This window comes from Acetanaerobacterium elongatum (genome assembly GCF_900103835.1).
Lineage (GTDB): Bacteria > Bacillota > Clostridia > Oscillospirales > Ruminococcaceae > Acetanaerobacterium > Acetanaerobacterium elongatum.
Window position 1 is genome coordinate 1 of sequence record NZ_FNID01000023.1, and the last position, 47,721, is coordinate 47,721.

41 protein-coding genes and 2 pseudogenes are annotated in these 47,721 nt (G+C 46.8%); 15 read left to right on the forward strand and 28 right to left on the reverse strand.

Translation table 11 applies throughout. The features are described from left to right. Nucleotides 1-591, reverse strand: a 591-nt coding sequence (locus BLR50_RS09270; RefSeq protein WP_162840387.1) for a transposase, incomplete at its 3' end; no start/stop codon positions are given. A 310-nt stretch (nucleotides 592-901) separates the two neighbouring features. Between BLR50_RS09270 and BLR50_RS14495 the strand changes: the two genes are divergently transcribed. From BLR50_RS14495 to BLR50_RS09295, 5 genes are all read left to right on the forward strand, one after another. After that, nucleotides 902-1,057 carry a hypothetical protein gene (locus BLR50_RS14495; RefSeq protein WP_162840388.1) on the forward strand — a complete coding sequence of 52 codons (156 nt, stop codon included), beginning with the start codon at nucleotides 902-904 and terminating at the stop codon, nucleotides 1,055-1,057. A gap of 282 nt (nucleotides 1,058-1,339) precedes the next feature. Then, complete coding sequence (locus BLR50_RS09280; protein ID WP_162840389.1) at nucleotides 1,340-1,933, forward strand: zinc ribbon domain-containing protein; 594 nt, start codon at nucleotides 1,340-1,342, stop codon at nucleotides 1,931-1,933. 48 nt (nucleotides 1,934-1,981) lie between these two features. After that, on the forward strand, nucleotides 1,982-2,281 hold the full coding sequence (locus BLR50_RS09285; RefSeq protein WP_092641062.1) for a hypothetical protein: 300 nt from the start codon (nucleotides 1,982-1,984) through the stop codon (nucleotides 2,279-2,281). 140 nt (nucleotides 2,282-2,421) lie between these two features. Then, the gene (locus BLR50_RS09290; RefSeq protein ID WP_092641065.1) at nucleotides 2,422-3,675 is read left to right on the forward strand and encodes a leucine-rich repeat domain-containing protein; all 1,254 of its coding nucleotides are present in this window, start codon (nucleotides 2,422-2,424) and stop codon (nucleotides 3,673-3,675) included. Between the two features lie 9 nt (nucleotides 3,676-3,684). Next, nucleotides 3,685-6,246: a hypothetical protein gene (locus BLR50_RS09295; protein WP_092641069.1), complete on the forward strand. Its 2,562-nt coding sequence runs from the start codon at nucleotides 3,685-3,687 to the stop codon at nucleotides 6,244-6,246. 249 nt (nucleotides 6,247-6,495) lie between these two features. Here BLR50_RS09295 and BLR50_RS09300 read toward each other — a convergent pair whose 3' ends face one another. Further along, on the reverse strand, nucleotides 6,496-7,887 hold the full coding sequence (locus tag BLR50_RS09300) for an ATP-binding protein (RefSeq protein WP_092641072.1): 1,392 nt from the start codon (nucleotides 7,885-7,887) through the stop codon (nucleotides 6,496-6,498). Between the two features lie 417 nt (nucleotides 7,888-8,304). On the opposite strand from BLR50_RS09300, the gene BLR50_RS09305 reads away from it, so the two are divergent. From BLR50_RS09305 to BLR50_RS09330, 6 genes and pseudogenes are all read left to right on the forward strand, one after another. Next, nucleotides 8,305-9,873: a type I restriction-modification system subunit M gene (locus BLR50_RS09305; protein WP_092641075.1), complete on the forward strand. Its 1,569-nt coding sequence runs from the start codon at nucleotides 8,305-8,307 to the stop codon at nucleotides 9,871-9,873. After that, nucleotides 9,870-11,063 (forward strand): restriction endonuclease subunit S, encoded by a 1,194-nt coding sequence (locus BLR50_RS09310; RefSeq protein ID WP_092641078.1) that lies wholly within the window; start codon nucleotides 9,870-9,872, stop codon nucleotides 11,061-11,063. Before BLR50_RS09305 ends, BLR50_RS09310 begins: the two co-directional genes overlap by 4 nt. Next, entirely contained in the window at nucleotides 11,060-14,164 is a 3,105-nt protein-coding gene (locus BLR50_RS09315; protein ID WP_092641080.1) for a type I restriction endonuclease subunit R, read from the forward strand. The genes BLR50_RS09310 and BLR50_RS09315 overlap by 4 nt, the downstream gene beginning before the upstream one ends. Before the next feature lie 641 nt (nucleotides 14,165-14,805). Then, nucleotides 14,806-15,684 carry a site-specific integrase gene (locus BLR50_RS09320; protein ID WP_092641083.1) on the forward strand — a complete coding sequence of 293 codons (879 nt, stop codon included), beginning with the start codon at nucleotides 14,806-14,808 and terminating at the stop codon, nucleotides 15,682-15,684. A 566-nt stretch (nucleotides 15,685-16,250) separates the two neighbouring features. Continuing rightward, nucleotides 16,251-17,786 (forward strand): recombinase family protein, encoded by a 1,536-nt coding sequence (locus BLR50_RS09325; RefSeq protein ID WP_092641086.1) that lies wholly within the window; start codon nucleotides 16,251-16,253, stop codon nucleotides 17,784-17,786. After that, nucleotides 17,773-17,949 (forward strand): annotated as a pseudogene (locus BLR50_RS09330) (sporulation transcriptional regulator SpoIIID); the annotation flags it as partial. The gene BLR50_RS09325 and the pseudogene BLR50_RS09330, both read left to right, overlap by 14 nt. Nucleotides 17,950-18,003: 54 nt before the next feature. Here BLR50_RS09330 and BLR50_RS09335 read toward each other — a convergent pair. The 11 genes from BLR50_RS09335 to BLR50_RS09380 all read right to left on the reverse strand — a co-directional run bounded on the left by BLR50_RS09335 (nucleotide 18,004) and on the right by BLR50_RS09380 (nucleotide 27,069). Further along, entirely contained in the window at nucleotides 18,004-18,798 is a 795-nt protein-coding gene (locus tag BLR50_RS09335; protein ID WP_092641090.1) for a M23 family metallopeptidase, read from the reverse strand. Between the two features lie 335 nt (nucleotides 18,799-19,133). Next, nucleotides 19,134-19,991 (reverse strand): DUF2268 domain-containing putative Zn-dependent protease, encoded by an 858-nt coding sequence (locus BLR50_RS09340; RefSeq protein WP_092641093.1) that lies wholly within the window; start codon nucleotides 19,989-19,991, stop codon nucleotides 19,134-19,136. Nucleotides 19,992-20,134: 143 nt separating this feature from the next. Continuing rightward, nucleotides 20,135-20,599, reverse strand: coding sequence for a pyridoxamine 5'-phosphate oxidase family protein (locus tag BLR50_RS09345; RefSeq protein WP_092641096.1), 465 nt, complete (start codon nucleotides 20,597-20,599; stop codon nucleotides 20,135-20,137). A 37-nt stretch (nucleotides 20,600-20,636) separates the two neighbouring features. Further along, nucleotides 20,637-21,056, reverse strand: coding sequence for a YjdF family protein (locus tag BLR50_RS09350; RefSeq protein ID WP_092641099.1), 420 nt, complete (start codon nucleotides 21,054-21,056; stop codon nucleotides 20,637-20,639). Nucleotides 21,057-21,205: 149 nt separating this feature from the next. Continuing rightward, complete coding sequence (locus BLR50_RS09355) at nucleotides 21,206-22,423, reverse strand: MFS transporter (RefSeq protein ID WP_092641102.1); 1,218 nt, start codon at nucleotides 22,421-22,423, stop codon at nucleotides 21,206-21,208. Beyond that, nucleotides 22,420-22,602, reverse strand: a complete 183-nt coding sequence (locus BLR50_RS14305) for a hypothetical protein (protein ID WP_143008087.1) — start codon at nucleotides 22,600-22,602, stop codon at nucleotides 22,420-22,422. Before BLR50_RS14305 ends, BLR50_RS09355 begins: the two co-directional genes overlap by 4 nt. Before the next feature lie 2 nt (nucleotides 22,603-22,604). Continuing rightward, a complete protein-coding gene (locus BLR50_RS09360) occupies nucleotides 22,605-23,879 on the reverse strand; it encodes an adenylosuccinate synthase (protein ID WP_092641104.1) in 1,275 nt (424 codons plus the stop codon). Between the two features lie 162 nt (nucleotides 23,880-24,041). Continuing rightward, nucleotides 24,042-24,716 (reverse strand): DUF6320 domain-containing protein, encoded by a 675-nt coding sequence (locus BLR50_RS09365; RefSeq protein ID WP_092641106.1) that lies wholly within the window; start codon nucleotides 24,714-24,716, stop codon nucleotides 24,042-24,044. 18 nt (nucleotides 24,717-24,734) lie between these two features. Then, the gene (locus BLR50_RS09370; RefSeq protein ID WP_092641109.1) at nucleotides 24,735-24,992 is read right to left on the reverse strand and encodes a hypothetical protein; all 258 of its coding nucleotides are present in this window, start codon (nucleotides 24,990-24,992) and stop codon (nucleotides 24,735-24,737) included. A 62-nt stretch (nucleotides 24,993-25,054) separates the two neighbouring features. Then, entirely contained in the window at nucleotides 25,055-26,389 is a 1,335-nt protein-coding gene (locus tag BLR50_RS09375) for a hypothetical protein (protein ID WP_092641112.1), read from the reverse strand. 221 nt (nucleotides 26,390-26,610) lie between these two features. Beyond that, the gene (locus BLR50_RS09380; protein ID WP_092641115.1) at nucleotides 26,611-27,069 is read right to left on the reverse strand and encodes an S-ribosylhomocysteine lyase; all 459 of its coding nucleotides are present in this window, start codon (nucleotides 27,067-27,069) and stop codon (nucleotides 26,611-26,613) included. Between the two features lie 346 nt (nucleotides 27,070-27,415). Between BLR50_RS09380 and BLR50_RS09385 the strand changes: the two genes are divergently transcribed. The 3 genes from BLR50_RS09385 (at nucleotide 27,416) to BLR50_RS09395 (ending at nucleotide 29,735) form a co-directional block, all read left to right on the forward strand. After that, nucleotides 27,416-27,940: a QueT transporter family protein gene (locus BLR50_RS09385; RefSeq protein ID WP_092641118.1), complete on the forward strand. Its 525-nt coding sequence runs from the start codon at nucleotides 27,416-27,418 to the stop codon at nucleotides 27,938-27,940. A 425-nt stretch (nucleotides 27,941-28,365) separates the two neighbouring features. Continuing rightward, entirely contained in the window at nucleotides 28,366-29,091 is a 726-nt protein-coding gene (locus BLR50_RS09390; RefSeq protein ID WP_092641121.1) for a C39 family peptidase, read from the forward strand. Next, nucleotides 29,088-29,735, forward strand: a complete 648-nt coding sequence (locus tag BLR50_RS09395; RefSeq protein ID WP_092641124.1) for a hypothetical protein — start codon at nucleotides 29,088-29,090, stop codon at nucleotides 29,733-29,735. Before BLR50_RS09390 ends, BLR50_RS09395 begins: the two co-directional genes overlap by 4 nt. A gap of 52 nt (nucleotides 29,736-29,787) precedes the next feature. Here BLR50_RS09395 and BLR50_RS09400 read toward each other — a convergent pair whose 3' ends face one another. The 14 genes from BLR50_RS09400 to BLR50_RS09465 form a co-directional block, all read right to left on the reverse strand. Continuing rightward, the gene (locus tag BLR50_RS09400; RefSeq protein ID WP_092641127.1) at nucleotides 29,788-30,738 is read right to left on the reverse strand and encodes a DUF362 domain-containing protein; all 951 of its coding nucleotides are present in this window, start codon (nucleotides 30,736-30,738) and stop codon (nucleotides 29,788-29,790) included. 134 nt (nucleotides 30,739-30,872) lie between these two features. Then, nucleotides 30,873-32,636 carry an aspartate--tRNA ligase gene (gene aspS / locus BLR50_RS09405; protein WP_092641170.1) on the reverse strand — a complete coding sequence of 588 codons (1,764 nt, stop codon included), beginning with the start codon at nucleotides 32,634-32,636 and terminating at the stop codon, nucleotides 30,873-30,875. 78 nt (nucleotides 32,637-32,714) lie between these two features. Then, nucleotides 32,715-34,049, reverse strand: coding sequence for a histidine--tRNA ligase (gene hisS / locus BLR50_RS09410; RefSeq protein ID WP_092641130.1), 1,335 nt, complete (start codon nucleotides 34,047-34,049; stop codon nucleotides 32,715-32,717). A gap of 371 nt (nucleotides 34,050-34,420) precedes the next feature. Next, a complete protein-coding gene (mgsA, locus tag BLR50_RS09415; protein WP_092641133.1) occupies nucleotides 34,421-34,828 on the reverse strand; it encodes a methylglyoxal synthase in 408 nt (135 codons plus the stop codon). Between the two features lie 66 nt (nucleotides 34,829-34,894). Beyond that, nucleotides 34,895-35,647 carry a P-loop NTPase gene (locus tag BLR50_RS09420; protein WP_092641136.1) on the reverse strand — a complete coding sequence of 251 codons (753 nt, stop codon included), beginning with the start codon at nucleotides 35,645-35,647 and terminating at the stop codon, nucleotides 34,895-34,897. Nucleotides 35,648-35,820: 173 nt separating this feature from the next. After that, on the reverse strand, nucleotides 35,821-37,839 hold the full coding sequence (locus tag BLR50_RS09425; protein ID WP_162840390.1) for a penicillin-binding transpeptidase domain-containing protein: 2,019 nt from the start codon (nucleotides 37,837-37,839) through the stop codon (nucleotides 35,821-35,823). 142 nt (nucleotides 37,840-37,981) lie between these two features. Next, nucleotides 37,982-38,515 carry a hypothetical protein gene (locus tag BLR50_RS09430; RefSeq protein WP_143008088.1) on the reverse strand — a complete coding sequence of 178 codons (534 nt, stop codon included), beginning with the start codon at nucleotides 38,513-38,515 and terminating at the stop codon, nucleotides 37,982-37,984. Between the two features lie 73 nt (nucleotides 38,516-38,588). Further along, entirely contained in the window at nucleotides 38,589-39,494 is a 906-nt protein-coding gene (mreC, locus tag BLR50_RS09435) for a rod shape-determining protein MreC (RefSeq protein WP_092641145.1), read from the reverse strand. A 114-nt stretch (nucleotides 39,495-39,608) separates the two neighbouring features. Then, complete coding sequence (locus BLR50_RS09440) at nucleotides 39,609-40,628, reverse strand: rod shape-determining protein (RefSeq protein WP_092641149.1); 1,020 nt, start codon at nucleotides 40,626-40,628, stop codon at nucleotides 39,609-39,611. 117 nt (nucleotides 40,629-40,745) lie between these two features. Continuing rightward, complete coding sequence (locus BLR50_RS09445; RefSeq protein ID WP_092641152.1) at nucleotides 40,746-41,297, reverse strand: Maf family protein; 552 nt, start codon at nucleotides 41,295-41,297, stop codon at nucleotides 40,746-40,748. A 127-nt stretch (nucleotides 41,298-41,424) separates the two neighbouring features. Next, a complete protein-coding gene (locus tag BLR50_RS09450; protein ID WP_092641155.1) occupies nucleotides 41,425-41,694 on the reverse strand; it encodes a DUF4321 domain-containing protein in 270 nt (89 codons plus the stop codon). A 20-nt stretch (nucleotides 41,695-41,714) separates the two neighbouring features. Next, on the reverse strand, nucleotides 41,715-42,155 hold the full coding sequence (gene dut / locus BLR50_RS09455) for a dUTP diphosphatase (protein WP_092641158.1): 441 nt from the start codon (nucleotides 42,153-42,155) through the stop codon (nucleotides 41,715-41,717). 31 nt (nucleotides 42,156-42,186) lie between these two features. Continuing rightward, a complete protein-coding gene (locus BLR50_RS09460) occupies nucleotides 42,187-44,253 on the reverse strand; it encodes a peptidase U32 family protein (protein ID WP_092641161.1) in 2,067 nt (688 codons plus the stop codon). After that, nucleotides 44,250-44,603, reverse strand: a complete 354-nt coding sequence (locus BLR50_RS09465) for a cell division protein ZapA (protein WP_092641164.1) — start codon at nucleotides 44,601-44,603, stop codon at nucleotides 44,250-44,252. Before BLR50_RS09465 ends, BLR50_RS09460 begins: the two co-directional genes overlap by 4 nt. A 328-nt stretch (nucleotides 44,604-44,931) precedes the next feature. On the opposite strand from BLR50_RS09465, the gene BLR50_RS09470 reads away from it, so the two are divergent. Beyond that, on the forward strand, nucleotides 44,932-47,328 hold the full coding sequence (locus tag BLR50_RS09470; RefSeq protein WP_092641173.1) for a glycogen/starch/alpha-glucan phosphorylase: 2,397 nt from the start codon (nucleotides 44,932-44,934) through the stop codon (nucleotides 47,326-47,328). A 156-nt stretch (nucleotides 47,329-47,484) separates the two neighbouring features. Here BLR50_RS09470 and BLR50_RS14500 read toward each other — a convergent pair. Beyond that, nucleotides 47,485-47,721: pseudogene (locus BLR50_RS14500) on the reverse strand (IS110 family RNA-guided transposase); the annotation flags it as partial.

Sequence of the window (47,721 nt, forward strand, 5' to 3'; positions counted from 1 at the left end):
TGTATTGTCGTCAAAGTAGTTTTCATCATCGTCATCGTCTGTTTTGACCGGCTTCTCTTCAAACTTCAGCGGCTTCTTTCCATGCTTTGCTCTGTCCTCGTTTACCGCTTTGTTCAAGTCTTCAATATATAACTGGCTTTCAACATTCGCTGTTTCTTCCGTATACTTGTTTTTGTTGGCGTTTGCTTTTAAATGGGTACTGTCGCTGTAGAGAATTTTACCGTCTACAAGCTTATGTTCCATTGCCTGACGCAATATCTCATTAAAGATTCTTCTGGGAATATCCGTTCCGTTGAATCTTCTGATTCGATTCTGCCATATTACGCTGGCATCCGGTATTTTGTCTTCCAATCCGTACCCCAGAAACCAGCGGTATGCTATGTTAACGTTTACTTCTTCGACCAATCTGGTCTCGCTTCTTATTCCATACAGATAGCCGATGAACAGCATGCGAAACATGATTTCCGGTTCAATTGCCGGCCTCCCGATGTTTTCGCAGTAATACGGTCTGCAAATTTCATTGATGAAAGAAAAATCAATGTATCTATCTATCTTCCTAAGCAGATGATCCTTCGGCACCAGATTTTCCATGATTACCAGTTCCATTTTTTCTTGTCGGTTTGTCCCTGTATTAAGCATTGATTTTTCCTCATTTCATGCGGTTTTCTTCCCTTCTATTATACCATATTTTTCATATATTTTCTCCCTTTTTTGCATAAAAATAGACCGCTGACTTGGACTTTGTCAGCGGTCTGAGTGTGACATATATGTTGTCACACTTATATTTTACTATGAGATATAAAATTAACTGTGACAGGTACTTGTCACAAATTCGTCACATATTGACATGAATTCCACTGGTAGTATAATTTAGTTACAATATAATTTGGGAGGAGAAGGTATGCAAAAAGCAAAACTGGGCATAACTGTTGGATTATTGGGGGCGACAATATATCTAATGGCCTTAATGGGATCAATTCCACTGATAATTATAGCTGGCTATGTCTTGTTATTTGAAGAAAACGAATGGTTAAAAAAGCGGCTGTTAAAGCCCTGATAATCATGCTAGTTTTTGGTGTACTGACAAGTGGTATTGGCATGCTTGATAATCTGCTAAACCTTTTCAGTTACATAATTGGCTGGTTCGGAAAGAATATTTCCGTTCGACTACCATTAAATATTGAAGATATATTAAGAAATGTATTCGTTCTTGTTGAAGATGGCCTTTTCATTCTGTTGGGACTGCGTTCTTTTACACAGGGAACGGTTAAGATAGGTTTTATAGACGATTTGGTATCCAAGCATAGCTGAATTCTGTAAAATGAAAGGTTTGAAAAATATGGCTTTCTTTGAGAAGGTAGGGGAAACATTATCATCAAAAAGTAAAGATGTTGCAAAAAAAGTTAAGGATATGGCTGATGTATCCAGAATTAATTCCCAAATTTTTAGCGAAGAGGAACTTATAAACAACCTATATAGAAAAATAGGTATACAGTACTATGATATAAACAAAAACCACGGCACGGATGCTTTTATAAAGGACCTGCAGGAAATCACAAAAGCAAAGCAACGGATTGTGGAGCTCAGAAAAGAAGCAAATTCAATTAAAGGAATAATCATATGTGCTAATTGCGGAGGAGAAGTGCCCTTAAACACTACCTTCTGCGGCAGTTGTGGCGCTAAGGTACAGGAATCTTCGGGTATTAATGAAGGTATAACTGCTGCAGATAGTGTTTGCCCTGCATGCGGCTGCATGGTTGAGAATGAATCAGTGTTTTGCGGCAAATGTGGTGCTGAACTGCGGATACCTACTCCCGCACAAGAGGCATCAGTTGTATCAGGTAATATCTGCCATAATTGCGGCAGTATTGTTGAATCGGATGCAGCTTTCTGCGGAAACTGTGGCGCCAAAATTGATACACTCAAGGATTGATGTGGGTATATAAGCAATACGCTTTTAGGACAAATGGAGGAAACTAATATGCACGAAGAAGGCGATGGCCTCGCTATATTAAGTTTAATTGTTTTGGCTATCTTTCTTATAGCGTGGATGTTTGTTTTTAGCATTTTTATTTTATCAGGTTGGCTAATTGGCCTTATTTTGGCTATTATTAGCATCTACAGAATAAAGTATAACCGTGATATTGGAGAGACTTTTGGCGGGTGGATTTTTGGATTGATATCCGGTATCGTAATTCTATTGCTAGGATTAAGATTCTTATTAGATACAAATTATCGTGATGCGGCGTTTGCTTTTATAGGCAGGCTGTTTGGGAAATAACGAAAAAGCATCGTTGCAAGATGCTTCAATTAGACAATACAACTAATGTGCTAGGGCAAATCGTATTTATTAGATTTGCCCTTGACCAATGATTTATAAAAACCAACTACGACTGACAAAAAGTCACTGGAGGTGTTTTTATGCCTAAAGCATTAAAAAAAACAATTATTATTTCAGGTGCTATTATAATGCTGGTAATAGCCGCCTTCACAATCTTTTTTATTACAAGAGAAAAGATTACTTTTCAGGATGCGGCATTTGAAGCTTCAATAAAAAAAGCACTAAATAAAAACGATACGATATATAATTATGATCTTTATTTTATAGATAGTATTATTATTCTTTCTGATGAAGCCTGCCTTATTAATAGAGAGGCCGATATGACTATTACCGAAAGAGGCTGTCTTTATAATACGGATGAGATAACTAGCTATGGTGAAATAACATCACTTGAAGACATTAAATATTTCCCCAAGCTAAAAAAACTTACGGTTATTAATAATATGGTGACTACTTTACCTGACTTAATGAACAGTAAAATTGAGTATATGAATCTTGCTCACAATTCAATTGTGGATATTAAAAACATCGGCCAATATAAAACGCTCTATTCAATTAACCTGTCTTATAATATGATTAAGGATATTTCGAATGTTTCTCTTTCTCAAACAATAACCAACTTAAATCTTAAGGCAAATGCAATAGGTGACGCCCAAGTATTAGCGAGTGTACAAGACCTTAAAGAATTGAATATTAGCTATAATTATTTAAATAATGTTGATTTTTTGTCAAGCCTTAAAGGATTATCCGACTTAGATATAAGTCATAATGAGATTGACAATCTATCGGCAATAGCCGATTTAAATAAATTATCATGTTTAAACATAAGTTTTAACAGAATTAAAGCTATTGAAAAACTGAACTGCGGATCTTCATTGAAATATCTAAATGCTATGAATAATGAAATAAGCTATATAAATACAACATTTGAAAAACTTCGGGAAGGTAATCTTGCAAATAATGCTCTCAAAAAAGATTTCGATCTTGCCCAATTCCCATCGGCTGAAATCATTCAACTGGATTTCAATCAAATAAGTAACCTTATAAACTTCCCCAAAGAAAGATTACATACCTTAACAATTTCTTGTAATGAGCTTCGCCAAGTTGAATTTACTTGCGAAATGAATTCAATTACGAATATGGACATATCAGGAAATCCTGTAGACGACATTAGTTCAGTTTCTCAGTTTTGTCCCAAACTTGTGCAGCTGAATATATCAGATACAAAAGTGACAGATATATCTACTCTAAAAAGCAGTAGGGAATTAAACACTTTGGTGGCCTTTAATTTAGGCGCAGATACATCCATTTTAAAATGTGCCGTTATAAAATAGGGGGCAAGTATGAAAAAACTAATAGCTATAATTTTAGTACTGCTTATCACATGCTGCATTCTCCCATGTAATATGCTTTCTGCAGAATCTCTCGGTATAAAAGTATCGCCTAATGAACTTAGGGTTATTAATCAGGCGAATAAAGCAATATATAGCGGAATTATAGCGAAGTGCATTAAGTCAGAAAACTATGCTTATTGGAATTTTTATACGGCATCGGATACTAATATCATAAAGGCTTACGGTTACCGCTATGCAGATGCGCTATATAATCTTGATATCATTAAAGCACTTACTCCGGTTTCAATCACCGAATCCGACGCAAAATCGGTTATTGAAGGGTACATTGTAGAGTATACAAAACAAAACAGTGAAAAATATCAGGAAATGGCGCTTATTGAAGGCTTGCTAGATACGATTAATAAAGGTTCAGATGCTTATACAGCGCTAGTAGATATGCGTTCTTGGAATGCTAATATAGATGGGGAGAAGGTAAAACTATTAATTTCCAAACTTACCCCATGGAAAGAAAAAATGGAGTTGTGCCTTTCACGAGGAGATTTAGACGAAGAAACAAGGGCTTGGATTCTTAATGGGGAGCTAAAAAAGACCACCGATACACTTTTGGAGGCTCAACAATACGATAAGCTGTTGTTTACATCCTCCTTAATTTCGAATGGTTTAAAAGCTATTAATTTTTCACAAGATCTGTATAGCAAATATGAAGAACTGAAGATATTAAAGTATGCATCCAAAGATGCACTTAATTTACTTGATTTGTTAAGCACTACTGCAATTGATTCCAACATCAAGAAAGCAGCAATAGGTGTAAAGCGCAACCTTGAAAAATATAAAAGCGCTGATATGCCACAGCTGCTATCATATGCTACGGGGGATACCGTTAAGGATTTTATCAGTAATGAAGTGCTGGATAAGCTGAAGAATATGTCGTTTGATGCACTCAAGGCTACTGGTATCAAGGGATGTATGTATACCGGCTCGCTGCTTAAGGCTGTGGAGGTCGGTGTAGTGGCATCCAATATTCTGTTTAACGCCGGAAATACATTAGAACAAGCCAATAAAATACGTGTTATATCTTTAATCAGTGTTTCATTATCTCAAAAAACTACAGAGGAACTTTCCAAATTTGTAATGGCCAGTAATACCAAAATAAAGGCAGAAGCAGCGGAAGAATTATTAAAATATCTTTACATGCTGGTACTATCACGAGAGTTAGGAGAATTGCAGTACTATAATATGCGTCAAAGTGCCAATAACGGCACTTTGACGGACATACTCAAATACTTTGGTTATAATAGTTCCAGCATTGATGACTGGTATAATAGGGTTTCGACAGAAATGAAAGATATGAAAATTCAGCTGGGTACGGATGATTCATTACTAGACCCAGGGGATAACAATCCTAATGATACTAATATCCAAGTGAGTGAAGCGGACAAGAAAAAAATTTATAAATATTTATGCAAACTGAGTAATTATTGGTGTGAATTGCCTAATTTTAATAATGCTGAGAATATTGATAGCGCTTATATTGTTTTAACATTTCATGCCCAAGCAGATAATCCGATAGAATATAATAGCGAATTCTATGAATTCTCGAGTTTGGTTGGCATTGAAAAGGTTGCAAGGGAAATATTAAACCCCCAAATTACCCTTAAGAAAGATGCCGATTATTCTTCGCTTGACGGGATGTCTCGCAAGCCCCAATGGATTCCTGAGCTGGAAGGGTTTATTTGGTATGCAAGTGGCGGCTTTTCTAAACAATACATTCCATATCTAACAAATGTCACATATTCAGATGGATTATATTATGTGACCGGAAACCTCATAAGAGTTGAATGGAATGCGGAATATGATGCAACTGAAGGAAAAATGTATTGTAATAACGTATACATAGGAACACTGTATTATCCCGATCCCGAAATATATACCACTTCTGGTTTTGAATTTACCATTGAGAACATGAATCCACAGTTTACGACAGATATTAATTCATTACCAAAACAGCTTTTTGTACTGCAGCCAAACGGGGATTCGTTCTATCTGCTCTCAAAAACAGACAAAAATGCTTCTGCTGTGAATAATAATGTACCTTCGGTTGCCCAGCCTTCATCCAAACAGCAAAGCATAGGCTTTATGAACAACAAAAACCTGTTGGGCGCTGACGGATATATTTCTAAGGAGGATCAGATTAGAATCCAAAATGAGATTGACGATCTTTACCAAGAATATGGTTGCCGTATATACTTTATTGTTTCCAATAATGCCTATAAAAAGGAGCTCAATATCGAGAATTATGATGAATTCTATGATAAGTGTAAAGAGTTTTTACCTATTGATGAGGACCATCCTTACTATATATTATTGTTTAATCAAGAATATAATAAAAATGAACCTACGCAAATGTCAATCATTAATGATGACATGAAAAAAATTCTTCCTAACGATTGTGATGATGCAATGAGCGAGATGGCTTATATGAATTCTATCATTGATCACTTCAATTGGGTATTAAAATATTTTAAAAACAACTTAAGAAAACAGACTTAGATTCTAATGCTAATTATTAGGGAGAGATACAATTGGGTAGCCATGAAAACTGTTATAAGGATTGTATTGAATAAAATGGTATTGCTGCTTCTGGATAACAACCTGCGCACTGATAACTGTTAAGGAGGTGGTACAGCAAAGTCACAGTTATTGAAGTACCGCATTATAACACAAGATTTATATAATGTTAAGCCCGGAGAAGTTCCGGGCTTTTATGTTATGCTTCTTAGCAGTTTCTATGCACTAAGACTAACCGTTTGCCATCTCATCAAATGTAACCAATGTCACATTATGCATAGACTTCGATTTTTCAACGCAACCGCTTGTAAAGCCGGTTTTCGCAAAGAGGTAAAGATAGTTGTTTTTATAATGAAACAGATGGCTGCGTTCTATTAACGTGTCCAGTACAATGGTATCCACCTTTTCATTTGTCCATTTGCATTCACCGAAGATAGCGCTGTTTTTATCTTCAAAAGCCAGAATATCAATTTCGGCCTCTTGGCGCCTAATAGGATCGTTGCCCCACCATCTGCCAAGCTCAACAAACTCAATAGGAAGATTCCCGGAAGCATTCTCACGCCACAGCCATTGCTTGCAGATATCCTCAAACACCTTACCCATGAAGTCGGGAATCTGGGTTTCAATTTTCTTGTAAGTGCGGTCGGCCATACCGTTTTGGATAAGGGATACATTGTTCGGGATAAAGCGATACCAAAAACGGAACATGTTATCCTCAATGACATATATAGTTTTACGAGCGGAATCCTCAGTTATAGGGGTTTCTTTTTTCACGATTCCAAGAGAGATAAGGTTTTTTAAGTATCCCGTGCATGCACTGGTTTCTAAACTCACCTTGGCAGCTATCTCGGAATTTTTAGTGCTGCCTGTGGCGATTGCCTTGATAATGGCGTTGTAATAGGCAGGTTCACGAACCTCTTGCTTGAGCAGATTGCTAGGTTCTTCAAAAAGATAAGCTGAAGCATCAAGAAAATTCTTTTTAATGTTATCCTCCACTGTTAACTTATCGCTCATCTGTGCAAGATATTGTGGAATGCCACCGGTAATTCCATAGATTGTTGCCAAATCATAAGAAGTAAAACCACTGTAATATTCTTTTGTTTCAAAAAAGCTAAAAGGCTGAATTTTAAATTGTGCGGTTCTTCTGCCATAAAGAGGGCTCTTATAGCCTAATACCTGATTTTCCATAAAAGACATCGATGAGCCGCAGAGGATAAGAAACAGCTTACTGTTTTTATATTTTTCGTCGATCTGTACTTGAAGCAGGGAGGATATTCCTCTATAAGATTCAGCAAGGTAGGGGTATTCATCAACAACTAAAACAACCCGGTTTTGCTTTGAAAGTTCATATACTGCATCAAATGCGGCTTGAAAGCTTGGAAATACAGGGGAGGCATTATCGCCATATTGAAGCCTTGTAATGCTTTGGCTAAAGTTTTCTAAGTTTTCCTTGCTGTTTGTTTCAAGGCCTGTAAAGAAAATAGTATTCTTGTCTTTTATAAACTCGTTTATAAGCGTCGTTTTTCCCACGCGTCTGCGACCATATATTACGGCGAACTCGAACTTGTCGCTGTTATATAAATCATTAAGCTTCTGTAATTCCGAGTGTCTTCCAACAAACATATTTCTTGCCGCCTCCGCAAATTACTAAATTACGACTTACTTAATTATATATTAGTACACTGCGGTTGTCAAGCTGCGATTTACAAATAATTACATATATGCTTGTGGATAAATACGATGGGCCTGCTCCAACCGGCTGAACATTGGGTTATCGACGTATGATGCACTCTCACTCTCACGAGAACTTGTGAATGTGCGTTGTAATCAGGGTATTTTCATGCTATAATTTGTATTAATTAGCCGAATGAGGCACATTGTGGGCAGTTCGTTAAGGCTATAGAATCTGTTTATATATGAGGATGAGCAAAGTAAATCTGCGAAAAGCGTCGGGTGTGTCTACCAGTACCATGATAACTTTGGGTGTCAACTAATGGGACATCCTTGACTATATTGCGTATGAAAACGGAGGAAACACAAATGGCTGACAACAATAACGGGCAGGAACGGGATGAGCTGCACAGAGCGATATGGAGTATTGCAGATGATTTAAGGGGCAGCGTTGACGGCTGGGATTTTAAGAGCTATGTCCTCGGGACGATGTTCTACCGTTACATTTCCGAGAACCTGACCAATTACATAAACGACGGTGAACTTAAAGCTGGCAAAACAAACTTCGATTATGCAGTTCTGTCCGATGATAAAGCGGAAGAAGCCCGCGCAGGCCTTATCGAAGAAAAAGGCTTTTTCATACTGCCTTCAGAGCTGTTCTGCAATGTCCGCAACAATGCTCCTAAAGATGAAAACCTGAACGAAACGCTTGAACGGATATTCAATCACATTGAGGATTCAGCAAAGGGCAGCGACGCTGAGAGTGGCTTTTCGGGCCTGTTTGACGACTATGATGTAAACAGCAACAAGCTGGGTGCTACCGTTGCAAAACGCAACGATAAGCTTGTAAAGCTGTTAAACGGCGTTGCAGAAATGAAGTTAGGTGATTATAAAGACCATCACATTGATGCCTTTGGTGACGCCTACGAATACCTGATGACGATGTACGCCTCCAATGCAGGGAAAAGCGGCGGCGAGTTCTTTACCCCTGCTGATGTTTCCGAACTGCTTACGCGGCTCGGAACGGTTGGAAAAACCGAAGTAAACAAGGTTTATGACCCCGCCTGCGGTTCCGGTTCCCTGCTGCTGAAAGCGGAAAAGGTGCTGGGGCGTGAGGGTGTCCGCCAGGGCTACTTTGGGCAGGAAATTAATATAACAACCTACAACCTTTGCCGCATCAATATGTTCCTGCATGACGTGGGTTTTGATCGGTTTGATATTGCCTGCGAAGATACCCTTACACATCCTCAGCATTGGGATGACGAGCCTTTTGAGCTGATTGTTTCTAATCCGCCGTATTCTATCCATTGGGCGGGCGACGATGACGCGACGCTGATCAATGACCCGAGGTATTCCCCCGCCGGTGTGCTTGCCCCCAAATCAAAGGCCGACCTTGCCTTTATTATGCACTCGCTTGCCTGGCTAGCGCCCAGCGGCACGGCCGCCATTGTTTGTTTTCCCGGCATTATGTACCGCGGCGGCGCGGAGCAGAAAATCCGCAAATACCTTGTGGACAACAACTTCATAGACTGCATCATTCAGCTGCCCGCTAACCTGTTCTTTGGAACAAGTATTGCAACCTGCATCATGGTGATGAAGCGCGGCAAAGCAGATAACAAGACACTGTTTATCGACGCTTCCAAAGAATGTGTTAAGGTTACGAACAACAATAAGCTGACCGCTGAAAATATAAAGAGTGTCGTTGATGCTTATGCGAGCCGTGCGGAGGTTGCGCATTTCGCTCATCTGGCTTCGTATGATGAAATAAAGAAGCAGGACTATAACCTTTCTGTGAGCACCTATGTAGAAACAGAGGACACACGCGAAAAGGTCGATATTATCAAGCTGAACGCCGAGATTGAAGATATCGTTGCCCGCGAGCAGGTTTTGCGCGATGAGATTAATAAAATCATCGCTGAAATTGAGGTGGGCAAATGAGCAAGCTGGATGATTTGATTGCGGAATTTTGCCCGAATGGGGTAGAGTATAAGCCTCTTGAGCATTGTTGCTGCATTCTTGATAATAAGCGTAAACCGGTAACGAAGTCAGCACGTGAAGCAGGAGAATATCCATATTACGGAGCTAATGGAATACAAGACTACGTTTCAGACTATATTTTTGATGGAATCTATATACTTGTCGGCGAAGATGGCAGCGTCGTTACCCCTAATGGTAATCCCGTTGTTAATTGGGCTGAGGGGAAAATATGGGTAAATAATCATGCGCATATCATCGCAGAAAAAGAAGGTGTTCTTCTCAGATATTTATTTCACTATATTCAAATAATAAATGTTTCTGCGCTTATTCATGGAAATATACCCAAACTTACTGGAAGTGACTTTAGAGCACTTTCCATACCCGTCCCCCCTCTGCCTGTGCAGAGTGAAATTGTACGGATACTGGACAATTTCACGGAGCTTACAGCGGAGCTTACAGCGGAGCTTACAGCGGAGCTTACAGCGAGGGAAAAACAGTATAGTTATTATAGGGATGAATTGCTGACATTTGAAAACGAAACAGAATGGAATACATTGGGAGAAGTTACGCGAATATTTTCTGCTTCTCGAGTTCATAAGAATGAATGGACTACATCAGGTGTTCCATTTTATAGGTCAAGCGATGTAATTTCAATATTCAATGGTGTAGAAAACTCTCGTGGTAAAGCTTTCATTTCACATGATTTATATGAAAAATTATCATCGCAATCTGGAAAGATTCAAAAGGATGATATTTTGGTAACTGGTGGAGGGACTATTGGTATCCCTTATATTGTACCAACAGATGAACCGCTATACGTAAAAGATGCTGATTTAATATGTATTCAGAAGTCCAAAAGACTCAATAGCAAGTTTCTATATCATTATTTCTTGACCACAAAGTTTAGACAATATTTGAATAATGTCACGCATAATGCAACTATTGCGCATTTTACAATTTCACAGATTGCTAATACAGCTGTTCCAATCCCTCCGCTCGAAGAACAAAACCGAATTGTCACAATTCTTGACCGTTTTGACGCTCTTAGCAATGACATTTCCATTGGCCTCCCCGCAGAAATTGAAGCTCGTCGCAAACAGTACGAATACTACAGAGATAAGTTATTGACATTCAAGGAGTTGAGCACATGAGCCAATACAACATCGTTGCTTCCACTAACGAAAGCACAGTTGTAGCTGAATATGAGCCACAGACTACCCGCAGCGACGCCTATCAGAGCGAGGCCGCACTGGAAGCCGCGTTTATTATGCTGCTGACGGAGCAGGGCTATACCTATCTTCCAATTCACAGTTCGGAGGAGCTTGTTGCCAATTTGCGCCTACAGCTGGAAAAGCTCAACGATTTTAAGTTTACCGATGACGAGTGGCAGCGCTTTTTCTCACAAAGCCTTGCCAACGCCAACGACGGTATTGTAGAAAAGACCCGGAAAATTCAGGAGGACAGTGTTCAGGTACTCAAGCGGGATGACGGCAGTTCCAAAAACATCACGCTGATAGATAAGAAGAACGTTCACAACAATTATCTGCAGGTCATCAATCAGTATGCCGAGAACGGCGGCAACTTTGATAACCGCTATGATGTGACGGTGCTTGTGAATGGTCTTCCTCTGGTACATATTGAGTTAAAGCGCCGGGGCGTCAAACTGAAAGAAGCTTTCAATCAGATTGACCGCTATCAGCGGGATAGCTTTTGGGCGGGGCATAGCCTGTTTGAGTATGTGCAGATTTTTGTTATCTCCAACGGCACCCATACGAAGTATTATTCCAACACAACCCGTGTAAGTGCCATAAAGGAAAAAGAGGGCGGCAAGCGGAAAGCCCAGAAAACCAGCCATAGCTTTGAGTTTACTTCCTTTTGGGCCGACGCAAAGAATAAAGTGATTCCCGATATCGTTGACTTTACGAAGACCTTCTTTGCCAAGAACACGATCCTGAGTATTCTTGCAAAATACTGTGTTCTTACATCGGACGACGAATTGCTTGTTATGCGTCCGTATCAGATTGCGGCAACCGAGCGCATTATCAATCGCATTGAGATTGCCAAAAACTATAAACGCATGGGCTGCACCGATGCGGGCGGCTATATCTGGCACACTACCGGCAGCGGCAAAACGCTGACGAGCTTTAAGACGGCGCAGATTGCATCCAAACTGCCTGATATTGATAAGGTGCTTTTTGTAGTTGACCGCAAGGACCTTGACTATCAGACAATGAAGGAATATGACCGCTTTGAAAAAGGCGCGGCTAACGGCAACAGAAGCACCAAAATCCTGCAGCGTCAGTTAGAGAATAAAGATAATAAAGGAAATCCGCACGAATATAAAATCATCGTCACGACCATTCAAAAGCTTGACAGCTTTATCATGAAGAACCCACAGCACCCGATTTTTAACAGCCATGTAGTTCTTATCTTTGATGAGTGCCACCGAAGCCAGTTTGGTGATATGCACATTAGAATTGCCAAGAATTTTAAGAAGTATCACATCTTTGGTTTTACCGGCACACCTATTTTTACGGTTAATGCCGGTAGCGGCGGCAATCCCAATCTGCGGACTACGGCGCAGGCCTTTGGGGATAAGCTGCACACTTACACCATTGTTGACGCTATCAATGACAAAAACGTGCTGCCCTTCCGAATAGACTTCATCAACACCGTGAAAAGCAAAGATGGCAGTAAGGACAAAAAGGTAGAAGCCATTAATACCGATACCGCTTTGCTTGCACCGGAGCGTATTTCCGAAATCGTTACCTATATCCTTGACCACTTCGACCAGAAGACAAAGCGCAACACCGGCTTTTATTGCTTCAGCAAGCTGACAAATATCGAGGCTGTTGCCAAAAGCCAGGACACGAAGGAAGAAAAAGAGAAGGTTAGGATGAACGGCTTTAACTCCATCTTTGCCGTTTCTTCCATTGATGCCGCAAAACTCTATTATACAGAGTTCAAGAGGCAGATGGCCGCAAGCCCGGAAAAGGCATTGAGAATTGCTACCATCTACAGTTACGGGCAAAACGAAGACGACCCTGACGGTTTTCTTGATGACGAGAACAGCGACAGCACCGACGAGCTAGATGTTACATCCCGAGAATTTCTTGAAAACGCCATTAAGGATTATAACAAGCTGTTTAAAACGGCTTACGATACTTCACCCGATAAATTCCCGAATTATTATAAAGATTTATCGCTGCGGATGAAGAACCGTGAAATCGACCTGCTAATCGTTGTAAATATGTTCCTGACGGGCTTTGACGCAACGACGCTCAATACTTTGTGGGTAGATAAGAACTTAAAGCAGCACGGGCTTATACAGGCCTTTTCACGCACAAACCGTATTCTTAACTCTGTTAAGAATTTCGGAAATATCGTATGCTTCCGTAACCTGCAGGAGGAAACCGATAAGGCCATAGCACTTTTTGGTGACAAAGATGCATCGAGTATCGTATTACTGAAATCGTATAACGATTATTACTACGGGTACGATGATGAATATGGCAAGCACCAAAAGGGCTATGAAGAACGGATTGCCGAACTGATACAAAAATACCCGATAGGGCAACAAATTATCGGTGAGGGCGCGGAGAAGGACTTCATTGCTTCCTTCGGTAATATTCTGCGGTTGCGCAATATTCTTTCAAGTTTTGACGACTTTGGGGGCAAAGAAATCCTTGCTCCGATTGATTTTCAGGACTATACAGGCATTTATAATGATCTGTATGATAAGTACAGAGTTCATGTAGATAAAGAGAACATTCAGGATGATATTGTATTCGAGATGGAGCTGGTACGGCAGATTGAAGTAAATATTGATTATATCCTGATGCTTGTCGCTCAATATCATCAATCCAACTGCAAGGATAAGGCCATTCTTATTGCCATCGGCAAGGCGATTAAGTCGAGCCTTGAACTGCGTTCCAAGAAGGAACTGATTGAACACTTCATAGAAACAATAAACGCTAAAACAGATGTTCAAAAGGATTGGCAGAAGTTTGTTATTGAACAAAAGGAAGCCGACCTGACGGCCATTATCACCGAAGAAAACCTGAAACCGGATGAAGCAAGGAAATTTATTGAGAATTCCTTGCGGGACGGAACATTAAAAACGACAGGAACGGATATTGATAAGATTATGCCGCCGGTATCCCGTTTCGGCAGTGGCAGCCGAGCTGCCAAGAAGCAGGGTATTATAGAGAAGCTGAAGGTATTCTTTGAGAAATATTTTGGGTTGATGTAATAGTAAACTGATTTACCGTGTATGTTGTCTAAACACCCTTTAAACAACAAAGGCTTCGATAATCGCTGAAGTGCTTGATAATACGGCACTTTTGGAATGTCGAAGTCTTTTTCTCAAGATAGACAGGAACGTTTTTATCATTCAGCTTGCGTCCATGTACAAATTTAGTGATTTCATACAAAAACGCCTACAATTATGTAGGCGTTTTTGTTTAAAAATAATTAATTGTTTTTCAAAAAAGTCCTTATCATTTCTATGTAAGTGAAATTTAGCTGAGTTCAAATTGCAACATTATTTGCAATTTGAACGTAAGCTGAGGGCAATCCATAGGATTGGCCTCAAAGTAGAGCGCGGCTGCACACGCACCGACAGGTGCGAGGGCTGCCGCAAGAAGTAAATAGTGTTCCCCGTTCGAGAGCTAAGCTTCGAAATCCGCTTTATTTACCGCCGATAGGCGGGAAGTAAAGTGGCATTTCGAATAAATGAACCGTCAGTACCGGTAAGCGAGCCGAAAACGGCTTGTCCATGCGCCTCTTTTCAAGTTTCGTATAGAGCTTGACAGTTATGGGTTACTGTAAAAAGCCCCTATTTTCAAGACTGCCAAAGGGGGTAGTCTACCCATTGCTGTAGGAGGTGATTACATGGGTAAAAAATCACTGGAAGACCTTGTTCAAAGAGAATTAGTTAAAATGCAGGCGTTTGGACAAAAAAGGCATGACTTTAAGATGGACGGAGAAAAAAGCCCATATATCCATAGTTATGCAACCTATGAAACGTATTTAAAACAATGCCTGCAATTTGCAAGCTGGTGTAAAGAAAACTACGGCTGCAAAACTCCTTTGGCTTGTGCTTCTTATATCAAGGAATACTTGCAGGAGTGCCAAGACCAAGGAAACAGTGCTGCTACCTTATCTACAAAAGGAGCTGCCATTGCCAAGCTGTATGGCGAGGAAAAGAACCGGCTAGGCTTCAATTTCCCTCCTGTAGAGCGTGCGGGAATAACCCGCGACCGAGATGTAAAGCCCGCGCCGAATGCTATGTATCAAACCGCAAGGGATTTTGTCGCTGCAACGGGGCTGCGAGATAGCAAGGAGCTTGCAAAGCTACAAGTCAAGGATGTTTACAGGGATAACGGAACCGGTCGCCTGATGGTACATGTGAACCAAGGCAAGGGTGGACGTCCCAGAGAGGCAACGGTAGTACGAGCTGGTGAAAAGGTTGTACTAGATATGTTAGCGGGCAAAACAGGCAATGAGCTTGTCTTTAAAGGGTTTTCAAACAACTCATTAACTGAAAATCAGCTGCATGCATTTCGTGCTCAATATGCAAGCGACCGCTATCGTGAGCTTGAAGCAGATGGGATAAAGATATCCAAGCACTACGGGCCGAACGACATCTATCACTGCAGGAAAGACCAAGCAGGTGAGCATTACCAAAAGGCAATTATGGAGATCGTTTCAAATGACCTAGGGCATTCAAGAATATCCGTTATCGCACAGAGCTACCTTTGGAAACGGTAAGCTTTATAAAAGTGGTTTATCATCTTTATTGGTGTTGTACTAATACCATGGTTATGATCAGATATGATCATTATTCCACAGCATACTCGCATATTTGGCATATTCTTATCTTATTAGTAACACGATATTCGATTAAATAAAAAAGTACTTATTATTTCTATGCAAGTGAAATTTCTTTGGCTAGGTCAATGTATAGCATCAAGTTTATCGCACAGAGAGTCTATCGCCCATTTTAAAGAAAGAAGAATTGACGTGGGCAAGTATATATCTCCAAAAATCAAATATAAATGTACAAAGCGATTTCACTGGCAACAGCAATATTAGTCTGATGAAAGGAGGCAAGCTATGTTGCATAGTAAACTTAATATTACATTTCATAACCCTAACACTGAAGAAGAGACAGTTAAGGCCCTGGTTAAAATCATCGCATCTTCCCTTGTTGAACAAGCTGTTAGTCAGAAGATACATAAGACTATTATTTCAGACAAAGTAAAATCGCAGAAGCTTGACGTTATGAATTAACTGGTGTAATATATAGATGTAACAGATTTAGGAGGACGTTAAAAATGAGAACTGTTGCCTATTGTCGTGTATCAACTAATAAAGAAGAGCAGTTAGAGAGCCTTGAAAGTCAACAGAAATTTTTTGATGAATACGCAAAGAAAAATGGGTGTAATCTTGTAAAGATATATGCAGATGAAGGGAAAAGCGGTACAAAGATCAAAAATCGAACCCAACTGCTTAGATTGCTTTCTGATGCAAAGGACGGGCTTTTTGATTTGGTTCTGATTAAGGATGTTTCCCGTCTTGCCAGAAATACAGTTGATTTTCTTGTAAGTATCCGAAAATTGAAAGCGCTGAATATTGAGGTAAGGTTTGTGAACAACAACTTTACCTCCTCCGAGTGTTCGGAATTTACGCTTACCTTGCTAAGCGCAATTGCACAGGAAGAAAGCGCAAACACCTCTAAACGTGTAAAGTTCGGAAAAAAGCAGAACGCCGAGCGTGGGCGCGTTCCGAATTTCGTTTATGGATACGATAAAGTACCGGGGGACTATTTTAATCTTAATGTCAACGAGGATGAAGCAAAAACAGTCCGCCGTATTTTCAACCTGTATACCCAAGAAAGTCATGGTGCCAACAGAATTGCTGCTATATTGAATAGCGAAGGTATTCTTACCAAACGGGGCTGCAAATGGAGCCAGAATGCAATTTCTCGAATTCTTACCAATGAGATATACATCGGTAAAATTATTAATGGAAAACAAGAAGTTGCAGATTTCTTAACAGGAAAACGAAGGGAAAAGAATGAAAACGATTGGTATGTTGTAGATCGTCCTGAGTTAAAAATCATCGATGATGTTGTTTATGAAAAAGCACAACGAATACTTCAATCCCGAACGAATCTGTTTATACAATCCGGGGAACGCAACAGTGAACGCTATGTATTCAGTAAATTGATTCGTTGCGCTTGCTGCGGCTACGCCTTCAGAAGAATAGAGCGGAAATACCAGAACACCTATGTAACATGGGTGTGCAGTGGAAGAAATGCTAACGGTGCCGATAGTTGCCCCAACAAAACAGTTATTAAAGAAAATGAGTTACTGCAAGCTATCAGGGAATATTTTATCGGTGTTCTTAGTGATAAACCGAATGTCATGAACCAAATTCTAACGGAGTTTAATCGTCAGTTTAAGTCGCGAGATGAAAATATTGTGAGTAAAGCTGGTTTGACTGCAAGGCTTAGTCAGTTAAAAAAGAGCAAAGCCAATTACATTACTATGTTTGAGAATGAGATCATTTCAATTGAGGAATTGAAAGGCAAGACCAAAGAGATTAATGCCGAAATGGACGAGCTCAATCAAGAACTGAAGCTGGTTGCGCTTAACATTAGTAAAAGCGATCTGCTGAAGAATCTTCTTGAGCAAACCTTTGAGGATATGGAACATCTGCTGAAGGATGACCATATATCGCATTCCATGCTAAGCCGCATTATTGAAAAGATTACAGTTGAAGAGGGTGCGCACATTGATATTTACCTCAAACTGTTCAATGAGCTTGGTTTGGAGAACAACTTTACACTAATGTACGACCATACATAAAGATGTAACAGAACGATTAAAGAAGGTTAATAAATTATTATATCTGCAGGTAAAAACGCTGCTGGAACAGAACAAGGCCGAGCGGCACATACGCGGGGGGCAGGCAACCAAAGAGAAATACCGTGCGGGCAAAACCTCTTCCACAAGGGTTTATAGATTTTAACATCACAAAAAAGCGGAGAGGTTACGGCCTCTCCGCTTTAAGTTTGCTGTTTGGTTATTGCTTGCTTTCCTCAATGGTCTTGAGCGGGTCTATATACTTCCCGCTTTTCAGCAGCTCAAAGTGCAGGTGGGTGGGCAGGCTTACCTCGGCAGCTGCGGTTTCACCCACACAGCCAATCTCCTGGCCGATTTCCACCTTGTCGCCCTCTTTTACCAATACTGCCTCGGTAAGGGAGCAATAACGGCTTACGATGCCGTTTGCGTGTTTGATTTCAACCACGGTGCCCCACATGCTGTCGGTATAAACCTTCTGCACCTTGCCATCGGTAACCGCTTTCACGGGGCTTCCGATCTCAGCCTGAATGTCTATGCCGTTGTGGGTACGCCAGTCGTTCATGGTTTTATCAAGCATCAGCTCACCGTTTGAAAAATTGTTCACAGTATCGCCCGAAATCGGCTGCACGAATAGCATATCTTGCAGCGGTGTTTGCGTTTTGGCAGTCTCTAAGGTATCTTGCGCACTTTGCGATGTAGTAGCAGATGCCTGCGATGGCTGCGATTCGGCCGATAACTCCGGCGATGACGATTGCGCGTTCTGCTCTATCGGCAGCCCCTGCTCGTTGCGTGCTGTCTCCTCTGTATCTTGAAAAGCCCAATTATCCTCACTCTCGCTTTCTACCGCGGCAGGCTGCTGGGTGGAGACCTTATTGAGTGTACCGTTTATCGCTGCCCAGCATGCGAAGCCGGCGCCTGCAAGACAGATTGCCAGCGCAATGTAAAAGCCATTGCCCTTGATGAATTTACTGAAATTGTTCTTTCCGAAATGTAGGTTTGCCATTTGAATGACCATTCCTTTCTTGCAGCTATCTCGTCTGAAAGACAAGGCTTTCAGACTTAACACACTCTCCTAGTGTATTCTGAACACAATCCAGCCGGTTTATGCCGCCGTATCCTAAAATCAGCAGTTTTTTTGGGAACTCTTGTTTAAAACAATAATACCAATGGGCTTTTTCATTTAAACAAGCCTTGCCCCATATGCTTTTCTTGGTTTTCGGCCTTAATAAACTTTCGGTAAACATATTGTTAACCGTTGTGCAGCGGTTTAGTAGAAAATTTTACAAGTATTTTTTGGCAAAAAAATTAAACCCTATCGAAGAGTAAGGCTTAAAATCTATAAAGGTATTATCAATCAAAGTAACCGGAGGCGCGCATTAGTTCATCACCGTCAAGGTTTGTCAGATCAGCCACAGAGGTGCCGGCTTTTTGAAGGTACGCCTGCACCGCGTGGTAGCCTGCCGCATAGCCGCCGCAAAACGGAATACCGAGCTCCTTGGCCTCAGGAACCATGGGGTGGTTGCCATACATATATTTGCGCGCCTCCATAAAGCCCTGCACAGCGAGGTTGTTGCCGATGATCTTCCGCGACTTCTCTAGGTCCTCCTCGCTGATGCCGGTTACCCACGGCCCGATAAACTTTTTACCGTAAAGCTCTGCGGCAAAGCTTTCGGCCAGGCCCTCTACGGCAAGGTACTTGCCCACAGTGACGTTCATAAAGTTCCACTTGGCGTTGTAGAAGTACACATTGTGGTGGAATTCGTGCGCGATGCAGGAGTTCAGGCGGGGAAGGGTATAATCGTTGGGGGCGATGATAATCTGAATGTAGCCCGGCACGGAGCCCATACCCGAATAGCCCTGCGTTTGCGCAAGCAACAGCGGGCTACCTAAGAAGATGCCTACCTGAACACTGTCAGGCATGGTAACACCGGCCTTCTCAAAGCTTTTTGCCGCGTTTTCGATAGCCTGATAGGCTTCGTTCCATGCGTCTGCTTTTTCAAGCAGCAAAAGCATCTTTGAAATCTCCACGTCGCTGCCGGTAATCGGGATACATCCCAGCATTTCTGCGGACATCGGCATGTTCAGGCGCTCAAAAGCCGGTGCAAACGGGTTGAGCAGCTCGCTGTTAAAACAGCTCTCCCGCTTTTTTTCGGGCAGCGTAAGCAGCTTTTTGTATTGGTCACAGGTATTTTGAATTTGAATTTGCATACTCTTTTCTCCTTTGTTGTTGCTTATAAAACGCTATATCCTTTCTCTTGACACTCACCTCTGAATGTGAGTATAAACTATTACGTAACGTGAGAGTCAATGCCCAAAAATAAAAACGGGCATCTCTGCCCGTTAAAGATTTTTTATTCTACTATATCATTTACAAAGGGTGCTGCGGTTGCCGTTTTGTTTATGAAGTCGATCCTATACTTGGTGTCTTTGCTAAAGGCAACTGCATTGGTAAGCTGTATCTCCAGAATACAGGTCAGCGGGTCGTCCTCATTTACATGGCGGTCGTAGAAGGCCGAGAAAACCTCCTTGAGCTCCTCCCGCAGCGCCTTATTATGCGCAAGCCTTGGGCTACCGAGGTTAATACCGATTCCCTGCGCGCACATCAAATCTTTGCAAACGGCCACATGCCGGTCGGCCTTAATCTCCTGCATCTTATGCGAGGCCTCGTAGGTAACCACATAGATGCTGCCGTTTTTGTAATAGCCGTCGACGGTGCGAACATTCACGCCGTCTTCGGTGCGGGTGGCGAGCGCGATGATCACATCGCTGCCAAGCTGCTGGGTAAGTAGGGCATCTGCGCTTTCAAAGGTGTTCATTCGTTATGTTCCTCCTGTTGTCATGAAGCACGGGGGCTTAATGCCCCCTGTGCTTCTCTTTGCGCTTTTGCTGTTTTTGAGAAAACCGCAGCGCTTTTTCTTCCTCCCGCTGATCACGCGAGCGGGTCTTTCGCTCAAGCTTATCCTGCTCCTGCATGAGCTTGAGCGCCTGCTGTGCCTTGGTGCCCACACCGGATTGCTGCAGTGTGTTTTTAATCTCGCGCTGCAGGCGTTTGGGGTTTACGGCTTTGCCGAAGGTATCGGCAGCTGCGATGGAAGGGCTAAACTGAAGCCGGGTAAAGTTCTTGAGCATAAAGGCGTAAACCTCGTAATCCTTAGGCTCCGCACCGAAGGTGATTTTGCAGGCCTCGTACCGGCCGCTTTCCTCACGCTCGTATACGCCCACCCAGAAGGGATCCTCAAAAAACACCGTCAGCCTGGTTAGTACCGTTCCCATGATGCATTCCTCCTTATCGTTTGCATGCAAAGAACGGACAACCAAGGAGGCAGGTTACTGACAGCGTCTGCTGCGTCCGGACTACCAACCGGAACTGTGTTTTTATCTTTGCAGTTCTATTGTAACGCAGATTATATAAGCGTCAAGTATTAAATTCGTCGGTTTTTTCTATTTAGTGCAAGCATACTCAAAAAGCCCAAAAGCATGAGTCCGGCTATAATCCACCAGGATGTTTGATAATTTGTTATGCTTATCACATTGCCCATAATAAGCGGGGCGACGGCAAAGCAGGTGCCCTGCATGAAGGTGCTGAGGGAATTAACCCTGCCCCGGTGTGTATCGGGGGTTTGATTGGCTATAAAGGAACTGGAGTTAACACTGATTAATATCTCTCCTAAAGTTAATATAAGTGTGGCAATAATGAATAAAGGCAAATCTTTAAAGAAACCGAACATCACGAACGATATAAAATAGCAAAACCCGCCAAAGGCCATTATAACTAAAGGATAAAATTTTTGCGTCAGCGCCGTTGCAATCGGTGTGAGCGCAATAACGGTAATGGCGTTGACAGTTACCAGAAAGCTGTAGTTGAGCGCTCCGTTGCCGCCAAAGAAATCCCCCATCTGCAGCGGCAGCATAAAGGACCATTGGGTGTAGCAGAATTGGTAGATAAACATCGTCAGTATAAAGTAAAGCAGGATACGGGTACGCCATAAAACCTGCAGTACCGAGGCTTCTCTGCCGTCGTCTTGGGCGCTTTCAGACAAGGTATTATCAGGGTTTTTGAACCTTGGCTCTTTTATATAAATCATGATAAGCGAGGTCGAAATGATAGTTGTCACAGCGTCCAATACAAAAAGCAGAGGAAGGTGCCGTGCAAACAAAAAGCCTCCCAGCATTGGGCTGATGGTGTACCCGAGATTAATACCAAAATAGATGAGTGAGAAGGAGGCCTTCCTGTTCTCGGGTGTAGTGATGTCGGCTGTCAGTGCGTCTAATGCGGGAGAGGCAACCGTGTATAAGGTGCTGGCAGCGATGAGCATAACAACCGTCGTCATGCTCATAGGGACTACTGCGCAGATTATGTATATGATTGCGCCGAAGGTCTGACTGAAAAACACCACTCGTTTTCTTCCAACCTTGTCAATGAGCTTTCCGCCCAATAATAGGCCGGGTGCCTGTGCCACGGCAAAGATGGTAGTCATAAGGCCCGCCTGCGATTTGGTAAGCCCGATTTTCTGGGTAAGGATGAGTGTCCATAAGGGCATGATGAACATTCCCATACAGGTAATCATCTTAGCGATAAACAGGATGTAGATATCCTTTGGTAAGCCGCTGTATACCTTTAAAAAATTAAGTTTTCTCATTTTATTCTATTTTCTCCATTTGTCAAAAAAGCAGAACCGGTTTCGTTTGAAACCGGTTCTGGCATAATATAATGTTTCAAATTCAAATGTAAACGTTCCTTGGTGACGGCAAAACGGTATTCAACAGCCGCAGTGAATGCGGTGCCGCTTATCGCTGCATAACCGACTATACCGCCCAATTTTACCGCTCGAGGTTCTGGCTTCTGGCCGGGCCTACGCCAACCATGCTTACGCGGCAGCCGCACAGCTCTTCCAAGCGTGCGATATAGCGCTTGCAGGCATCGGGCAGCTCGTTAAAGCTCTTGCAGGCGGAGAGGTCGCCCTCAAAGCCTTCGATATCCTCGTATACCGGCTGGCAGAGCTCAAGCTCCTCCAGCGTGGCGGGGTAATCCCTGGTAACGGTGCCGTCGGGCAGACGGTAGGCCGTGCAGATTTTCAAGGTGCCAAGGTTTGCAAGGGTATCCAGCTTGTTAATGGCAAGCTCGGTTAAGCCGTTTACGCGTACCGAGTGGCGCAGAATTACCGAGTCGAACCAACCGGTTCTGCGTGGACGTCCGGTGGTGGTACCGTATTCATGGCCGGCTACGCGGATGGTTTCGCCAATCTCGTCAAGCAGTTCGGTGGGGAAGGGGCCTTTGCCTACGCGGGTGGTGTAGCTTTTGCACACGCCGATTACCGAATCAATCATGGTGGGGCCAAGGCCGACACCCGTGCACACGCCGCCCGAAATGGGGTGAGAGGAGGTAACAAACGGGTAGGTGCCTACGTCAATATCCAAAAGCGTACCCTGAGCGCCCTCAAACAGCACCTGCTTGCCTGCGGTGATCGCTTCGAAGGTGAGCACCGAAACATCGGCGATGTATTTGCTCAGGCGTTTGCCGCACTCGATATACTTCGAAATTACAGCATCTAAATCAACCGGCTTGCCGCCGTAAATCTTGGTGATAATCTCGTTTTTGAGCTTGCCAACCTGCATGGCCTTTTCTTTAAACAGCTCGGGGTGCACCAAATCATACATACGCAGGCCGCAGCGCTCGGCCTTATCCATATAGCAGGGGCCGATACCGCGGCGGGTGGTGCCGATATCGCTCTTACCGCGATAAACCTCGCTCAAGCCGTCCAGCTCAAGGTGCCACGGCATGATTACATGTGCGCGCGGGTCGATACGCAGGTTGTCGCAGCTAATGCCGCGGCCCTCCAGCCCGTCGATCTCCTCTAAAATATTCACAGGGTCTATTACCACGCCGCAGCCGATGAGGCAGGGTGTATTTTTATATAGGATACCCGAAGGAATCAGATGCAGCTTATAAACCTCGCCGTTATTTTCAACCGTGTGACCGGCGTTGTTTCCACCCTGGGAACGAACCACAACATCAGCACGTGACGCGAGGATATCAATAATCTTGCCCTTTCCCTCATCGCCCCACTGCACACCAACTATTACTCTGGCAGGCATAGAGAAGACCTCATTTCATCATCTATTAACGATACAATATGCTAATATGTTAAAGCAATCTATCGCCCAAAACATTATAACAGATATTTACCCTATTAACAACCTGCGTTGTTACGGAATTCGCCAGTAGAACCGAGAACTTTCGGTATAAATCCACAAAAACTATACATGAAAACGCTTATTCAGCTCGTGGCGTACATAGCGGTCGGCAAAGATGACGGTACCCGCGAGCGTTAACAGGGAATAGGCGGCGCTTGCCACGGCGGGCCACGCCACCTGTATCAGCCGCAACGGGAAGAAAAGTAGCGGCACAAGGCCAAAGGCTCCGATAACCAGCTGGCAAAATAAGAATTCGTGCCGGTTTACCCGCTTGAAGATAATCAAGAAGGTGATGGCAAAGGTGGCGAGCATTAAAAAGAAGGGGATGGCGTAGTTTACCGACCACTTTGCGTATCCCGCATAATAATCGATGATATACAGCACCAGTGAGATGCTGAGCACCTGTACGGCGTATTTGGTGGCAAAGTTGCCGGTGCCGCGAAAGGAGTAGGCGATGGTTACCCACACATAGGCAATGCCCGCCAGCACAATGATTGACCATGAAAGATGCCCGCCCTGGGCAGTGAAGAAGTTTACTATCAGGCAGACGGTAGCTGCAACGATTGATAAAAACAGAAACAGACGAAACAGGAAGTTGTATTTATAAAAGCTCTCGGCAATCACGGGGTAGGAATTTCTGCAGGGGGTATTCTCCCCATCGGTAAGCGATGTACCACATAGGGGGCACAGGGTTGTGTCGTTTACCACCTGAAGTTTGCAGGAAGAACAGTATTTCACGGCAATTCCCCCTTGGTATTACTTGCCGCCCTTTTTGCGGCGTTTGAACCATTCCTTTATATCCTGTTTAAAGGCTGCGAGCTGCCAACGGTTTTCTGCCTTGGCGAGTTTTTTCTGCGCCTTTTTGCGCTTTTTTTCCTGCTTGAGCTTGAGCTTCAGCGCAGCCTTTTCCTTTTTTAACTCGGCCTTTTTTTCCTTAAGCTGAGCCTTGCTGAGCCTCTGAGCCATCTTCGGTGTCATCGCGGAGGCGGGAGCACCCTGAATGTTGTCGCTCATCTGCCGATCATCCCTTTCTCTGGGGCCTGTCAGAGATTGTGCCTTTTGGTTAAGCATGTGCCTCATTGTTTATGCTTTCTACCTTTGGGGCTTGCTACAGGCTTATTATCGTAAAAGTAGTTGGTTTCAAGCGTCAGTTCTATGCCCAGCGCGGTGAGATAGCGGAAGAACGCCCGCTGGATATGATACTGTTCAATGTTGGAGGAAAAGCTGATGGTAAACCGGTCACCGTAAGAGCATACGGCACATTTAATAGCGTTTGACTCCGTGGGTGAAAGGATGAATTCAAAATTTTCAGCGTAGGCGGCATATTCCTTTGGCAGTTCCACCCGCCCGAGGTTGGAGAGCGCGGTAGTGGCGGTAAGCTCCCCCATGCGGTAGGAGGGGCGCAGCACAAGGTTTTTTATAAAGAGCGGAAAACCACGCAGGATGGGGTTGCGTGAAAGCCGCACCTTATAAGCGTTGCGCTGAGAAAGGTTTTCTTTAATCAGCTCCTTGGCAAGCTGGCCGGATACTACCTTGAGTATTTCTTCAAAGGTGATACCGCTGCGGTTAAACTGCATACCTACACCAATACATTCAAAGAAATTCAGCGCGGTATTGGTGTCAAAAATCGCCCTCAGGTTTACGGGCAGCGATACCGCTACCGGAGACCACGAGGGCCTGCCCTTCAGCTCCTCCTGCCAGATGCTCCAGATGAGCACCGAAGAAAGGAACGCTGTAACGGTTACACCGTGTTCCCGCGCGACAGCAAGGATTTTCTGGGTACTTGCCACCCCATGCACCACCTTGATAGCGGTGAAGGGCAGCGGGGTACCGTGCAGGTGATAGGCACGGCGGGTAAAGGGCGCAAAGCCGCGTGCCTTTTTATAGATTTTATTGTAGCCATCCTCTAAAACGGCGGCATTGGGCGAAGCGGGCTTGTCCAGCCACCCCGAAAGCAGAGGAATGTTCGGGTGAACGATGGTAAGGTAGGTGCACAGCAGGTCTTTTAAGAACTCCAGCGCACCGGTTCCGTCGGTTAAGGCGTGGTAGGTTTCGAGCGAAATACGGTTGCCAAAGTACAGCACACGGAACAGAAAGCCCTCATTCTCGCGGCGGTTCATGGGCGCGCAGGGGTAAAGCTCCTCGCGAGACACCTTGGGGGAGTTGGGGTTTGTCTCAAAATAATACCAGAAAAAGCCCGCGCGCAGCCGCACATTAAAGGCGGGGAAGCGATGGATAACATCGCTGAGTGCCTGCTGCAGCGCCTCGGGACGAACCTCCTCGCGCAGTACGCAGGAGAGCCGGAACACATTGGCGGTGGTAACGGAGGAGGCCGCGGGGAAGATGCGCGCGGAGTTATCCAGCCTGCGCCAGCTGTTCATCTGTGAGGACTTTATCATTTTGGTGCCCATGCCGCTCCCCCTTCCGAATTAATAGCAACAGTAAATTAAAATGAAGAGTGTACAAAGACAAAGCGGTAAACGCATACTCGGTTTGACAGTGCGCGACCGCAATTATAGTGAAGTCAAATCAATAGCTATTTTGTCTGTAAGAGTAGCTTTGACGGTTTATCCCGCAGTCATACGCATTCCCGTGTGACAGTAGGAGCTCTATACGAACTACCGCTTAAAGTCTATTCGGCATAGTGCAGGCGCTCTTCGGTATAGCCGTTTAACACCCCGCACATATCCGCGGCATACCTCTTGGCGGCTGCAAGGTCATGGTCTAAGTAGTTGCCACATTCAATCTCGCTTGCGCCGGGGATGTCTCCCTCGTAGTCGCGGATAAACGCGAAGCTATCCTGCACAAGCTTGATGGCCTCGGTATGGCTGATATTGCGCACCAAAAAGTAAAAGCCGGTACGGCACCCCATGGGGCCCACATACACCACGTTCGGCGAGAAACGGCTGTTGCGCACATAGGTGGCGAACAGATGCTCGAAGGTGTGCAGCCCCGCGTTTTCCAGGTAGGCTCCTCCGTTCGGGCGGCACATGCGAATATCGTAGGTGACAATATCGCCGTCGATACGGGAGGTATACATCCCTTTTTGTAGTGTGAGATGGTTTACCTGAAAGCTTGCAATCTTCTGCATAATAGGCTCCGTTTCTCCGGCAACAATAGTAAAAAGCCTGTTATGCCGCCCATACCGGAAGGGCGGGAAAGGCTCATGATAATACAGTATAATTCCGGCGAATAATCAGGCAAATTCAGTATTCAGTTTGCCCCAATAATTACGATTCATTATAGCATTAATTTATGTACAGAAAAAGAGGATTGAATTAAAACTTTAACGGCCCTTTCAGGGTTTACAAGCCGCTCCAACTGCGCTATACTTTGTTTGCCGCAAATAACCTGCGGCGGTCAGTTCGCAAAATCCTGACCGATGCCCAAGGCGTGTTTTGGGTGTCAAACAAACACTACGAAAGGAAAAATTAAACATGAAGAAAACAACCACCTACAGGCTGGTGCAGGGCGCGATGATCGCGGCGCTGTACGCGGCTCTGACCCTCGCGCTTGCCCCCCTAAGCTTCGGGCAGGTGCAGATTCGCTTTGCCGAGGCACTGACGATCTTAGCGGTATTCTCGCTTACCAACGTTTACGGCCTTGCCCTTGGCTGCCTGATTGCAAACGGCGTGGGCTTTCTGCTGGGGGTAAACATCCTTGGCGGGTTTGACATGCTGTTCGGCACCCTCGCAACCCTGATTGCCGCGTTTATCAGCTACGCGCTGCGCAACGTGCGCTTTGGCAGGTTTCCGGTGTTATCGGCGCTTGCCCCTGTAATACTTAACGGTATCATTATCGGCGGGGAGCTTTCGGTTTTACTTACGAATTCTCTGGCACCCGTGCCGCTTCTCACCAACGCTGCGTTTGTGGCGGCGGGGGAGATTATACCCTGCATCGTGCTGGGGCTGATACTGGTTTACACCCTTGAGAAAACGGGGCTGGATAAAAAGCTGTTTTAGATTTTGCATAACATAATACAAAGCGGCACTCCTGAGGGATTCAGGGGTGCCGCGGTTTTGTATTTGATGACTTTTTATCCACAGGAGAATTTTATTATTGATTTAGATTGTCCATATTCGTACGGGCGGCATACTTTTGTTGTTCGACAAAAGTATGCAAAAGCGAAGTAGAGAATTCCCCTGAACCCCCATGTTTATGGATACCAAGTTTTATCTATCACGAGCTGGACTGGTTAAATTTATAAATGTAGTATAATTTACACAATAATTTTATTGAGATTTGTTGGAAATTAGCATTTAAATAAATAATGTAAATCGTTATAATTCATGTATAGATTGTAATTTTTAAAAGGAGTTAATGAAAATGATGATTTGCAAAAAAAAGCGCGCTTAAAAAAACAGGCTCTATTTTTTGTGTAGTATTTATGATTTTAGCTTTAAATACTACCGTATTCGCATTACCTCCAACCGTTAGTGTTGAAGAATATGATTATGAAGCAGAGCAGCAAGTTTTAAATGAACAGCCATATATTCCTATGGAAAGTTTAGATTTTAATGATAACGATTACGCCATAGAGAATAAGAAAGCGTATGATTTAGGTAAATCAATACAACAGCGTGATTTCTCAAGATTGGGGATTTTCTCAATCATTTCACCACAATCTTACAGGTTTTTAGCTGTAACGCATTATTACCAAGATGATAGTGAATGGGCTAGTGATATTATGCAGCCAGCTGGTTATTCAATAGCTGATGGTGGTTGCGCTCTTACCAGTTTTGCAATGATTTCGTCATATCTTGGTGATTACCATACTCCAAGAACTATGAATATTGCATTAGGCAATAAAGCGTGCCCTTTCCTTCGTGATAGCGCTGCAAGCCAATTTGGGTATACCATACTTAACAGTTTATCTGCTCCTTCGAATAGTACAGCAGTGACAACAAGCATAGGATGTATCGCCTTAGGCAGACCTGTATTTATTTGTCTGCGGAAAGGCACTACTAGCAATTATCATTGGGTCGTTGCATATGGCTATAACGATAATAGCGTAATGATTTTAGATCCTGAAGGTGATTGGGACTATTCAAATTTAAGCACTTATCTTAATAATGGGTGGAATGTGAGATATTTAAATACATTTTCAGCATGAAAAGAGTATTGATACTTGCTTCGCTATGTGTTTTAATTCTTTCCGGTTGCAACTTTAAAAATCAAAATTGCCAAACTTCTGATGTAATATCATCTATAAATACTAATTCATCAAGTAGTCAATTGGGAACTCCTATTCCTATCAACGGCTTTTCGCTTGAGGATTTAAAACTTCAAATATGTGTGCCAAGTGATATTAAGTTTCAAGATCCTAATATTGATTTTGACATGCCTGAACATTACTCAGTAATGTCAGGTGATCCAACCTTTGATTTGGGTGCATATATGAAGGCCAAATTATACGGTAATTACACTTATGTATGTGCGCTGACCGTTGAAAATACCATTGCTGCAATGGAACTGCCAGTAATATTCTTACAAGGCTTTAATCTGGAGGATATTGAAAATAAAAGGGCAGTTATAATGGTTGGGCAACGTCAACTCTCTATGGAAGAATTAAGTGCATACGAGGTATATCGTGACGAAGCGGCGGTTGTGTATAACTTCTCCAGCCTAGTAATGACGGAATCCTTTGATGATTATATTGAAATACACAAAGCAAGCACAACCTATGACTACAGCTGGACAAAGGACGTTTATCATTATTTTCAAAATCATATTCAGGAAATTATCAAAAGAAAATGATTTATAGGGGAAGCCAGAATCAAGGGCTTCCCCATTTTCTATATACAAACAATTATCGGAAGGTCTCAAGCCGATCCTCAGAAATGTAATTGAGCTCCGCTCTGTCCCACTTTCCGAAAACCTCGTCGCCCATCTGTAAAATAGAGCGCTTCTCCGGATCCAGCCCAATCAGTTTATTGATGTAGGCATCCAGCGTTACAAGGTCTTCGCTGCCTAAGATGAGCCCCAGGTTCTCTATCACGTCATACTCTGTCCAGAGCATTTTGTAGCGGTTCTTGCCCTCTTCTCTGGTAACAGGGATGTGGTAAAGGCCCTCGCAGATTCCCACCACCCGGAGCAGCGATTTGTAGACGGTGAGGATATCCACGATACTTCTTGAAAGCCCTGTGTCGAAGTCGCTGCCGTGGTAGTGTTCGCGATTGGGAATAGGTATTGTGCCAAACATATTCTTCATCGAGAGTGAGGCGAAGATTGAAACCGCCGGTACGTTATACTTGATCTTGGCGTAGCTGATGAGCGGAAGGTGCCTTAACTGAAACAATTTTTCGGGAATCATTCCATAAAGCTCCTTATGGCTGATTGGGGCGTATTTACTCTCGGTAAGTTGCTGTATCTCGTCTGCTTTTGCAACCCTGCCGGACCAATACTCCTCGGTGATGTTGATGTACTCGGCGTCGTATTTTTTCAGCAGCTCCGCCATGCCGCTTTTGTGCAAAAACTGTTCGTCCTGTTCCTTCAGCCAGTCCCAGTTTTCAAGGCCGTTCGTGCCGTTGATTGCTCGGGTGTTATCCGTTCTGCCGTACATATAGCTTTCGATGATATATTTCTTGCCGTCTATCGCGGCTAACAGTGGCTCCAGCGACTCAACATCGGTATAGAACCCATAGTCGCCGCTTGTCCAGTTCGGCTTGATGATAACGCCTTCGCTGCCCAGTTTAAAATTCTCCAGAAAGGCCTTCATATCGGCCTGATTTTTTATGGTAGTATCGATTACCTTTCTCATTGTCTTGCCCCCTCTGTTGTTTGACTCCTTAAACTATTAGAATAAGGATAATCAGCCATAGAACGATTGTCAAGTACGCACACCTGTATTACTCCAACACAAAAAGGGGGGAGCATCACGCTCCCCCAAAAGTTTTATTTCTTTATGAGTGAAATTCCAAGCTCGGCCAGCTGCTTTTCGTCTACCTCAGAGGGGCAGGCGCTCATCAGCTCGCTGCAGTTCTGTACCTTCGGGAAGGCCAGCACATCGCGCAGGCTTTCGGCCCCGCACATCTGCATGGCAAGGCGGTCAAGCCCTATGCCCGCGCCCCCGTGCGGCGGTGCGGCATAGCGGTAGGCGTCTACCAGGAAGCCGAACTTGACTTCAATCTCCTCTTTGGTAAGCCCAAGAAGGGTAAACATCTTCTGCTGCAGCTCAAAGTCGGTGATGCGGATGGAACCGCTCGAAAGCTCAATGCCGTTGAGCACCAGATCGTACGCCTTGGCACGCACCGAGCCGGGGTCGCTTTCAAGGTAGGGGAGGCACTCGTCCATCGGCATGGTAAAGGGGTGGTGCATGGCGGCCCATGTGCCGCTCTCCTCATCCCACTCAAAGAAGGGGAACTCGGTAATCCACAAAAAGTTGTAACCGGTGCGCTCGATTTCTAACAGCTTGGCCACTGTTAGGCGCAGCTGCCCGAGTACCGGCAGCACCACGCGGTTTTTGTCGGCTACAATCAGCGCCACGTCGCCCTTTTCGCAGCCGAGCGCCTTCAGGATGTCGGCAAGCTCCTGTTCGCTGATAAACTTGGCAAACGAACAGTTGGGCGCGTCCTCTACCCAGCGGATGTAGGCAAGCCCCTTGGCGCCGATGCCCTTTACCTGCTCGGTGAGCTTGTCAATCTCTTTGCGGCTGAGCTTGGCTGCACCGCCCTTTGCAGCAATAGCGCGCACGCTGCCGCCCTCGGCAACCGCATTTTTAAACACGGTAAACTCGGTATCTTTCACGATTGCCGAAAGGTCGGTAATCTCCATGCCAAAGCGGGTATCGGGCTTATCCGAGCCGTAGCGCTCCATCGCCTCTTTGTAGGTAAGGCGGGGCAGCGGCAAGGGGATATTCACATCCAGCACCTCTTTAAACAGGCGCTGTACAAAGCCCTCGTTGATTTTTAAGATGTCCTCCATATCCACAAACGACATCTCAAGGTCAATCTGCGTAAACTCGGGCTGGCGGTCGGCGCGCAGATCTTCATCGCGGAAGCACCGGGCAATCTGGAAGTAGCGGTCGTAGCCCGAGATCATTAAAAGCTGCTTGTAGATTTGAGGCGACTGCGGTAGTGCGTAGAACTTGCCGTTGTGAATGCGGGAGGGAACCAGATAATCGCGCGCACCCTCGGGGGTAGATTTGATCATCATGGGGGTTTCAATCTCTAAAAAGCCGTTCTCAAAGTAGTAGTCGCGCGCTACCTTGGCAATCTTGTGGCGCAGAATGAGGTTCTGCTGCAGGCCGGGGCGGCGCAGGTCGAGGTAACGATACTTTAAGCGAAGCTCCTCGTTTACCTTGCTCTGGTCGGTGATTTCAAACGGCGGGGTCTGTGCCTTGGAAAGGATGCGCAGCTCGGTAACATACAGCTCAACCATACCGGTTTTCAGCTCTTTGTTTACCGATTCGCGTCTGCGTACCGTACCTTTAGCCATCAATACATATTCAGAGCGCACGGTCTTGGCCTTTTCCAGCAGCGCTGCGGCAGTGCCGTCGTCAAACGCCAGCTGGATAATCCCCGAGCGGTCGCGCAGGTCGATAAAAACAAGGTTGCCCATATCGCGTATCTTTTGGGTAAAACCGCATACCACAATCTCATGGCCGATATCACTTTCCGCAGGCTCGCCGCAGTAGTGGGTTCTTCTGAGTGTTCCCATCGTGTCCATTTTCAATTCATCCCTTCAAGCAATCAATATACAAGAGGTACAAAAGTAAAAAATATTACAAAACCTCTCTTATTTCAACATATTAAGATTAAAGCCCTCAAGGCCGGTGTTGGAGAGGTCTTCCACCGCCTCTGCCAGGGTGAGGTTATAGAGGGTGGAAATCAGTGAATCGGAGAGCGGCACATCGGTTTGGGTGCCGGTTTTCATGTTCTTAAGCTTGCCGATGCCCTGCTCCAGCTCGCTGTCACCCATTACGAGGGTGTAGGCGGCACCCAGCTTATCGGCATACTTCATCTGTGCCTTAAGGCTTCTGCCCATCAGATCGGTTTCAGCGGCAAAGCCCTCGGCGCGCAGCAGCTTCACCAGCTCGAATGCACGCTGCCTAGCGTTCTCACCCAGCGGGGCAAGGTAGATATCACAGCCCTTTTCCTGCGGGTACTCGCTGTTAGCGGCCTTCATCACCATCATCAGCCGGCCGATGCCCATACCAAAGCCCAGTGCGGGGGTGGGGCTGCCGCCCAAGGCCTCCACAAGGCCGTTATAGCGCCCACCGCCGCATACCGTACCCTGTGCGCCGATGGCGTTTGATACAAACTCAAACACGGTGTTTGTGTAGTAATCCAGGCCGCGAACCAGCGTGGGGACAATCTCGAAGGGGATTCCGGCGCCCGTCAGGCGGGTTTTAACCCCCTCAAAGTGTGCTTTGCAGTCGTCGCAGATAAAATCGAGCACCTTGGGTGCGCCCGCGGCAATTTCGGAGCACACGGGGCTTTTGCAGTCTAGGATACGCATGGGGTTTTTGTCCATGCGTCCACGGCAGGTTTCACACAGGTTCTCGGCGTTGTGTGCAAAGTATTCCTTCAGCGCCTTGTGGTATTCGGCGCGGCAGGTGGGGCAGCCGATGGAGTTGAGCTTGAGCGTGATATCGGTCACCCCAAGGGTGGTAATAATTTCGCGGGCGAGTGCAATCACCTCGGCATCCGCGTCGGGGGCAGCGGGGCCGAACATCTCTACGCCGAACTGCGAGAACTCGCGCCAGCGGCCCGCCTGCGGCTTTTCGTAGCGGAAGCAGTTGGAGATATAGCAGGTTTTCAGCGGCAGCGCGTCACCCAGTAAGCCGTGCTCCATCACGCAGCGCACAATACCCGCTGTGCCCTCGGGGCGCAGGGTGATGGAACGCCCGCCCTTATCAATGAAGGTGTACATCTCCTTCTGCACCACATCGGTGGTGTCGCCCACCGAACGGTCAAACAGCTCGGTATGCTCAAAGGTGGGGGTGCGTATCAGCCTAAAGCCGTATAAGGCGGCGGTTTCCAGCGCGGTTGCCTCAATAAAGCGCAGCTTTGCGGTATCCTCTGGCAGAGAATCCTGTGTGCCGCGCGGTGCCTTGGTGAGTAATGCCATGTTTAGACCAACCCTTTCCAATCAATTCAAAATAACAAAAAGCCCGTCCCTGAAAAATAGGGACGGGAAACAATAACCCGTGGTGCCACCCTTGTTGAGCACATAATAATGCTCCGCTTAAGGCCCCCTTAACGCGGAGAAACGATGGGCTGAGAAGCTGTCTTCCCGCAGCGGTGAACAGAAACGGGCTTGCAGCCAAAGGTAATATCCTTAGGCCCGTTCTCTCTTACTGCGCCTTGCGGCGGTACTCCTGCTTCCTATAAGGTTTGTATAATACAAACACTTTCGTCCATAAAGCATATTGGTTAATCCGATATTACCTGTATTTTATCCTAACCCGCGGCAGGTGTCAAGCGGGTAATAATACAATGCTAAGCGTTCTTGGGGTTTACAATGTTGCGCCAGTCAAGGTCGCCGCGCTCCAAGCCGTGGATGAGCACCTCAGCCGTAGCGATATTGGTGGCTACCGGGATGTTGTGTACATCGCACAGACGAAGCAGGTTGGCCTCGTTGGGCTCGTGGGGCTTTACGGTAAGCGGGTCGCGGAAAAAGAGCAGCAGGTCAATCTCGTTGCAAGCGATGCGCGCTGAGATCTGCTGGTCGCCGCCGTGGGAACCGCTTAAAAACCGCTGAATGTTTAAGCCGGTAGCCTCAGAAACCAGCTTTCCGGTTGTGCCGGTGGCACAAAGGCTGTGGCGGCTTAGGATGCCGCAATAGGCAATGCAGAACTGAACCATCAGTTCCTTCTTAGTATCGTGTGCAATCAATGCGATATTCATGGGGAATCAACTCCTCCGTCTTCCGGCGCGGCACATTTTACCGTCGCGTTTGTATGAATCTATAGACTAGCCTATTAAAAGCGGAACATCCTCACCGTTTAACCGCCGTGCGATGTTTTCAAACGAAAGCATAAAGGTTGTCTTGGGGTTTATAAGCTTTGCGTTTTGCGAAAAGGAATCCAGGCCTTCCAACTGCGGAACCACCCCTATCAGCTGAACGCCGGTTTCATCGATGATACTGTCAAAGTTGGCGATAACAGGGGGGGACTTGGGGCTTTCGGGTACTTTATTAATAATCAGGCGCTGGCTCTTTACACCGGCCTTCGCTGTAATCTGGGCACACAGGGAAGCGGATTTTACCGCGATGCGGTCTGGGGTAGTAACCAGCACGGCACTGTCTGCCAGCGTGATAGCCGCAATAAACCCGCGGGATACCGAGGGCGGAGCATCCAGCACCACATAGTCGAAACGGGCGCGGAGCGCTGCGCAAACGGTGGAAAGCTTATCAAAGCTCAGGCGGGTAAATGGGTCTGCACAGGAGGGGATTAAAAAGAGCCTGTCCTGAAAGCTGCATTTTTTAATGGCCTTGTCAATCTCTACGGTTTGAGCCTTCATCAGGTCGGAAAGGTCGTAAACCACGTCACTTTCCACCCCAAACAGCACCGATTGGCAGCGAAAGCCGAGGTCTAAATCCAGCACAACGGCGCTGCCGCCTTTTTTGGTAAGGGCATAGGCCGTATAAAATGCCACCGTCGATTTTCCCACGCCGCCTTTGGAACCAACTACAGCAAACAATTGAGCGGACATGGCTGTGAACATCCCTTCCGGCGCTTGCGCCAAAAGGCTCAAAACACCATTAAAATCGCCAATGGCAAAAGAGTAGAACTTGTCAAATATAATTTTAACATAAATAAGTTAAAATGCAATCCTAACTATAAGTTATTATAAACAAATTAGGACATGATAAACCCATCAAGCCGTCAAAAAATCGGTTAAGACAGCAAGGTTTCCTCTTTTGGAAGTGCAGTGGTGGACTGTTTTTCGGCAAAATAAGCGTTGTAGATATCCCTTGCTACCGGCGCGCCGGTGTAGCCGTGCCAGCCCTTTTCAATCACCACTGCGATGGCAATCTGAGGATTGTCTACCGGTGCAAAGGTAATAAATACAGAGTTCGGGTACTGTTTTGATTCCGGCGTACCGGTTTTGGCGGCAACCGGGATGGGGTAATTGCCGAAGGAACCACTGGCCGAACCGGTTTTTGCGCACGCAACCATACCGTCTATTACCGTTTCAAAGGCATTGTTCTTATCCTCAATGGTAGCGGCAACCACCGGCTTTGTTTCAGAAACGGTCTGGTCAAGGTTATAGGAAAGGATGTCCTTCACGATATGGGATTCCAGCCTTACACCCCTGCGGGCGATGGTGGCAGTGTACTGGGCGAGCTGCAGCGGTGTAACCTGAGTATAGCTCTGACCGATGGAGGCCTGCAGTACGTCACCGGCGTTCCATGTAATGTTGTTCTTTTTACAGTAATCCGGGCTGGCAACCTGCCCGATTGATTCGGGAATCTCGATGCCGGTTTTCTGGCCCAGGCCGTAGAGCGCTGCATATTGGTCGATGGTATCAATACCGGTCAGTCGCCCGGTATCGTAAAAGAAGATGTTGCAGGAATGCTCCAGAGCGGTAATTACGTTGATACTGCCATGAGCGCTTAGGCAGCGGGGCTGGTAATCGTCAAAAAAGGTGTATACGCCGTTGCAGGTTACATGGGAAGAACGCGTGATTACGCCCTCGGCCAAAGCAGCGGTGGCAACCACCGGCTTGAAGGTGGAGCCTGCGGCATACAGGCCATTAATGGCACGGTTCATGAGCGGGAAAAGGCCATCCTTTGACAGCGTTGCATAATCCTTCTTAAAGCTATTGATATTGTAGGAGGGATATGTGGCTGCCGCAAGCACATCACCGGTTTTCACATCAACCGCCACAACGGCGCCCGCGTTTGCCTCCTTGCCCTTGCCTTCCTCCGCGGTTTCGTTGAGGTGCTTAATCTGCCTTGGCAGCGATTCCTGCGCCACCTTCTGAAGGATTGAGTCCATTGTCAGCATAACGGTGTTGCCGGGCTTAGGGGCCTCTACCTGCTTTGTACTAAGAAGAGCGCCCTTGTTGTCAAACTCCATCAGGTTGGTGCCATCCTTCCCGCGAAGCTGGTCTTCAAATGCCTTTTCAATGCCGTCCTTACCTACCACGTCGTTTAGTTTGTAGCCTTTGTTCTTTAAATCGGCATATTCCTCGGCATAGATCGGCCCGATCTGCCCGATAATGTGCGGGGCGATATCCTCGCTTAGATACTCGCGCACCGTACCTTCCTGAATATCCACACCGGGCAGAGCGATACTGTTCTCTTTAATCTTGGTGATAATGTCCATATTTACATCGGTGGCAAAGGTATAGGGTGTTACCGCCGAAAACTCTAAGCGCTGCATTTCGTAGCGAACGCCCATGATAATGCGCTGCTGCTCGGGGGTATAGTCGTTTGAAATGCTGTAACGGCTCATCATCTCGTCGATTACATGCTGGGGGGTGGCGTAGGTTTGCAGCCCCAGATCACTTTTGAGCTTAGCCACGGCCTTATCGCTGTCGGGCGTAAAGTCGTAGGGACCAGCCCCCTTGGTAAGCGGCAGGGTTTCGTTCCATTCCACACCAGCCGCGGTAAAGATATCGGTAAGCTTTATAATAATATCGTTTTGCAGCTTTTTGGGCATAAAAGCGCCGTCGAACACAATATTATAGCAGCTTCGGTTTACGGCAAGCGGTCTGCCGTTTCGGTCTACGATCTCGCCGCGCGCCGCGGTAACCGAAACACTGCGTTCGGTATGCTTATTGGCCTGATCGCGGTAATCGGCACCCTCAACCAGCTGAAGCTGCATCAGCCTGAGACTGTATGCGATAAAAATCAGCAGGGCAAACAGGAACAGCACCAGTGTTCTTGCAATAGTTGAAGACGGTTTCACTCTGTTTGGCACCTCCTGCATAAATATATATTATCATAACAGAATAAGCAGAATTCTGTCATGCAAAAAACCTTTCCATTTTGTAAAAATGGTATGAATAAAAGCGCCGCTTTAGTGTTGCTGCGCTTTTAAAGCTATCAGATTATTTCGGAAGCTGCAGCTTCCCATTAATGAGCCTTACAAGGTAATAAAACGGAATAATGAAAAACGCAGTAACTAGAATAGTGGGCAGCATCGAGGTTAAAAAGAATCTGCTCAAACCGTTATACCCCCACAGAACATATAGAAAAAAGAAATCGAGTAGCCCCGTAATCATCGAAGCCCCGAAGGAAAGCAGAAGGGCCGTTAACAGATTAGGGCTTAAGCCATAGCTGCAGATAAGCCCCGCTGCGGCACCGAGCACCAGCAGAATAATGGCATAGTAGCCAAACACCGTGTCGGACGAGATGCCCCACAATATGCCTGCGGCAGCCGCAAAGATGGCGCCGGAAAATTCGTGTTCAAACATGGCTACGCTGATGGCGACGGGAAGAATTAATATCGGCCGCACACCAAACAGATTCAGAACAAACGGGTTTTGGCCCGCTATGTAGGCTGCCAGAAGCAAAAGAGCGTAGATTGTCCATTTTAAAATAGAGCGTATGTTGCGTCGAAAAACGGAGGTATCGGAAGCCATAGCAAAGTTTATCTCCAATCGGCCTAGTTTATAATAGGCATCACATTTTTACTGTTAACAAATTATCGCCCGACTATTTTGTGGCGGCGGAAGAAGAGGAAGCGGTAGAAGATGCAGAATCACCGGGAGTAGGTTGGGTGCCGTTTTGCCCCTTGAAGGAGGTTATCACAAACACATCGCGTACCTTGGCAATGTTGGCGGAAGGCATAATCTCGGCGTAGAGCGAGATGCCGTGCGCCTCGGTTTTAATATCCGAGATGGTGCCGATAATCAGCCCCTTGGGGAACACACCCCCGATGCCGGAGGTGGTGATGATATCGCCGGAGGAGGCGGAACTATCACGGGATATGTAGGACATCTTGCACTTGCCGTTTTTGGAAAGGTTCAGCTCGCCGGAAATAATACCGGTATCGCGGGTACGGTCGTTGAAGGCACCTACATCAATACCGGGGTTGAGCAGGGTGATTACCTTGCTGTCGGTGTAGGAGACCTCGGAGATACGCCCAACCAAGCCGTCTGGGGTAATCACCGGGTCGTACAGCTCTATGCCGTTCACTGAGCCCTTATCGATGGTAAAGGAATAGAAGTAGTCGGTAGGGTCGCGGCCTATTACCATGCCCGTTTCAAATACGAAGTCGGGGTTGTCCTTTTTCAGGTCTAAGAATTGGCGGTATTGTTCGTTTTCAGCCTTGTAGGTTTCGTAATCCACCATCTTCTCGCGCATGGAACGCAGCTCTTCACGAAGCGTCTCGTTTTCTTCCGAGATCTTATCGGCGTAGATAATCTTTTCAAAAAAGCCGTTTGCAGAAGAGGCTATCTGCATTGAGAGCTTTTGCAGCGGCGAAACCACCGAGCCAAGTGAATTTGAAAGAATATTGCCAAACCCCGCGTTCATCGCGGTATAGAGCATAAAGCCGAACAGCACCGCGGCGATGCCCAGCAGTATCTTGAACTTCTTGCTTTTAAAAAACTCGTTCACCGAGGCGGTACCTCCAATGATCAGCTTTGAGCAGAAATCTGAACGTCATGGCAAAACACGCCGCCCGCCCGTAGGCTGCGTCGTGCCCTGCAGAATACAATAATAGGATAACGGTTAGCCAACCGCCTTATCATCCTCATTAAATACCTGATTGATCTTCGCGGTGCCTTCCAGAACACGGCCGGTGCCCAGCGCCACACAATCCAGCGGGTTTTCGGCAATATAAACCGGCATGCCCGTTTCCTTTTTAATAAGGGCATCCAAGCCGCGCAGCAGCGCGCCGCCGCCGGCAAGGGTGATGCCGTGGTCGATAATATCCGCGGCAAGCTCGGGCGGGGTTCTTTCAAGGGTGGATTTAATCGCATCGATAATCGATTCGAGCGGCTCATGCAGCGATTCGCGAATCTCATCCGGCGCAACAATAACATTCTTGGGCAGGCCGTCTACCAGGTTGCGGCCTTTGATCTCTACGCGCTCCTCGCCCTCGTAGGGGTAGGCGGAGCCGATTTGTATCTTGATGTCTTCGGCGGTACGTTCACCGATAAGCACGTTGTACTTTCTTTTTATGTAGGAAACGATGCAGGAATCAAACACATCGCCGCCGATGCGCACCGATTTGGAGGCCACAATGCCGCCGAGCGAGATTACCGCCACCTCGGTAGTGCCGCCGCCGATATCCACGATCATGCTGCCCGTGGCTTCGGCAACCGGCAGGTTTGCGCCGATGGCAGCCGCCATAGGCTCTTCCATAATATAAACATGGCGCGCGCCCGCCTTGAGTGCGGCCTCTTTTACCGCACGGCGCTCAACCGGGGTTACGCCGGAGGGAATGCAGATGATAACGCGGGGCCGTGCAAAAAACTTGCCCGCAAAAACCTTTTTAATAAAGATCTGCAGCATGCTGGCGGTAATATCAAAGTCGGCGATAACGCCGTCCTTAAGCGGGCGGATGGCTACAATCGAGCCCGGTGTACGGCCGATAACCTCCTTAGCCTCGGTACCCACATACTTTACGGTATCGGTCTTCGTGTCTACCGCCACTACCGAGGGCTCACGCATGATGATGCCGCGCCCTTTCATAAACACCAGTGTGTTGGCGGTGCCTAAATCTATGCCGATGTCTCTTGAAAACATATATACTTCCCCTTTCACCTATCCAAAAGCCGTTTAACGATTCCCGTTAAGCGGCGAATTCACTGAATCATTAATATATTTATTATAACTGTTCTTTAGGTTTAACTCAATAGCCTTTTAAAACGATTCCAGTTTTTTGTAAAGCATGGCAACCGGCAGCCCCATTACGGTGAAGTAATCCCCCTCGATTCGCTCGCAAAAGGTAGAGGCTCTGCCCTGAATGCCGTAGGCGCCCGCCTTGTCGTAAGGCTCGCCGGTGGCAATATAACGGTATATTTCTTCATCGGTGAGCGGGGCGAAGAATACCTCGGTGCGGCTGTAAAACTGCTCCAGCTTCCCCTTTTTTGCAAGGCAAACGCCGGTGTACACCTCATGGCTGCGCCCTGCAAGCAGGCTGAGCATGTTGAAGGCATCCTCTTTATCCTTGGGCTTGCCGAGCACCAGATTATCCACCGCAACGATGGTGTCGCAGCCGATAACCAGCGCTTCCGGGTGCTTGTTCAGCACCGAAACCGCCTTGATGCGCGCAAGCTCCATCACCAGCTCGTGATGGTCCAGCACCTCGTCAACCACTTCCTCCTCCTGTGAGGGGATGATCTCAAAATCCTCGGTGATATGCTGCATCAGCTCCGCACGCCGCGGCGAGGCAGAGGCTAAAATAATTCTCATAGTACATTCATGTCCTTTATAAAGAAATCAATACAACAGACGGCTGCCTATAAAACGACAGGACACAACCAATCGCTTCAAGGGGCTGTTGATTGTTGCTATGTAATCGGAAGGCTGAAAGCCTGTATTACAGTTTCTTAAGCAGCGGCTTATATAAAAAGATGGCAAAAACCAGCAGGATGATCTGCGCAACATTGATGGAAAGGTAAAACCCCAGCGCCAGCTTAAGCACAGAAAGGTCGAGTACAAAGGGCTGCGAAACCGGGATACCGAACGAAATGGTGTACCCCAGCCAGCTTAAAGCCGAGATGCCGCCCGTCATGCGCCCGATAAAATCGCCAAGCAATATGGCTGAGACAAACAGCAGCAGGGTAACCAGCGTTTTTTTAAACTTCATACTTATCCCCTCCCGCCCGGTTACATTTTGCCGGTGGAGCCGAAGCCACCCTCGCCGCGCTCTGTTTCATCAAGGGTATCGCATTCCTCTATCTCGGGCAGCACTACGGGCGCTATGATGAGCTGCGCAATGCGTTCGCCGTTCTGTATGGTGTAGGGTTGGGCGCTGTGATTGGTAAGCCCCACAATCAGCTCACCGCGATAGTCACTGTCGATAACCCCCACGCAGTTGCTGGGCGCAATGCCAAACTTGATGGCAAGCCCGCTGCGCGCATATACGAACGCGGCGTAGTCGGAGGAGGGAAGCGATATGGCAAGCCCGGTGGGAATCTTCACAAGCCCGCCCGGCCGAACAATAACCGGTTCTTCCAACAGCGCGTAAAGGTCATGCCCCGCGCTGCCCTCGGTAGCCCTTTTAGGAAGCACCGCGCCCTCGCGCAGTCTTTTCACCATCAGCTTCATGATATAACCATCCTTCCGGGGAGCTGTATTGCTACAATACGCCCCTGTAGTAAAGGCCGCGGGTAAACTCGGCGGGAACGGTTCCCCCAAAGCGGTATTCATCAATCACCGCCGAGGCCTCGGCGCTATCCTCGGTGGTAAACATCAGGGTTAAAAAGTCTAAACCGTGCAGCTCCTCCAACCGGTCGGCCAGGTAGAGGGTGTGGCAGTTGAACACCTCGCTGCCCGCACCGCTGCACGCTACCCAGAAACGGTTGCCCAGACGGTCGAACATATAGCCGCCCTTTTTACCGCACGCCGCGCAATCGGTATGGTGCTTTAAGGGGCAGTTTCGCGTCAGCATAAGCGGAAGCCTGCCGTAGGCCACAATACCGCTTTTTAATATGCCGGAAAGCGCCCGGGCACGGGTAAGGTCGGTTTCAAACGAAAGCTCGGTATCCGCAACACCTGCCGCTGCCAGTGCCGCCAGCGCAATGGAGTTTGCGGCATTGAGCGGGAACCCGCCGTGCAGGCTCATATCGTACTGCCTGCCAAGCGCGATGGTGCCGAGATTGAGCACCGAAAGCCGGTGGATACCCAGCTCCTTTAAGCGGCTCAGCTGTTCGGCAAGCGCTGCCTCCAGCCCGAACATCGCGCGGGGAAGCTCGGCAATCAGCTTGTCCTTGATTGGGGCAAGGCTATCCATATGCTTTAGGATTTCGTCCGCCGGAAGGTAAATATACTCAAGCTTCTCACAATCGCCGATAAAAAGCTGCTCGAACCGCCTGAAGCGGCCGCGCAGGGTGGGGCGGGTAGCCTGATTTCGCCTTTCAAACGTCAGATTCGGCGTAAAGGTTTGTTTGGGTATCGGCTCGGCACGCAGAAGAGTGAGCTTTTCAGTGCACTCGCGCCGCAGGGCATTGATCTGTGAAACGCTTACCGCAAGGGTTTCGTCCACATCCAGTTTTACCGTTTCGGCATAATAGGGGGTTCCCCCCAGCTTTAGGATGGATGCCTTTGCACGCTCGGCATCGGTGGGCTTGTTGATGGCAGGCTCGAGCATATCACCGTAGGCGGCCACACGATTATTGTCTTCATCCACGCACTCCAGGCACACCGAACGTCCGGCCTGCTGGGTGTAGGCAAGCTTGATGGGCACCCGCGCGGGCTCTTTCATGTAGAGCCTTTGCAGCTCCTTGAGCACGGGTGCGGCAGAAGTAACGTCCTCCTTGCCGCGCACGCCGAACATCTCCTCGCCCGGCTTGCCTTTCAGGTAGGCATCGGTAAACCCGCTGCGCGAAAACACCGCCTGCAGGGTGTCCAGAATATCCGGCGTGAGGGTTTTCTCCCGCGCGCAGCGGCAGGCGTTCACGGCGGCGGCGACATACTCCGGCCGCTTCATGCGCCCCTCTATCTTCACCGAGGTCACCCCGGCGTCCTTTAAGGTGTTTATCTCTTTTACAATAGAAAGGTCTTTAAGCGAAAGCCCACAGGCCGTATCTCCCTTTTTGTGAGAAAAGGGAAGCCGACAGGGCTGGGCACACAGGCCGCGGTTTCCGCTGCGCCTTCCAGCCATCGCGCTGAGGTAGCACTGGCCCGAAACCGACATACACAATGCACCGTGAACAAATACCTCGGTTTCAATCGGGCAGGCGGCGATAATCTCCTGTATCTGGGCAAGCGAAAGCTCCCGCGCGAGCACCACGCGGGTAAATCCGTTTTCATATAAAAAGCGCGCCCCCGTAGGGGTGTGCACCGACATCTGGGTAGAGGCATGCAGCGGCATGGCGGGGCAGATTTCCTTAGCAAGCCTTGCAATGCCGAGATCCTGCACAATCAGCGCGTCCACGCCGATTTTAGCCGCATGGGCAATCAGTTCAGTGACCTCCTGCAGCTCGTTATCAAGAACAACGGTGTTTACTGCAAGGTAAAGCTTCATGCCGCGGATATGACACTGCGAAACGGCATCGGCAAGAGCCTCGCCGGTAAAATTTTCGGCAGCACCGCGCGCACTGAACGATTTGGCACCTACATATACGGCATCGGCTCCGCTGAGCATTGCGGCGGTAAGCGCTTCACTTCCGCCTGCGGGCGCTAATATTTCGGGTATTGATTTCATAGGTTTTTATGGTTCTCCGTATTCTTATTCATGCTGTTGCGAAGCCGGTTGTTCTCGCGGCGGAGCTCGTCCGCCTCCGCGCGGGAACGTGCGGCATCCTCAAGGTATTCCTTAATCTGGTTGCGCAGGTTATCGGTATTGGTGATGGCACGGTTCAGGTCGTCCTGTGCGTTCAGGCAACAGAGCACCAGCGCCTTTGTAATGGAAAGATTGGGGTTTTTCTGCATCAGGTCGGTTACAACATCATTCACAAACTCGCCCATCTCCGCCACATAGGTGGGGTCTTCTGTTGTAGAGATCACATATTCCGTTCCGGCGATTTTAATCTTGACGCTGTTCACAATGTCCATACCTACACTCCCTTATATCTGTCCGCTTTAATCTTCAAAATGAATAAAGAGCGTACTAATCCTTGTCTATATAATTAATACCTATTATAATCTATCTTCGTACAATTAAAAAGAGTAAAACGGGGAAAATGTTAATATTTTTGTGACCTTATTAGTCTATCGGCTTTAAAACTTGTAAAGCTTTAATGATCGAAGGAATTGACGGTAAGATATTTGTAAAAACCGCTGCTTTCATTTGCCAAATACCGCAAAGGTATAGTATAATAAACATTATCTGAATATATTGCATGAAATGGCATGCGTGACACCGGGATAGGGGATGGATGAGATGCAGCGATTGTTTACAAAATCGCAGTTCAGGTCACTATTGGAGTTAAAATTAAAGAATGAGTTTGCCACCGATCAGCGGGAGGCCTCCAACGAGATATTCTATAAGGCGCTGTGCTTGGTTTTAAAGGATGCACTGCTTGAAAAGCGCCGCCATTTTGCCGCACAAACCGACAGCCGCGGTAAAAAACGTGTGTACTATCTCTGTATGGAGTTTTTAATCGGGCGTTCACTGAAAAACAACCTTTACAACCTTGGAATGGAGGAAATCGCCCAAGAGGTGCTGCAGGAGATGAATGTGAGCTTGGACGACCTCTACGAGCTGGAGCCCGACGCGGGCCTTGGCAATGGGGGCCTGGGCCGTCTTGCCGCCTGCTTTTTGGATTCACTTGCCTCGCAGGACTACTGCGCTACGGGGTACTCTATTTTATATGAGTACGGCATCTTCAAGCAAAAGATTATCGACGGTTGGCAGACCGAAACCCCTGATAACTGGCTGCCCGGCGGCGATGTGTGGCTGGTGCCGCGCCGCGATCAGGCCGTGGATGTACACTTTGACGGCGAGATTCAGGAATACTGGCACGAGGGCTTTCATGAGGTACACCATGTAAACTACAGCACCGTAAAGGCGGTGCCGTTTGATCTTTACCTTTCGGGCTTCGACAGCGAGGGTGTAAGCAAGCTGCGCCTGTGGAAGGCCACCAGCCCGGGGCTGGATATGGAGCTGTTTAACAAGGGCGACTACCTGCGCGCCATGGGGCAGAACTCGATGGCCGAGGTCATCAGCAAGGTGCTTTACCCCAATGATAACCACGTTGAGGGCAAGATGCTGCGGCTGAGGCAGCAGTATTTTATGTGCGCGGCCTCGATTGCCGATATCTGCCGCTGGCAGCTGAAAACCTACGGGACGATGGAGAATCTGCCCGAGAAGGTGGCTATCCACATCAACGATACCCACCCAACCCTTGCGGTTCCCGAGCTGATGCGCATTTTGCTGGATGAGTGCGGCTATTCGTGGGAAAAGGCATGGAGCCTTGTTACCCGTACCTTTGCCTACACCAACCACACCGTAATGAGCGAGGCGCTGGAGGTATGGAACGAAGACCTTTTCAAGGCCTGCCTGCCGCGCATCTACCAGATTGTGCACGAGATTAACGAGCGAGCCTGTGCCGTACTGTTTGAAAAAACCGGCGACCTGCAGCAGGTGGCCCGTATGGCAGTGGTGGCTGACCACCGCGTAAGGATGGCAAACCTTTCGGTAATTGCCAGCCATTCGGTAAACGGGGTTTCAAAGATACACTCCGACATTTTGAAAAAGAGCGTGTTCCACGATTTTTATACCGTGATGCCGCAGAAGTTCTGCAACGTTACCAACGGCATCGCGTCGCGCCGCTGGCTTTACCAGTCCAACCCTGCACTTACCGGGCTGCTGAACGACCTGATCGGCACCGGCTATATCAAGGATACCGCCCAGCTGGAGAAATTCCGGCGCTATGAGCACAGCGAATCGGTGCTCAAGCAGCTTGCAAAGGTAAAGCATGCCAATAAGGAGGCTTTTGCGGCCTATATACAGAAAAACACGGGCGTTGCGTTAAACCCCGATTCGGTGTTTGATGTTCAGGTAAAGCGCCTGCACGAATACAAACGCCAGCACCTAAACGCGCTGCACATCATTACGCAGTACCAGCAGCTGCTGGAAAACCCGAACATGGATTTTGTGCCCAAAACCTATATCTTCGGTGCAAAGGCGGCTCCCGGCTACTACCTTGCCAAGCAGATTATCCGGCTCATCTGCTCGCTTAGCAAGGAGCTTGAGCAAAACCCGCTGCTGCGTGATAAGCTGCGTATCCTCTACCTGGAGGACTACCGCGTAACCCTTTCGGAGCAGCTGATGCCGGCTTCTGAAATATCCGAGCAGATTTCGCTGGCGGGCACCGAGGCCTCGGGTACCGGCAACATGAAGCTGATGTTAAACGGCGCCGTAACCATCGGCACGCTGGACGGCGCGAATATCGAGATTAAAGAGGCGTGCGGCGACGAGAACATCATCACCTTCGGTATGACTGCGGAGGAGGTTGATGCCCAAAAGGCGGCAGGCTACCGCCCGAAGGAGATTTACGATAATAACGAAACGATTAAAAAGGCGATAGACCTGCTCACGCGCGGTATCGCGGGCAATACCTTCGAGGATGTCGCAAACTCCTTAAAAAACAGCGACCCGTACATGGTGCTGCGCGACTTTGAGGCCTACCGCAGGGCGCAGGAGTACGCGTCGCAATGCTACCGCGACACGATGAAGTGGCAGCGGATGTCGGTAAACAACATCGCGGGCGCGGGGCAGTTTTCGGCCGACCGCTCGATTCAGGAGTACGCGAAGAATATCTGGGGGCTGAAATAACCGTTTTGCCCTAATGATGGCAGCTTTGGGGAGGTATCGACATGTGGTTCTGGAACCGTCAGGAGCTTAGTTTGAAACAAATCACAAGCAAGCCACTCTCAAAAGGGCATAACAAATCAGACCATTCGAGAATGGTCAAAAAAACAGATTGAACAGCTACAGGACCTCGCCGCTTTCCTCGTCTAATATCAAGAAACCTTTGCTGCGCAGGAATGTAATAGCCTGAGTCATGGTCAGTTCGCGAGCGGCAGGCGGCTTATCGGCCTTTCTGTAGAGCTTGGCGCTGTAGACCTCATTCTTGCTGAGAATGTGCCAAATAGCAGTCAGGAGTTTTCTTGCAATCGCAATAACGGCTTTCTTTCCTCCGCGACGTTTTTTAAGCTCGAGATACTT

Excerpts from the sequence above, each read along its gene's own strand:
- BLR50_RS09395 (WP_092641124.1), top strand. The coding sequence starts at position 29,088 with ATGAAAAGAGTATTGATACTTGCTTCGCTATGTGTTTTAATTCTTTCC.
- BLR50_RS09310 (WP_092641078.1), top strand. The coding sequence starts at position 9,870 with ATGAGCAAGCTGGATGATTTGATTGCGGAATTTTGCCCGAATGGGGTA.
- BLR50_RS09320 (WP_092641083.1), top strand. The coding sequence starts at position 14,806 with ATGGGTAAAAAATCACTGGAAGACCTTGTTCAAAGAGAATTAGTTAAA.
- BLR50_RS09285 (WP_092641062.1), top strand. The coding sequence starts at position 1,982 with ATGCACGAAGAAGGCGATGGCCTCGCTATATTAAGTTTAATTGTTTTG.
- BLR50_RS09385 (WP_092641118.1), top strand. The coding sequence starts at position 27,416 with ATGAAGAAAACAACCACCTACAGGCTGGTGCAGGGCGCGATGATCGCG.
- BLR50_RS09445 (WP_092641152.1), bottom strand. The coding sequence starts at position 41,297 with ATGAGAATTATTTTAGCCTCTGCCTCGCCGCGGCGTGCGGAGCTGATG.
- BLR50_RS09460 (WP_092641161.1), bottom strand. The coding sequence starts at position 44,253 with ATGAAATCAATACCCGAAATATTAGCGCCCGCAGGCGGAAGTGAAGCG.
- BLR50_RS09350 (WP_092641099.1), bottom strand. The coding sequence starts at position 21,056 with ATGGGAACGGTACTAACCAGGCTGACGGTGTTTTTTGAGGATCCCTTC.
- BLR50_RS09295 (WP_092641069.1), top strand. The coding sequence starts at position 3,685 with ATGAAAAAACTAATAGCTATAATTTTAGTACTGCTTATCACATGCTGC.
- BLR50_RS09300 (WP_092641072.1), bottom strand. The coding sequence starts at position 7,887 with ATGTTTGTTGGAAGACACTCGGAATTACAGAAGCTTAATGATTTATAT.
- BLR50_RS09305 (WP_092641075.1), top strand. The coding sequence starts at position 8,305 with ATGGCTGACAACAATAACGGGCAGGAACGGGATGAGCTGCACAGAGCG.
- BLR50_RS09400 (WP_092641127.1), bottom strand. The coding sequence starts at position 30,738 with ATGAGAAAGGTAATCGATACTACCATAAAAAATCAGGCCGATATGAAG.
- BLR50_RS09355 (WP_092641102.1), bottom strand. The coding sequence starts at position 22,423 with ATGAGAAAACTTAATTTTTTAAAGGTATACAGCGGCTTACCAAAGGAT.
- BLR50_RS09345 (WP_092641096.1), bottom strand. The coding sequence starts at position 20,599 with ATGAACACCTTTGAAAGCGCAGATGCCCTACTTACCCAGCAGCTTGGC.
- dut (WP_092641158.1), bottom strand. The coding sequence starts at position 42,155 with ATGAAGCTGATGGTGAAAAGACTGCGCGAGGGCGCGGTGCTTCCTAAA.
- hisS (WP_092641130.1), bottom strand. The coding sequence starts at position 34,049 with ATGGCATTACTCACCAAGGCACCGCGCGGCACACAGGATTCTCTGCCA.
- BLR50_RS09450 (WP_092641155.1), bottom strand. The coding sequence starts at position 41,694 with ATGAAGTTTAAAAAAACGCTGGTTACCCTGCTGCTGTTTGTCTCAGCC.
- BLR50_RS09370 (WP_092641109.1), bottom strand. The coding sequence starts at position 24,992 with ATGAGCGACAACATTCAGGGTGCTCCCGCCTCCGCGATGACACCGAAG.
- BLR50_RS09315 (WP_092641080.1), top strand. The coding sequence starts at position 11,060 with ATGAGCCAATACAACATCGTTGCTTCCACTAACGAAAGCACAGTTGTA.
- mgsA (WP_092641133.1), bottom strand. The coding sequence starts at position 34,828 with ATGAATATCGCATTGATTGCACACGATACTAAGAAGGAACTGATGGTT.
- BLR50_RS09420 (WP_092641136.1), bottom strand. The coding sequence starts at position 35,647 with ATGTTCACAGCCATGTCCGCTCAATTGTTTGCTGTAGTTGGTTCCAAA.
- BLR50_RS09465 (WP_092641164.1), bottom strand. The coding sequence starts at position 44,603 with ATGGACATTGTGAACAGCGTCAAGATTAAAATCGCCGGAACGGAATAT.
- BLR50_RS09280 (WP_162840389.1), top strand. The coding sequence starts at position 1,340 with ATGGCTTTCTTTGAGAAGGTAGGGGAAACATTATCATCAAAAAGTAAA.
- BLR50_RS09340 (WP_092641093.1), bottom strand. The coding sequence starts at position 19,991 with ATGCAAATTCAAATTCAAAATACCTGTGACCAATACAAAAAGCTGCTT.
- BLR50_RS14495 (WP_162840388.1), top strand. The coding sequence starts at position 902 with ATGCAAAAAGCAAAACTGGGCATAACTGTTGGATTATTGGGGGCGACA.
- BLR50_RS09375 (WP_092641112.1), bottom strand. The coding sequence starts at position 26,389 with ATGGGCACCAAAATGATAAAGTCCTCACAGATGAACAGCTGGCGCAGG.
- aspS (WP_092641170.1), bottom strand. The coding sequence starts at position 32,636 with ATGGGAACACTCAGAAGAACCCACTACTGCGGCGAGCCTGCGGAAAGT.
- BLR50_RS09430 (WP_143008088.1), bottom strand. The coding sequence starts at position 38,515 with ATGGCTTCCGATACCTCCGTTTTTCGACGCAACATACGCTCTATTTTA.
- BLR50_RS09335 (WP_092641090.1), bottom strand. The coding sequence starts at position 18,798 with ATGGTCATTCAAATGGCAAACCTACATTTCGGAAAGAACAATTTCAGT.
- BLR50_RS09440 (WP_092641149.1), bottom strand. The coding sequence starts at position 40,628 with ATGTTTTCAAGAGACATCGGCATAGATTTAGGCACCGCCAACACACTG.
- BLR50_RS09360 (WP_092641104.1), bottom strand. The coding sequence starts at position 23,879 with ATGCCTGCCAGAGTAATAGTTGGTGTGCAGTGGGGCGATGAGGGAAAG.
- BLR50_RS09470 (WP_092641173.1), top strand. The coding sequence starts at position 44,932 with ATGCAGCGATTGTTTACAAAATCGCAGTTCAGGTCACTATTGGAGTTA.
- BLR50_RS09390 (WP_092641121.1), top strand. The coding sequence starts at position 28,366 with ATGATTTTAGCTTTAAATACTACCGTATTCGCATTACCTCCAACCGTT.
- BLR50_RS09380 (WP_092641115.1), bottom strand. The coding sequence starts at position 27,069 with ATGCAGAAGATTGCAAGCTTTCAGGTAAACCATCTCACACTACAAAAA.
- BLR50_RS09290 (WP_092641065.1), top strand. The coding sequence starts at position 2,422 with ATGCCTAAAGCATTAAAAAAAACAATTATTATTTCAGGTGCTATTATA.
- BLR50_RS09325 (WP_092641086.1), top strand. The coding sequence starts at position 16,251 with ATGAGAACTGTTGCCTATTGTCGTGTATCAACTAATAAAGAAGAGCAG.